Below are 57,671 nucleotides of genomic sequence, written 5' to 3'. Positions count from 1 at the left end.
CTTTCTCTTAGGGATAAAGGAAGCAGTATTGGAGAACTTGTAGGACAAAATTTAGGTGTTGTAATGCAGCAGATTATGAGAGTTTTTTCAATTGTTTTGCTTCTTTTAGTTGGAGTAGTGTTTATAAAATCACCTGCTGATATCCTTCACAATCTGATTCCAGGTGTGAGTGCCATGACTTTTACAATCGTTATCATTGCTTATTATATCTTGGCTACAATTCTTCCACTTGATAAAATCATTGCTAAGATTTATCCAATTTTTGGTTTTGCGTTGCTCTTTATGGCGATTGGTATTGGAGGAATGTTAATTTATGGACAATTTACAGGTGCTTTTGCAATTCCTGAAATTACTGAAATTTTTAAAGGAAATCCACATCCTAAAGGAGTATCAATGTTCCCTTACTTATTTATCTCAATTGCCTGTGGTGCAGTAAGTGGTTTCCATGCTACTCAATCTCCAATGGTTGCACGTTGTATAAAAAATGAAACTGAAGGAAGAAAAGTATTTTATGGTGCCATGATTGCAGAAGGTGTTGTTGCATTAGTTTGGGCTGCCGCTGCAATGACAGTATTTGGTGGAATTAAAGAACTTGCTGCTGCTGGAACTCCTGCAGTTGTTGTAAATAAGGCATCTGTTCAATTGCTTGGTGTATTTGGAGCATTTCTGGCTGTGCTTGGTGTTGTTGCCTGCCCAATTACGTCAGGAGATACCGCTTTTAGAGGCTCAAGATTAATTATTGCTGATATTTTCAAAATTAAACAGGCTCCAATAAAAAATAGATTTTTAATCGCAATACCTTTATTTATTGTTGGTATTTACTTAACAACTATTGATTTTAACATTATCTGGAGATACTTCGCATGGGCAAACCAAACTTTGGCGGCAGTTTCATTATGGACTGCAACAGTATGGCTTGTTAAGAAAGAAAAACCATTCTTATTCGCATTAATTCCTTCAATGTTTATGACGATGGTTGTTACAACCTACATTGTAATTGCTCCAGAAGGATTTGTAAGATTTTTCAAGAACGTTCCTGTTCACACTATTGAATTTTACGGAATATTAATTGCAAGTGTAGTTACAATTATCTGTACAGCATTGTTATTTAACTATAAGCATCATTTGCACGGAAAATCTCATCATGCTGGACATTTACACATTGCAAAATAAAATAATTAAATAAATAAAAAAATACAGTCAAACAAGGTTTTATTCAGAATTCTTTGCTTGACTGTTTTATTTATTTTATTTTTCACTTTATTTTTTGAACTTTTTAATATATAATATCCCTAAAAATAAATTATTTAGGAGAAAAAATGTTAAACTTTATACAAAATATTGATATTTTTATTATTAAACAATTTTACAATTTTCAACACAGCTTAAATTCTAAGTTACTAAGCAGCATATTGATATTTTTTACCAACTTAGGAAATCACGGATTAATCTGGATTACAGTGACATTATTCTTGCTTTCTATCAAAAAATATCGAAAAATCGGATATTTAGCGATAATTTCATTGATTATAAATGCAATTATTGTAAATGTAATTTTGAAAAACCTCACACATAGAGCAAGACCCTTTACAGAAATATCTGACATTATCCTTTTAATCAAAGCCCCAAAGGATTTTTCATTTCCTTCGGGACATACCTCAGCATCTTTTACAATGGTATATATTTTTTACAAACATTTAAAAAAATATTTTCCAGCTGTACTGATAACAAGCATTATTATTGCCTTTTCAAGGCTATACTTAACTGTACATTTTCCAAGTGATGTTTTGGCTGGATTGCTTATTGGATTGTTTGCAGGGTTTTTGGGGGAGAAGGTTTTTAATAAGAAAAATAATTTGATGAAAAGTTAGGATTTCCTAGCTTTTTTTGTATAAAATATATCAAATCTTCATCATATTCAATTTCGTAATCTTTTGTTAAAATTTTATTGCCAAGATTTTCTCCTAATTCTTCCAACAAATCTTGTACATTTTTTATTATAATTTCTTCAAGTTCGATCAAACCTGATTCATTTAATATTTTAAATGCCCATTCTTTTGATTTTTCTTCATCTTTCTCTCTATTATTATACATCATTTCTTCCATTCCAAATGCATATTTTATATCAGCTGAAGCTTCATATAATTTGTTTACTTCTTCTCTATCTTGTTCAACAAAGTTAATATTACATTCATAAAGCATTCCAAGAGCATAAATCGCTCTGGCATCTCCCATTTCTTTTCCAATTTTATACCATTTTTCAGCTTCTTTTTCGTTTTTTTCGACTGTATCTAGATATTTTCCAATTTCGTAAGCTGCCTCTTTTACTCCCAGTTCATAAGCCTTTTCAAATGTTTCCTTAGTCTTTTCTCCATTTCCTTCTGCATAATACGATTTTGCAAGTGCTAAATACCCTCTTTCATTATAATTTGTTGATTCAACAAATAATTTTCGAGCATTTTCATAATCTCGTTTTTTCACAAATTCATTTCCTTGATTAATTAGTTCCGCGTATTTTTTGTCTTTTTCATTTCCAAGCATAAACTCAATATTTTTAATTATTTCAAAAGTTAATCCTGTAATTTGTTTTTCGTTCAGCAATTTTTTCTGCCATTCAACAACTTTTTCTTTCCTGTTCTGTTTAAAGTACAAACTAACTAGATTATATATTATCCTAGCATCTTTTGTATCAATTGTCTTTAAATAAAGTTCTTCTGCTTTTTCATAATCTTTATTTTCTTCAGCAATTTTACCTAGTCTGATTGTTGAATTAATATCCCCTTTTTTCATTCCCTCATTATACCAATCCAACGCAAGCTGAGTATTCCCCTCTCTCTCCTCAATCATCCCCAGATAATAAGCCGCTTCTTTCACTCCATCATTATATACAAAACTAAACATACTAACTGCATTCTGTCTATCTTTTTTACAATAGTAATAAAATTTCCCCAGTTCATAATTCCCTTTTATGCTCAAGCCCGATGCTCTTTCCAATTTTTCCTTTGCTCTTTTAAAATCTCCAAAAAACATATCTTCGTATGCATAGAAAATAATTTTCTGATATTCTTCATTTCTTGCTTCATCACTTCCATGATAATTGTTTGAATAATCAATTTCAACAATATCATCTATTGAAACAACTCTATGTCCAAATCTATCCACATTATCAGTTTCCTCATCATTTTTCCTATTTTTATTTTCTCTTTCTCTAGAAAAATTATCATATTCATCCATTTTTTTACGATTTCTAAAATTCATCATTATAAAAACTATAGCTATCCCAATTATTATTGCTATTACTATTTCCATCCCCACGCTCCTTACTCTTTTGAAACTTCTCCTGCAAACTAGCCCAATTTTAAATATTTACTTTATATGTTTAACACATCATATTTCCTCATATTTTCATATTCATAAGACTGATTAATCCCATTCATGAATAGATCTCTGCTTTCCACATCTTCCGTCAAATTCTCCTTCAAAAGAAATTTCAATTCCAAAGCATTAACCACACTTCTTTTCATTGCCGACAAATAATCATTTCTATTAATATTTTGCCAATTCACACACATTCCAAGTCTTTTTATCAACATCTGATCCAGCCAAATTCTAGTCGTTCTTCCATTTCCCTCATAAAACGGATGCATTATATTCATCTCAACATATTTTTCAATTATTTCCTCAAAAGTATTTTCAGACATTTTGGAAACTGTCTTTAAATTATCTTCAAGATACATCGCACGACAAAACACAGTATCGCCTTTCCGAATATCATGTTCCCGTATTTTTCCTGCAGTTCCATAACATTCCTGAAACAAATACCAATGTATTTCCTTCAAGCCTTCAAAAGTTCCCACTTGAATTTTTTTCAATATCCCATTATCAAATAACTCTTTTGCCCGTTTTTTACTCAAAAATTCTTCATCATCTTGTGAAACTAGCTTTTTTAAAATTTTATCACTTTCATTTTCCCAACTGTATTTATTATTTGCCATTTGTTTTTCCTGCTTTCATAAAATTATTCTTATTTTTGAAAAACCATTGAATTATACAATGCCTCAAATAAAGGAAGTTTTACTACCGCTGTTGCCCTTTCAGAAAAAATTATTTCATCTTCTCTTGTTTTTATTTCTAACATTCCTCCAAAATTTCTGGAAACTTTTATTGGCTGTAGTCTATTCCACGGATAAATTGCACCATCCACAAGTAATCCTTCTTTTTTTATTATCAACTTATTATTTGGATTTTCAAAAACTTTATGAGCTTCCTTTTGAAGTCTGTCAAGAGGCACAACTTTATCTCTCATAGCACGATAAACTCTATCTCTACGCTTTCCAAGAAAATCTCTTTTACGGTAGTCAGCTTTTATATCTTCTTCTGAACGTACGCCAAAAACTTCTTCCCCACCTGAATTTATAATTTCTTTGGAAACAGGGATTCTGTCAAGCAGATGGTTTTTTAGAAGACTTTGTATAGTTTGTGATGGAAAAGCTATTTCAGATATTGTTCTCCAGTAATTCTTATTATTTCTATAAGCCAGGAAATCCCCTGAATATGTTGTTATTATAAAATATTCCAAAGATTTATAATCTATATCTTCATTTTCAACATTTGTAACAAAAGTATTTTCCTTTAATTCCACAGTTCTTATTCCATTAAACAATATCGTCATCAATATCGAAAAACAGCAAAATACCGAAACTATCAGACCAAGCATCGCCACTTGAAAAAAAGGCATCAAAATCCCAGAAATTCCACCAATAATAACCCATTTTATTAAATTTCTATATGTAACTGTGCTAAATTTTATAAACACTTTCTGATTGTCTGAAATATCTACACAATTTACTATTTTTTCTTCTTTCCTCCCTAATTCTGATTGCTCTCTCATTCTTTCTGTTTCTACGTAACTTTTTTCATCTTTCATAATTTTTATCCTCCTAAGTTTTTTGTATTTTTATTTAAATATTATTTTTCATTCCTTTTAAATTTTTTTCAAACGAAATTAAATCTTACTCCAAACTCTCCAACTCCCCACTCTTCACATCCCACTCTTCCATTTTCTCCATCTCTTCTTCTTCCAGCCTGTCGAGCTTTTCCTGCACTTCCATCAGTTTTTCCATATTATTTTCTTTTCCAGCTTTTTCGTATTCAGCGTTTAAGTTTTCTCTCGTTTCTGTGATTTTTTCCATTTCCTTTTCCAGTTTTTCAATATCACGTTTTAATTTTGCGATTTTTCTTGACTGTTCTTTCTGCTCCTGATATGAAAGTTTTTTCTCTTCCTTCGTTTCGAGGACTGTTCCTTGAGAAGCTGATTTTGCTGTTTTTAGGCTTTCTTTATAGTCTTCGTAATTTCCTTTGAATTTTGTAAGTCCGTTTTCGTCAAGGCAGTAAATTGTGTTGCAGACTGTGTCTAAAAAGTGTCTGTTGTGGGAAACGACTAGCATTGTTCCGTCAAAATCCTCCAAAGCATCCTCCAGCACTTCGATGGAATAAACATCCAGATGGTTTGTCGGTTCGTCTAAAATCAGAAAGTTGGCTTTTTCCATGTAAAGTTTCAAAAATGCCACACGTACTCTTTCTCCACCACTTAGCATACTGATTTTTTTCTGCACATCGTCACCTGAAAACAAAAATCCGCCTGCGAGTGTTCGCAAATATTCTTCTGTCAAGTCAAGTGAATTGTTTATTTCCTGTAAAATCGTATTTTCTTGCGAAAATTCCTGATGATTCTGATCATAATATCCGATTTTTAGCCTTGTTCCAAACTCAATTTCCCCTGTATCCTTGGGCAATTTATCCAAAAGTATTTTTAGAAGTGTAGATTTTCCAATCCCATTTTTTCCAATAATTCCAACTCTTTCTCCACGGAAAAGCTCAAAATTTATATTATTCAAAACTTTTTTCCCATCAAAGCTTTTAGACAAGCTTCTAACTTTCAACACATTTTCCCCGCTCATTTTAGCCGCTTCAAATTTTAGCCTCATTCTTTGTGGATTAAATACAGGATCTTCCATTCTCTCGATTCTATCCAGTATTTTTTGCCGTCCTTTCGCTTGTCTTGCCTTTATTCCAGCTCGAAATCTGTCAATATATTCCTCCATTTTCTTAATTTTTTCCTGCTCCTTCTCATACCGCTTGATTTCCCCCTTCAAAATCATCTCTTTTTGAAGAATAAACGATGAAAAGTTGCCATCATACTTATGCAATTTTTTATTTTCCAACTCAAAAATTTTTGTACAGACATTATCCAAAAATATTCTATCGTGAGAAACAAGTAAAAATGCCTTATTATACTTTTTCAAATAATCCTCAAGCCACTCAATCGAAATCAAGTCCAAATGGTTTGTCGGCTCGTCCAGAATCAGCAAGTCAGGTTCAGACAAAAGCAGTTTTGCAAGCGAAACACGTGTTCTTTCCCCACCGCTCAAATCCTGCAATAACAAATTCTCGTATTCCCCAGTAAGCTCAAGCCCTGTAAGCACCTGTTTAATCTTGTATTCAATCTCATAGCCATTTTTTGCCTCGTAAATAGAAGAAAGTTCAGCAGACTTGTTAATCAGCTTTTCCATTTCATCCTCGTTCGCTGTTCCCAAAAGCATATTAACTTTCTGAATCTCGTCCCAAATTTTTCTCTCTTCCTCAAAAATAGTCATCATTTCCTCGTAAATCGTATTTTTTTCATCTGAAAACTCCGTATTCTGCGACAAATACCCAATTTTTGTAGCCCCACTTTTCACAATTTCCCCAAACTCATTAAGATTATTCTCATTCCCATCAATCCGCTCTTCCCCCAAAAGCATCCTGATAATTGTAGACTTCCCAGCCCCATTTACCCCCACAAGCCCAATCTTATCCTTCTCTTCAATTGTAAAATTAATATCCCTCAAAATATATTCCCCTGCAAATTGCTTATATATCTTGTTAAACTGAACTAAACTCATTAAATATCCTTTCCTTTTCCCCATTTTTATCAAATTATTTTTATTTAAATTTATTTTTAAATTATATCATTTTTGATATTTGTTTACAACGTTTGTGAAATTTTTGAAATCATATAAAATACAACAAAAATAAAAAAGACTCCATTCAATAAAGAACAAAGCCTTTTTCTAAATTTTAAATTTCCAAAACTTTACAATTTCTCACAAATAAAAACGAAATATCCTCAATTATTATCTCAGATTTAGCAACAAAAATTCCCGTCATTTTATCTATTTCTTTTAAAATTATCTTCTTGTTATCAAATCTTTCAATTATCCCAAATTTTTCAGAATATGATTTCTCATGCTCAAAATGCACTAATATTTTATTCTCAAAGCATTTTTTCAAAACTTCTTCTATTTTCATTTTTACAATATTTGGAAAAATTTTTTCTAAATTTATATCTTTTGTTTCTATTAAATTCATTCTGTCATTAACTTCTTCAATATCCGACATTTGTAATATTGTAAATTTACAATCGCCAAAAAACAAATCTTTCTCATAAATTAAAATATGATTATCATCTTGAAAAATAATATCACCTAAAACATCGTCCAAATCATAAACTTTTATCAATTTATTTTTTTTAATTTCGCTATCTTCTACAATAATATCTTTTATAACATTTTTTCCTGCTCTTATAATTTTTACTCCGTATTTTCTTATAATTTCTTCTTCGTTTTCATCTTCTTCATCACAAAAATGAAACCAAAAAAACTCATCTGAATTTTTAATTAAATAGCCATTATTATTCCAATCTCTATCATAAGAAATTTGTAATCTTATTTTATTTTTTACAAAATATTCAAATAAATGTTCAAAAAAATTATCTTTTCTTAAAATAACAGTTTTCCCTTTATTTAAAGTTCTTTCTCGTATTTTCTCCTTCATTAATTCTAAATACCATTTTTTTCTTCCTAATTTTTTCAATTCTTCATTTTTTAAAAATTTATATCCTTCATACTTTCCGTAAGGGTTAATTGATGTGAAAATATGAAATTTACTACTATTTCCAATATAATTCCCAACAGAAAATCTATCTCCTAAACGTGAATACTCCAGCAACTCATCTTTCCCAATTTTCTCTAAAATCTTTTTCATAAAATTCTCCTATTCTACAAAACTTTTACTCATTTGTAAAAGTCTAAAAACCCCGATAAACACAATATTTTTTAATGTTTAATTTCCTTATTTTTCTACACTCTTTAACAAAGAGATCCTAATTCCATGCTATCCTTCTCAATTTCTGCAACTTTTTACTCTTATAGCTGGCTACAAATCAATTATATTCCTTAGTTTCATCCAATTTATCATTAACATCCTCTTCCTTATCTACATTTTGTTCATCAGAATCCTCATTTTTTCCTTTATTAGAATGAATAACGTATCTTGAGCCTGAAAACATTATTTTGGAAAACATGCTTTTTATTCTACTGCTTCCTCCAGGATACACAAATGTTTTTTCAAATGAATAAACTCTCGTTAATTCCAGCAATGAAAATAATCTCAAAATAAATCCTATTACAAAAGCAAATCTTATTGTGTAAAATTGTTCCCCAAAAATATAAATTACTCCGTTATTTATAAATTTTCCCAGTATTCCACCAAACAATCCGGCCAATATTGCTGAAAGCCCTGAAACCATCGCATAAGCTCCCACATACGCATCAGCAGGCTCGCCTGAAACTTCCATCATAAGATTCAGCAAACTTAATGTTATCGCTGTAAATCCTATCGCATCAATTACTGCGGCTGCAAAAAGCATTGACATTTTATTGTCTTGAGTCATTGAAAAATAGGTAAGTACGTAATATGTTGTAAAAAATATTCCCATTCTTAACATTGTCTTGTTTCCGTATTTATCAGACAATTTTCCATAAACTAGATAAAGTATGCTTGATAATATCGCTGTTAGAACTCCCATTTGGGAAATGAACATTGTATTTACTCCAAGCACTTTTATTCTATAATATTCTGTCATTGGCTTTAGAAATTCCCATGTAAACAGCCACACAGAAGCAAATTTTAGATAAACGACAAAATTTTTATTTTTAAATGCTGTCTTTATGCTTACTTTTTTCATATCGCTTTCTGAATCAGGCACATAATGAAGACACATAAATATTGCCGAACCTATTGCCGAAAGTGACATTGCCGTTGTCAAGACAAGCATTGCATTTTTCCTGTCTGGCATTGACAAGACATATCCATAAAACAAAGTATAAACCACAGTAGACAACGATGAAAACAAATTACGTTTCCCAAAATATTTTCCCCTTTCCCTTTTATCAATAATCTTCGTCATCACAGCTGTCCAGACGTTATTTGAAAAAGGCGAAACAAGAGCGTAAATAAGCATTACCGCAAAATAGACTTCCTGCCTTCTTATATCAAAAAGAACAGCAAAAGGCATAACACAAATAACCAGCCTTGAAACAGTCGCCGCTATCACCATAGTCCTTTTCCTGCTCCCAAGGAGAAGATTTACCCGCTTAGTAAATATTTGTAGCAAATATCCTGCTGTTGGTAGTGATGATACAATCGATATAAAAAAAGAACTCATATTAAAATAAATCGCCAAGCTCAAAAGCACAAAACTCTGCATCCCTACTGAATACCCATTAAAGAACATAACCTCCAGTATCGCATATTTTTTCGTATTTTCTATTGAATGTTCCTTATCCATATTAACTCCTTCACTAAATATTCAAGTTTTTTCATACCAAAAATTAATAAAAATATTCCAATTTTTTACATTACACTTTTTATGCCGCTCTAACAACCCCTCTTCCAATAAAAACTCCCACAATCGACAGTACAACACTCAAAACCACATATCCAAATGCAATCCAATTGTTTCCTTTCTCAATCAAGTTATACGTTTCCAGCGAAAATGTAGAAAATGTCGTAAATCCTCCACAAATTCCCACTCTCCAGAATAAACTCCAATTCTGTGAAACCTCTCTCCCAGCCACCACCTCAACAACAGCCCCAATTAAAATTGCTCCCAAAATATTTGTAACAAAAGTCTGTACAGGAAAACTCATTTTCAGAGGCACAGCACTAATTAAATACCGAAGAATCGCTCCAATTCCGCCACCAATTCCAATCATCAAAAATTCCATTATTTACCATCCTTAATAACTAAAAATTTATCTGAAAAATAAAAAAATTAGGCTTTAATGAGATAACTTTAAAAATAAAATAGTCCCTTTGCCTAATTAAATATATATTTTACAATATTTTATTTTTTACCGCCAAAAAATTTCCCAACTAATCCCATTACATCATCCATAACATTTCCATCTTTATTTGAATCTAAAAGATTTGTAACCATGCTCATCATTCCACCTTCTCCTGCGAAATTTGCCGCAAGGTTTGATGTCAAATTTCCGATTCCTTGTGCATCCAGATTATTTTCCTTTTTTTGCTGTCCCAATGCACCTAAAACAAGTGGAGCCAACGTTTGTAAAATTTTCATGCTTCCTTGACTGTCAAGCCCACTTGATTGTGAAACAGCGTTTGCTACATTTTGAGTATTATTCCCAAATAAATGCCCCAAAATTCCTGCTCCATCCTTCAAATCAGGATTTTGTAAATAATTACCTAGATTATTTAATACTGAACCATCATGTTGATTTAATGCGTTATTCAATCCTTCCGCTTTTTCACTGCTATTTGCATTTTTATTAACTGCGGCCAATATCGCTGGTAATGCTGCCGCAACACCATTTTTAACTTCTGCACTGTTTCCTCCAACTTGCTCAGCCAGTTTTCCTAAATCCTGTCCTTGTAATAGTCCTAATAATGCTTCTAAATTCATTTTCCCTCCTATATTTTATCTCTTAAATTATTATTTTTGTTTCAAATTTACTGCCACTTTATTAACTTTTTCATCCTTATTTTTAAAATTTAAATTTTGAATGCTAGTTACAGCATTTTCAGTTTCTGATTCCCTTGCATAAAATATAAATTCACTTGTTACAGAGTCAATACGTATTCCATAAGTTATCCCATTTGCATATCTTAATAAACTTGATAATTCCTTATCTCCCAAATTAGCCAAAATTTTTGTGTAAATCAACCTAGCTTCAGACTCCTTGATATTTTCGTCAGATACTTGTATCAAATTAATTACCATATTTTCAATTATCGCAAGATTAGCCCCATCAACTTTTCCTACCTTTAAAAATATACTCGTAGCACTTATCCCACTATAATCAAGTGCATAAACAGCATCTCCCTTTGAATGTATTTTAGCATAATAGTAGTTTTTGTTTTCATACACCAATTTTTCAAAATCTCCAATGCTTATTTTATTATCCTTGGACTTTGTAGAAAAAGTTTCAATTATTTTTTCAATCGAATTATTTGAAAAAATGTTTTCCTTTGTAGTTTTATTTTGTACATTTTCTGGATTTTTCTTTTTTTCCTCATTCTCCTTTTTTCCACAACCCACCATAAAAACAAATAAAAAAAGCAAAATTACTACTCTACTTTTATTCAACATTTTACTACCGCCTAATTTTGATATACTAAAATTTCTTCAAAAATGAATTAGTAAGACTTATCTTGATAATCAATTCTTTATTTATAAGAATCCAATTTTGAAGTAATTTTATACATTATACAATATAAATCTTTATTTTTCCATATTTTTTCACAAAAAAAGACTATCTAAAAATAAGTTGTACTCATTTTAAATAGTCTTAAAAATTTATAAAAACAAAAACTTATTATTTTTCAATTTTTGTATAAGGCATTAAAGCGATTTGTCTAGCTCTTTTAATTGCTTTAGCAATTTTTCTTTGAACTTTAGCTTCTAATCCTGTTACTCTCGCTGGAGAGATTTTTCCTTTATCGTTCATAAAGTTTTTTAACAATTCAACGTTTTTATAATTAATATCTTCTATTTTAAATTTAACTTTTGGACGTCTTTTTCTTCTTTTAAATTCTGTAACTGGTTTAGCTCTCATTAATTTGCACCTCCTAAAACTTTTATGGCAAAAATCATAAATTTGCCTAGCTATTATTAAAATGGAAACTCTTCATCGTCATCCATATCATCATTATCAAAATCATCATTTTGCACTGGTTTATTATTGCTATTATTAAAAGATTGTTGTTGTTGATATCCACTGTTATTTCCTGAATTTCCTGCACTCTCGACAAATTCAAAGCTGTTTACAACAACTCTTGTCATTCTTCTTTTTTCACCGTTTTGTTCATAACTACTTACGCTTAAACGACCTTGTACAAGAATTCTATTACCTTTTCTAAAATATTCAGCAATTGTTTCAGCTGTTTTTTCCCAAACAGTACAGTCAATAAACTCCACTTCATCTTTTGTTTTTTGCACAGCTAACGAAAAATTTGCAAATGCTTTTCCTCCTGAAGTAAATTTTAACTCAGGATCTCTTGTCATTCTTCCCATTAGTATTACTATGTTCATAAATTTCCCCCTAATTTTTTATATTTATTTTACAATTTAAAATAACCAAACCTCAAATTTAATTTATAAGTATTAACCCTCTTATAATTTAAGTTATTTCAAATTAGTCATTTTTAACAATCATATATTTCAAAAGTGATTCGTTAATGTTTAATTTTGCTTCAATTTCAGTAAATTGAGTTCCATCAGCTTGGAATGTTGTTAAAACATAATATCCATTTTCTTTTTTCTTAATTGGGTAAGCTAATTTTCTATCTCCCCAGATTTCTGTTTTAACTTCAGTTGCTCCACCAGCTGTCAATGTTTTTTCTACAAATGCAACTCCAGCTTGTTTTTCTTCATCTGTCAATTGTGTAGACAAAATAAACATAATTTCGTAATTTCTCATTTCTTTCTCCTTTCCTATGGCTTTTTAGCCCTACTTCCATAAATAGAGCAGGTTCTATAATTATATCAAAAAAAAATAGCAAAATCAAGTCATTTTCAACAAAATTATTTAATTAACATATTTTAAAAAAATTAATAAACAAAAATAAAACTATTTAAAATGTTTTTATTAAATAGTTTGTATTTTTATGATATTCTTAAACTTAATAAATTTATTTATGAATTACTCTTCAAAAAATGGTGGTAATACAAAATCATTTGCATCTTCCATTTTTTCTTCTTCATAATCGTTTTCTTGATTTTGATAGTTATTTTCTTTATCAACTTGTTCTGTTTTGTTTTCTGCTTCCACTTTTTCTTCTGATGGTGCAAATCTAATTGTTTTTGAAGCTTGTATATCCGTTGTCAAAAATTCTTCTTCAAAATCTGTTGCGACTAAAGAAACACTTATTGTTCCTTCTAATTCAGGTTCCATAATATAACCCCATAATAAATTAGCTTTATCATGTCCAGCTTTTTCTGAAATTGTTTGAGCAACTTCTTGAATTTCTTGTAATCCAATGTCTGGTCCAGCAGTAACATTTATCAAGATTTTTCTTGCTCCTTCAATAGATTTTTCCAATAATGGACTGTTTAATGCCTGAGCTGTTGCACTCTTAGCTTTTTCATCCCCATTTGCTTCTCCAAATCCTAACATTGCAATTCCCGAATTTTGCATAATAGATTTTACATCTGCAAAATCCAAATTTACAATTCCTTGTTTTGTAATTAAGTCAGAAATCCCTTTTATTCCCATTTTCAAAACACCATTTGCTTCTTTAAAAGCATTCATTAATGAAATATTCATTCCTGGTATTTCAAAAAGTCTGTCATTTGGAATAGCAATTAATGTATCAACATTTTCTTGTAAATTACTAATACCTACTGCAGCGTTATTTTTCTTTAATGGCCCTTCAAAACTAAATGGTTTTGTAACAATAGCTACAGTTAAAATTCCCATTGCTTTTGCAACTTCAGCAATAATCGGAGATGCTCCTGTACCTGTTCCTCCACCCATTCCAGCAGTTATGAACAACATATCTGTTCCTTCTAACACTTCTTTTATTTTTTCTTCGGATTCCTTTGCAGCAATCCTACCTTTTTCAGGGTCTGCTCCAGCTCCCATTCCTTTTCCTAAAAGTACTTTTATAGGTGCCTTTGATCTATCTAAATCTTGCTGATCTGTGTTTATAGCTATAAAATCAACAGTTGTTATGTTACTTTCAATCATATCATTTATTGCATTTCCACCTGCTCCACCTACTCCTACTACTTTCAGTTTCGCTGCATTACTAAAGTTATCCATTTTTTCTTTGCTACTTAGATTATTATAACTTATTTAAAGTAGCTTCTCCTTTCTCTTTTTTTACGATTTCACAACAATATCTATAAATCTTAAATCCATAGAAGTTACGGGTTTTTCTTTTTTTATTCTCTCGTATAGCTTATATGCATCATTATATTTTTTTTCTGTTACTAAAGTATCCGTTATAATTTTTACATTATTAATCAGTACTATTTCATAATTTTTTTCAGATTGTCTTATTTCTGAAATCATAGCATAAAAATCTTTATTTTTTATTTTAGAAAGTATTGTCTTTATTTGAGCCAAACTTTCATCACTTGTGTACTCTATTACAGGAATATTTTTCGAAGGATCTTCCAAAATATCACCATATATATTCAAATCTTTATCTGCTAAAAGTGTTTTATCTCCTTTTTTCACGTATGCATAAGGTTCTCTTTCTTCTAAAATTACCTCTATTTTACTTGGAAAAAGTTTTCTTACCGATACTTTTTTTACTCTCACATCGGTTTTTATAAGATTTTCAATTTCATTGGTATTTAGATACACAATATTTTTACCTTTCATATGCTCTAGCTGAGTAGCTATGTCTTGTTTTAGTAATTTTGATTGCCCTTCAATTAGAACTTCCTGAATTTTAAAATAATCTGTATCAATAAATCTTTTACCAAAAAACATCATTCCTGCCAATAAAAATAATAAAATTAATACTTTAACTGACTTTTTCATATTTAAAACTCCGTTTTTTCTATTATTATACACTTTTTTTTGATTTTATTCAATATATTAAATAAATTTATTTAAAATTATTTCAAAATTAAAATTATTTATCATTATTTTTTTAAAATTATTATTTCTGTTTCCAATTTTACTCCAAATTTTTCAAATACTACTTCCTTTACATGTTCAATAACTGAAATAATATCATTAAAAGTAGCATTACCTAAATTTGTTACAAAATTTGGATGTTTTGGGGAAATTTCCACATCCCCAACTCTATAGCCTTTTAAACCAGCATCTGAAATTAGTTTTGCCGCAAATGTACCTTCTGGATTTTTGAATGTGCTTCCTAAATTTGGCAAATCCAATGGATGTTTTGTTTTTCTTTGCTCCCTTTTGTCCTCTGAAGCAGCCTTATCAAATCCAAAACCAAATTTAAACAAGGCAGAAACTACAATCCATTTATTTTCTTTTATTTCAGTGGTTCTATATTTAAAGTTCAAGTCTGTTGTCTTAATTTTTACAATTTCTCCATCGTTTTTACAAACTTCCACTTCTTCAATGCAGTCAAAAATTTCTGTTCCATAAGCTCCACCATTCATATTTACAAGCCCACCAACAGATCCCGGAATACCAGTAATATTTTCTAGCCCTGAATAATTATTTTTTTCCATAAAATCTATCAAATCATCCAAGTCTAGTCCTGCTTCCACTCTTACCAAATCATAATCACCTTTTTTTTCTTCAACTGTTATATTCTTCAATCTTTTTAATGATAAAAAACTTATATCCAAATTTCCATCATTAATAAGAGTGTTTGTCCCATTTCCTAAAAGAAAAATATTACTTCTAGTTTGCAAAATTTCCTCTAATTCTTTTTTATCATCTATGAAAATAAGCTCTTTTGCAGTTCCGCCAACTTTCATATTTGAATATTCCTTCATCTTGGCATTTTTTATTATTTCCATTTTTTATTTTATTCTCTCCCTCTTTGGATTTTATTTCTTATTTTTCCATCTTTCTCAAATCATTCGCAATCTCATGAGCCACCTTTGATACACTTCCAGCTCCCATAAACACATAGGTATTCCCACTATTTGTATCATTTTTTATTATTTCTTCTATTTCTTCCTGAGTTTGTACTCTGACATTTCCTCCGATTTTTTCTGCAAGCAATTCTGAAGTTACACCATAAGTATTGTCTTCACTTGCTGCATAAATTGGAAGTAAAATCAAGTCGTCAGCATCTTTTAATGAATTTACGAAATCATCAAAGAAAAATTTTGTACGGCTGTATCGGTGAGGCTGGAAAATTACAGTTACTTTTCCTTTTTCAGTATTGTGTGCTGCATTGATTGTTACTTTTACTTCTGTTGGATGGTGAGCATAATCATCAATCAATCTCAAATTATTGTCATAAATAACTTGGTATCTTCTATTTGCACCTTTAAATTTCAAGATTCTTTCTTTCACTTTTTTCATATTACATTTAAACTCGTGTGCAAAATAAATTACTGGAAGTGAATTTGAAACATTGTGTTCTCCAGGGATACTTAGGCTGAATGTTCCTAAATCTTCACCTTTTTTCACAACTTCAAAACTTGTTATTCCATTTTCCACTCTTATATTTTTCGCATAAATATCAGCGGTTTCATCTTTTATGCTATACCAAACTACATTTTTATTTTTTATATTAAGTCCAACTTTCTCTATCGTATCTTTACAAAGTATCGCTATTTTTTCTGTACTGTCTATAAACTGCTCAAATGATTTTTTTATATTTTCAAAAGTCCCGTGATGATCCAAGTGATCAGCTTCAATATTTGTTACAACTGAATATTTGGGTTTAATGTATAAAAATGAATTATCACTTTCATCAGCTTCAGCAATAAAATATTCTGAATTGCCAATCTGGCTGTTACTTCTTATTTCTGGAATAATTCCCCCAACTACTATAAATGGCTCCTTTTCCAAAAGTGCTACGCTCATCATTGAACTTGTTGTAGTTTTTCCATGAGTCCCTGCCACAGCGATTCCATCAAATCTGTTCATTATTTCAGCAAGCAGTTCCCCTCTTTTTATTTTTTTTATATTATTATCTACAATGTATTTGTACTCAGGGTTTGTTTCCTTAATCGCAGTTGAATATACAAATAAATCTATTCCTTTGTCCTTTACATTTTCCTCAACTTGTCCTATATAAACCTTTATTCCCATTTCTTCCATATCTTCTGTTACAGGCTTTCTTTCAAGATCTGAACCTGCCACATTAAATCCGTCTGCTGCCAGAATTTTTGCAAGTCCGCTCATTCCAATTCCGTTTATTCCACTAAAATATACGTTATTTATTTTTGTTAGCATTTTTCCTCCAAATTTTTTTCCTAATTTTTGTTCTTAAAGTCCCATTTCTCCAACTATTGTTTCTGCTGAGTTCCCTTTTTTCAAGGTTTTTACATTTTCACTCATAAATTCCAGCATTGATGCCTGTCGAACTATTGACAAAGCTTCGTCTATTGCTTTTTCTACTGTTTCATTTGTAAAAATTTTTGCACCATTTGCATATTCTAGCACCTCTGCATTTTCCTTCTGACCAACAAAATCGTATGGAATCAGTACTGATGGCTTTTCAAGCTGAATAAGTTCAGAAATAGTTGAAGCTCCTGCACGACAGATTACAATGTCAGAAGCTGCCATTAATTCTGGAACATTTTCAAAATATGGTTCAACTACTGCTGTTCCAAAATCTCTTATTTTGCAAGTTGATGCTTCATAATTATCTTTTCCAGTTGCCCAAAATAAGCGTATTCTCTCATCTTCTGTTATTGTCTTCCACTTTTTCAAAATTGCTTCATTTATGTTTTTTGCACCAAGACTTCCACCTATAATAAGGATCATTCTTTCATTATCCTTTATTCCAAGTTTTTGCCTTTCCTCCTGCTTGTTTTTCCCATAAAATTCTTCCCGCAACGGATTTCCCGTTACAACAAATTTGCTTTTATATTTTTCCTTAATACTTTCAAGTGTATTTTCAAAGGCAATAAATACCTTTTTTGCACCTTTGTAGAACCATTTGTTAGCCTGACCCATTGTATGATTCTGCTCTTGCAAATAATATGGTATTCGTAACACATTAGCCGCTATTAGCACTGGTATTGTTATATAATTTCCAAATGCCACAATTTTTGTAGGCTTTTCTTTTTTTAGCAGTTTTATTGCACTTGCCGTTGCCGTTATCATTTTAAATCCTGATTTTATACTTCTTAAAGGCAATACATCCAGCCCAATAAATCTAAAATTTTCATTCGGAATAATATCCTTTTCCATTCTATGCTTTGTGCCAATAAACAATGTATCTATGCCTTTTTCTCTAACTTTTTTCGCAATTGACAAGGCTGGATAGATATGTCCACCTGTTCCTCCTGTAGTAAATACTACTTTTTCCATTTTTATTTCCCTCTCGTTTTTATTTATTAGTCAAAATTCAGTTCTACATCATATAATCCATTTCCCTTAGTTTATCAAGGTTTCTTCCCATTTCCTGCTTATATAATGCCCGCAGTATGTTATAAACAATTCCTAGAGTCAACATAACCACTATCATTGTACTCCCACCATAGCTCATCATTGGAAGAGGTATTCCAGTTGATGGTATTAACTGACTTGCGACCGCTATATTTCCAATTATCTGAGTGGTAAGCATTATGAAAATACCACTTAAAAGATATTTTGCATACAAATCCTTTATTTTTCTCAAGGCAATTCCTATTATGATTAGCAAAGCTGCGTACAATCCTAATAAAAATAAAACTCCTAAAAATCCATTTTCTTCAGCAAATCCTGAAAAAATATAATCTGTATGTATTTCTGGCAAAAAATTATATTTTTGTAAACCATTCCCATAAAATCTTCCACTAAATTTACCATTTGCAATGGCAATAAGTGATTCAGCAGTTTGTCCTCCGCCATCTTTAGATTTATATTCAATAAGTCTGTTTACTCTATACCCAGTTGTTGTTATTGCAAGCCATCCACCAATTCCTATTATTGCAGCATAAGTAGAAATTATTGAAAATTTTATTTCTGAAATAAATAAATAAGTCAACGCTATTATTGTAATTTGTGCTGTGCTACTAAAAGACTTTTCCAATAAAATAAGACTCATGTATATGAATGCAACAAACATCATAATTCCACTTGATATTTTAGGAAATTTCTTTATTTTATTTTGAGTTTTATACTTGTACGCAAGTGTGGATAACATAATAATTAAAAATAATTTTGAAAATTCTGAAGGCTGTATAGAAAACCCTCCGATTTCAAGCCAACGTGTCGCTCCATTTTTTGCTTTTCCTGCAATCAGAACCAACACAAGACCAAAAAGCCCTATAACATATAAATATCTAGCTATACCCTTATATTTTTTATAATTTAAATTAGCTGTAATCCAAAATGATATCCAACCTAAAAACAGCCACAATCCCTGTTTTATTAATTGATAATAACCTTCTTTCCCTTTTGGAAAACTAAGACTTGCTATCGTTATAAGGCTCAATGCTGAAAATATTATAATAATAATTACAAAACTTGTTCCCAATATTTTTTTACTATTCACTTTTTTCTCCTAAATTACATTTTTTTCTAAAAAATAAAAATTATTTTCCTATAATTTTTTGTGTCAATTCCTTAAAGACTTTTCCTCTATGTTCAAAGCTTTTAAATTGGCAAAAGCTCGATGTTGCAGGTGAAAATAGTACTGTCTGATTTTGTGAAAAATCCACATTTTCCTTCAAGTAATTTAGTACATTTTCAACTGTTTCCAAATTTTTATAATTTTTATATCCAATCTTTTCCATATCGTCAATCAAAATCTGAGCATTATCTCCAATTAAATAAACAAAGTCAACTTTCTCCTTAACTCTTTCAATCAAAGGCATATTATCAATTTTCTTATCATCTCCACCGAGAATCATAATAATCGAATTATTAAATGAATCAATTGCTTTTAATGTTGATTCTACATTTGTTCCCTTAGAATCATTAATAAATATTGTATTTTCTTTCACAAAAAAATTTTCAAGCCTATGTTCAAGAGCGTTCGTTGATTTTAAAAATTCAGCTAATTTTTCATTTTTCACATTTAATATTTTTGCTGAACTTATCAAAAATAACATATTTTCCAAATTATGTCTACCTTTTAATGACAATTCTTCAGTTTTTAACAAAATTTCTGAAATTTCATCAATTTTTTTACCAAAATTCTGAAATTCATCAACCCGTTTACTCAAATCCTTCATTATACGAATATTATTTTCATAAACAAAAACTGTTCCTTTTGCCTCTTTACTTAAATAAACTTTTTGAGCCTTTATTTTCTCCTTTATCCCATTTCTTTCATACAATTCTGAAAAAACTTCATCATCTAGATTAATCAATGCAAAATCATCGCCTGTCTGCTTATCAAAAATCGCAAACTTTGTAATATAATAATCTTCTACGGAATTATATCGTGTCAAATGATCTGGAGTTAAATTAATTATTCCAGCGATATTTGAATGAATTTGCGGATTATTTTCCAGTTGGTAGCTGCTAAGCTCCAGTACAATATAATCCAACTCTTCCTCATCAGCCACCAATTTTGCAAATGAAAAACCCGCATTCCCGGCAAGTTTTGCACGAAATCCAGCAAAGTTAAGTAATTCTGCCATTTTAGTAGATGTTGTAGTTTTTCCATTTGTCCCAGTAAACGAAATAATTTTTATATTTTTATCCACATATTTATAAGCCAGATCAATTTCTGAAATAATCTTAACACCTTTTTCCTTGGCAACTTTCAAAAGTTCTGCCTTCCACGGAATCCCGGGACTTTTTACTATAAATTCAACCTTTTCCTCATTCAAAAGTCTAATTCCCTCTGCCGATGGCATTGCAGCCTTATCATCTATCAAATACACTTCATATCCATTTTTTTCTAGCAATTCCTTAGCACCAAGCCCACTTAACCCAGCACCAAATACAATTCCTTTTTTATCCATGTGATTCTTTCCTCTCTTTAATTTATACAATTTCATAAATGTTAATTAATCCTAAGTATTTAACTAAACAGTTTTTCTATTTTAAAAAATGTTTATTAATAACTTTTTTATTATTTATATATTTTAATTTTTTAAAAAATAGCTTAGTTGAATACTTAAAAAATAAATTCATTATATTCTTATTTACAATTTCATTTTTTATAAAACAATAAATAAAAACATAATTTAATTAGTTTGCAGGGGAAAATCCCCCGCTTTATTTATCTTAATTTCAAAATTACAAATGTTAATAGACATGTCATTATTGAAACAATCCAGAATCTTATTGTAACTTTTGTTTCAGGTAATCCCAGCAGTTCAAAGTGATGGTGAATTGGTGCCATTTTGAATACTCTTTTTCCGAAAGTTTTAAAGTGCCAGACTTGAATCATAACTGACAAGGCTTCCATAATAAATATAAATCCAGCAATTGGTAATAACAGCTCTTGTTTTATGAAAATAACAATTATTCCTAAAATTCCACCTAATGTTAAAGAACCTGTATCTCCCATAAACATTTGTGCTGGATAAAAATTGTACCATAAGAAACCGATTAAAGCTCCGATTACTGAGGCTAAATAAACTATCATTTCAGCTGCTTGTGGAACGTAATAAAGATTTAGATATTTTGCATATTTTACATTTCCGGTTAGATAGGTAATAATTAAAAGCGTGATACTTACCACAATTGTAGGTCCGCTCACAAGTCCATCCAGTCCATCTGTCAAATTTACGGCATTTGACGAGCCGATTATTACAAATGCCACAAAAATAAAGAACAGAATTGGAGTTATGTATAAATATGAATTTTTAATTAATGGATTTATTATTGAAAAATCAATTGTTTTGCTTACAAGTCCAAATTTATATACAAATCCAAATGTTAATGCTGTAATTATCAATTGTCCCAGTATTTTTTTCTTTCCAGAAAGCCCTTTCTTGTGCTTTGTCAATTTTAAATAATCATCATAAAATCCAATTGTTGTAAATAAAATTGTAATTATAAACAAAAATACAATAAATTTATTCGTAAAATTACCAGCGATAGCAGTTGCAAATAAAATTGCACCAATTATTAAAAGTCCTCCCATTGTAGGCGTTCCCGACTTGTCAAAATGTGACTTAGGCCCTTCCTCTCTTGCTGTATCTCCGTATTTTTTCTTTTTAAGCCAAGCAATGAAAGGTTTCCCACAAATTAACATAAATAAAAATGCAATCATAAACGCCACAGACGCTCTCAACATTATTGATTTAAAAACACGTAAAACTCTCCAGTTATTTATAAATAACTCTTGCAGTAAATATAACATTCTTTATTATAGAATTTTTTTACTCAATAATCCATACTCAAATAAATTATGCAACAATAAAAAAACTCTTCTCCTTTCTCATTTTTTAATATCTATTTTTCTATGATTTCTTCTAATCTCATTCCACGTGATGCTTTTAACAGCACTGCCTTTTCTTCCGAAATCTGTCTTATTTTTTGTTTTATTTCTTCCTTTTGGTCAAAATGTCCAAATTCCCTGTTTTTCAAATTTTCATTTTCTAAATTCCCATTGTCCACATTTTCCTTTATTTTTTCGAATAGGCTTTTCATCCTTTCTCCAAATAAATAAAGTTTGTCAAATTTTGTAGTTTTTATTGTATTAAAAAGGTTGCTATGAAGTTCAAGCTCATTTTCTCCTAGTTCCAGCATATCCCCCAGAACCACAACTTTTAGCCTGTCGTTATATATTTGGGAAAATGTTTCAAGTGATTTCTCCATAGACATTGGACTTGCATTATAGGCATCGTTAATATATGTTGTATTGCCGTTTTCAATTATTTGAAACCGCATTCCAGTCAAGCCAATATTTTTCACAGCTTCACTGATTATTTTATCTTCCATTCTGAATTGTTTAGCCACAGCGATTGCCATAACTAAGTTTAATACATTATGTTCTCCTAGAACATTCGTCTTATAATTTCTCTCAACCGTACTTTGACAAATTTTTCCAAAATATTTCAGAAAAAAATCAGTTCCATTTTCGTTAAAATGAACGTCTCCATAATAAAAATCAGACGTCTTCTCCCTAAACTCGTTATTTCCTAGATTCAAAGCCCTTACAACTTCGATATTTTCAGCTTTTAAATTTTTTAAATAATCATCATCTCCATTGATTACAAGTGTATTTTTAATATACGGAATAATTTCCGTTTTCGCCAAAAATACATTTTCCTTCGTTTTTAAAAATTCCAGATGTGATTCTCCAATGTTGGTAATTACATTAATATCAGGCAATGCAATCTGCCCAAGAAGATCAATTTCTCCAAAACCGCTCATTCCCATTTCCAGAATAATAAACTGGTCATCTTCTTCAGCACGCAACAAAGTGAAGGGCAATCCAATATGATTATTGTAATTCCCTTCAGTTTTTTTCCCTTTATATTTTTGTGAAAGCAAATGGTAAATCATATCCTTTACAGTGGTTTTTCCATTACTTCCTGTAATTCCAATTACTTTTATATCTAAATTTTTTCGCCATTCCCTAGCAAAATTTTGTAAAAATTCAACACTATCATTTACAAAAAATGCACGATTAGCATATTTTTCATCTATTTTTAAATTTTTACTGTCATAAACAGCAAAAGCACCTTTTTCCAACGCTTCATTAACAAAATTGTTCCCACCTCTGATAGCAACAAAAATATCATTTTTATCAAGTTCTTTCGAATTAATCGAAATATTATTTATCTCAAAATCTGATATTTCTACTTTATTAAAGAAACTTTGAAACACTTCAGCTTTATTCATAAAATTTCTCCAGATTCCTATCTAATTTAATACTTTTTTCACAATTATTCGCATTATAAAATTATATCATTTGAAGAGCATTTTTTCAATATATTTTTATTTTTTTTTCAAATTTTTCTAAAAGAATTTATCTTATACACAAATCCGCTTAGAGTCAAGCTGGAAAAATTATGTAAACCTAAAATTTCAGCAGAATAACCTCAATTTTTAAGTATATTTTTAAAATAATTTTACCATAAGTATCTAATTTTATTAATTATTTTTAATATCCCAGCCATCAATTTCGTTAGTTTCAGAAACTTTCTTTATCCAATACCCTGATTTTTTTACTGTCTTTATTTGCGTTGGTAAATCTACCGAGACAAATCCGTATCTGTTTTTGTAGGCATTTGTCCAGGACCAGCAGTCTATCGGTGTCCAAGTGTGGTAGCCAAAGCAGTTTGATCCTTCTTCTATTGCTCTATGAAGATGTGTCAGATGTTCCCTAAAAAAATCTATTCTGTAGTCATCTTCAATTATCCCCTGTTCATTCTTAAATTTTTCTTCTCCTTCAACTCCCATTCCATTTTCTGAAATAAACCATTTTATATTTTTATAGTTATCCTGAATATTTTTAGCAATATCATAAATCGCCTGTGGATAAATTTCCCATCCTCTGTAAATATTCATTCTTTTCCCCGGCATATCATAATTTTCAAAATATTTATCAGGCAGCCAGCCATTTTTAGAAATATCAAATTCCGTTTCTCGAGCCTTTATTCTTCTTGGCTGATAATAATTCACCCCTAGAAAGTCAACTGTATTTTCTGCAATAATTTTTAGTTCCTCTTCTGTACTTTCCCACAAGACTCCGTCCTTTTCCAGTATTTCTATCAATAATTCAGGAAATTTACCATAAATCGCAGGATCTAAAAATGAATTATTAAAAAACACATCTGATATTTTGGCAGCCTTTACATCCTCTTCATTTTCACTTCTTGGATACGATGGCGTCAAATTTAAAATTATTCCTATTTTCCCATCTTTTTTCAACGATTCTATTTTTCTAAATTCCTCGATTGCCTTTGCTGAAGCAAGTGCCGTATTATACAAAACCTGCATAGCTTTTTTTCCATCCACAATCAGCGGATAATGAAATTGATACATATATTGTGCCTCCACAGGCACTATAGGCTCATTAAATGTTGTCCAGTATTTCACCTTATCCCCAAACAGTTCAAATGCTTTTCTGGCATATTTTACAAACAATTCAACCACATGCTTTGATTCCCAGCCACCATATTTTTCCTGCAATTCTATTGGCATATCAAAATGGAACAAGTTCATCACAAGAGTAATACCATTTTTCTCAAATTCCTCTATAACCTCTGTATAAAATCTCACTCCATCCTCATCAACTTCCCCAGTTTCAAAATCCTTTATTAGCCGTGTCCATTGAATCGATGTTCTTAGTGAATTAAGCCCTATTTCCTTATACAACTTTATATCTTCCCTAAAGCTATTATAAAAATTTGAAGCCACATTTGGTCCTACACCATCAAAAAATGCCTTCTTATCTGTATCAAACCAGTAATCAAATATATTTCTGTTCTTTTTATTAAATCTTCCCTCACTCTGTGGTCCAGAAGTAGCCGATCCCCACCAAAAATTATCTGGAAATTTCAATTTTGCCATACAATATTCCTCCATTTATTTCATATTTCTATTTTCCTTCAATATGTACTTCCACCCTCATAAAATCCACTGATAAAATTTTACAATTTCTAAAACCTAAATAATACTTAAAGTGTTATTACTGTTATTATATTCCATTTTTATAAAAAATCAAATCTTTTATAATCAAAAAGTTCACATCTGATCACTCTTATTCCAAGTAAAATCAAAACTAAAATTCCAATCAACTTTTTTATAATATTTCCTTCTCTCATCTTATACTTTTATCATTTTACCTAATTTTTTTAATAATTCTCTTTCGTTTACGTTTTCATTACAATTCTTTTATTTTAAAAATTTTCTCTATAATGAATATATAGAAAATATAATACAATAATGCTATAATAACAAAACAAAATTTACTAGCAGGAGAGGTAACTTATGAAAGAACTATTTAAAAGTAAAATAGAAATTATCGAATTTTTCAAAAAATTTTTTATACAAAAAAGAAAAAAAGAACTGGAAAATGAACCAAAATTATTAAATGAACTAAATAAAAAATCAACCTTGCTAAAGAATCAGCTAAAATTAAAAAATATAAATAAAACTAAAATAAATAAGCAATTGGAAAAAATTCAAAATATAAAAAATGGCAAAATACAAATTATAAATGTAAATAGATATGTTTTAAGGTTTCTGCTCATAGTCCTATTTTATATTTCATTTTTAAATCTTGCCTTAAATCTAAAAGGCTACAACTACTTTATATACGCTTCAGCTGTTATTATAATAATACTATCGTTTTTGTCAATGCTTATAACTTTTATTATTAAAAAGAAAATTTTTACTGCTTATTTTTACGACTATAGTATTAAAAAAATTTTTCTAATGGCTGTAATTTTCTTTGGAGCAGGCTACTTCCTTAATTCCTACAAAAACGAACTTGAAATATTAAATAAAAAATCCATTCTAATAAAAAACGCGGAAATAAATTCAATAGACGAGTTAAAAAACAGCACTCTCGAAATTGTAAACAAAGATGGAAAAACAAAATGGAAAGTAGATAAAAATTTAAAAATTCTTACTTACGAAAACTCTCAAAAGGGAAATATAAATATCACAGATACAGTAATTGACGACAATAACAATGTAAATTTATCTTTTATAAATGAAAAAAATGAAACAATATGGCTAAAAGGAAAGATAATTTATTTCAACTGGGATACCGTAAAAATAAAACTAAAAAATAAAAAAATCATCGAAGGAGAAGTATATGGAAAAATAATTAAGCTGGAAACTGGTGAAACTTTAATATTAAACAATAATTTTGAATTACGGGATGAAAGTAAAAAAATTAGTGATTTTGGTGTGATGGGAACTAGTTTAAATATCAAAAAAATTATAAATAATTTTTTGTTTACATTTTTAATAATTTTTATTTTAATAGAATATGAATACTACAATTTTCCATTTGAAGAAAAAGAAAAAATAGTATCCAAATTAATGCTAAATGAAAAAAATACTCTAACAATAAAAAAATCTGTTTTTTCAATCCTCAGAACAATAAAACTGCTAATGTTTCCAATAGCCTTGATTCAAACGCTACTAATAAGAGATTTTATCTTTAGTCTATTTTTTGACAAAAATCTAAAAAAAGGCTACGACATAATAAACGTCCTCGTATCCTATTTTTCAAAATCATACTTGCTAATTTTTATAATACTCCTGCTCCCAATACTAACAGAGTTATTTAACATTCTAAAATTAATTAAACGCTACATAATATTAAACAAGATAGACAGATTTTCTAACATAAAGAAAAAAAGAAATTATTCTCGAATAATGATTTATAGCAGAAAAAAAAATAACCGCTATCTAAATTCTTTTATAAAAAGAACTTCTAAAAAAGAGTAATTTTACTAAAAATTTTCCTGTATTAAAATCTAAACTAGATTATATAAATAATATAGAAAATATAATTTGAAAATACGAATAAAGTAAAGAAAGGAGATCAACTATGAATAAGTTTTTCAAATTATCATTGTTATTTACTTTTATAGTTGCTATTAGTCTATTTTATAGAAATCGTTTAAACAAGGCAAGAATAAATGTATCCGATTGTCCAAATAATCGCTATATGGCAAACAGAAAAGAATACTACGAAAAAAATTATAAGATTTTTAAAGAAAGGAAAATAAAATTTTATACAGATGATGAAAATGGAAAAATGCGAGAAATTGCTAATCAAGATGAATTTTTTGCTTCATTAAGAGAAGCTAGAGATTATGCTTATGAAATAGTTGGAAAAAAATGGTTCTATACAAAAAGAAAGTTATTTGGAATAGCATTTGGAATTGATAAGGAAGCAAAAATAAAATATATTTCAGTACCAGAAAAAGAAAAGAAAAATATATTAAAAAATATAGACAAATATCCTGAAAAGAATATAAAAAATAGATGTGTGCTAGTAGAAGTCCTGAAAGGTAATTATTAAGAATACTAGAACAAAAATAAAAACAACTTTAAATTTTAAATATTTTTAAAAACAAAAATGAAGCATTAAAATTAAAAAAGGAGATAAAAATGTCAGAATATACAACAATTTGGGAAGCAGTAAGATTTGGAACATTAAAAGATGTTATAGAAATATTCAAAAAAGGAGATGAAAAAATTGGAGATGCATCGGGAGATAGTATCTTATTTGATGCATTAGCAAATACTAATAGCATTGCACGTTATGAAATTACTAATTTTTTAATAAATAAAGGAGCTGATGTTAAAGCAGTAACAGAAGATGGGATAAGTTTATTTTTTCCGTTATTCTCATATGGTTGGACAGATATAGTAAAAACAACAATATTATGTAAAACATTATTGGAAAAAGGCACGGATATAACAACAATATATAAGAAAGAGAAAACGGTTTCTTTCAAGGAATTATTTAATATTGGTGCTCCTGAAATAGAAATGTTACCACTATATCAACTGATATTTTCTCAACCAGGACTTCCTCTTTTAGTAAAGGATAAATGGGGATTAACAGTAATTGAATTTGCCAGAAGATCTAATAGACCAATAGCAGTGAAAATAATGGAAGACTATGTAAAAAAATATAATCTAAAAGAAGAAAATTAGAGTACTTAATAATCATTGTTATAAAAGTATATATTAGAATGGGTGTGTAAGAATTTTTGTGTAAACCTCTAAATAATATATGGTAAAATAACTGTATAATATTTGGAGGTTTTTGTTATGGCTAAAAAGAAATCTGTCTGTTAAAATATAGTTATAGAAATATTTAATAATCTGAACAGAAAAAGTGAAAGTTGCTTATAAATGGAGGTTTAAAGCAAGGTGTAGAAAAGAATACAAAACAGTACCATTATTAGAATATAAGCCAGATTATATAAATAATATACAAAATATAATTCAAAAACAAGAAATGAAAATACCTATAAAATAATAGGAAGGAGATATTAAAATGTCAGAATATAGAACAGTATCTGCTGCAGCAATGTTAGGAACATACGAAGATTTTTTAGAATTATTTGAAAAAGGATATGAAAATAAAGAAAGTGTCTTGAAAAGTAATATTTTATATGATGCCTTAAGAAATAATAATGACGAAGCACGTTATAAAATATCAATTTTTTTAATAAATAAAGGTGCTAATATTAAATACAGAACAAAGGAAGGAACTACTTTATTTTTTCCTTTATTTGAAAGTGGAGGGAATGATATAGCTGGAACAACAGAATTATGCAGAATTTTTTTAGAAAAAGGAGCAGATATAACAGCATTATACAAACCATACAGAATTGTAGTTTTTAAAAATATTTTTAATTATTTTACTGATGAAAACGAGATGATTCCACTATATAAATTAATCTTTTCTCAACCAGGATTACAATTATTAACAAAAGATAAATGGGGATTAACAGCTTTAGAATTTGTTAAAAGGTGTCAGAAACCAATAGCATTAAAAATGATGGAAGATTATATAAAAAAATATAACCTGAAAGAAGATAGTTAGAATTTTTAGATAATCGTTGTTGTAAAAGACAGCGGTTATTTTTCAGGATTAGTATATAGCATTTTCGCCATTCTTTTTAATATTATTAGAATTATTATTATTGCGAAATAAAGGGAAATACTGACTGATTTGACTTGCGTATATCATATAAAAGAAAAAACATAAAATTATGAAAAATATTTATTAATAATAAGCAGTTTTTCAAAATCTGAATAAAAATCTCCTATACAAATACTTAAAAGTTAGATTTGATTTTTTTTACAAGGCTATCAAACTAATTATTATAAAATTTTATTACTATTTTTTAAATAAGGTTTAGTATAAGTTACTTTATTTCAATATTTAAAAATAGGCTGTGTTTAAAAACTCAAAATCTATGTTATTTTTAATTTTTTTTGTTTTATAAATTGTACAAAGCACGATAAAATCAGTATTTATTATTTCTAATTTTAAAAAATTTGTTAAAAATTCATTATTTTAAGAGTTTTCAGACATGTCCTAATTTAAATTCTAAATTTTAATCCTATAATCAGTTTAACAAGCAAAAATTACATTTTAATTTCTTGTTAAAAATATTTTTAATAAATTAATTATTTAAATCAAGCCTAGTATCAAGTATACTAAATACACTCTGTTTCAATACTTTCCAAAAATCCTGAATTCATATTAAATTTTATGTTAAGTACGTGTATTCCAAAACTTCATTCTTCTTTTCCCCCTTTACTTTTATCATCAAACACATTCTATTATCAAAAATCTTTATTTCTCCATAATATAAATCAGGACTGCACAAATACTCTTTCTTCATCATAAATTCCCCATCACAAAATAAAAACTCAAATATCTTCTCATAATCACCATTTCTAAACCTATAAAATCCAATATAATTTTCCTTAAACTCCCATAATTTTCTATCACTATACCGAATATCATTATCCAGAATAATTTCTTCAATAAAATACAACCTATCTCCTTCTTCTTTAATCACAACATTCCCTTTACCAACATAATTCCAACCTGTCGAAGACCCTTCCAAACTCTCTGCCTTAAAAGAAATCCTTCTAACATTTCTCATCATTTCATAAATATCCATAATCCTATCCATACTATTTCTCCCGTAATTTCAAACATCTTCCAATATATTTATTACAGTATATCAAAAATAAAGTACAAAATAAAGAAAACAAATACTATTTATCCATTTTTATAACAAAAGTTATCCACCTTATAAACAAAAAAAGACAAAATACTTTATACTTTTTTCAGAAAGTATCCTGTCTAAGTCATCTATATTTTTCATAATGCTATATTATCTTCATCTTTACAAAACCATTTATTAATTATTGCACATCCTCTATTTCTTTTTATTTTAAAATTTATCTACTTTTTGAATATTTTTAACAAAAAAAAATGGCGTCCCCGGTTGGACTCGAACCAACGACCCTCTGATTAACAGTCAGATGCTCTAACCGGCTGAGCTACGGAGACACACAAAAGAAAAAAGTTTGGCAACTACCTATTTTCCCGGGACGAATCCAAGTATCGTAGGCGTAAACAGACTTAACTGCCGGGTTCGAAATGTAACCGGGTGTATCCCTGCTGCTAACATCACCAAACTTTAAAAACTAAATTGTCAAGTTAAGACAATGAGAAATAAATAGTAGTAGTAAAAGATTAATTAAAAAGCAGATGTAATATTAGTACCAGTCAGCTGAATGCATTGCTGCACTTACACCTCTGGCCTATCAACCATGTGTTCTCCATGGATACTGCGAATACTCATCTCAAAGTCGGTTTCTCGCTTAGATGCTTTCAGCGATTATCCGTTCCAGACGTGACTACCCAGCCATGCCACTGGCGTGACAACTGGTACATCAGAGGTCTGTCCAACCCGGTCCTCTCGTACTAAGGTCAGATCTTTTCAGTATTCAAGCGCCTGCAGTGGATAGGGACCGAACTGTCTCACGACGTTCTGAACCCAGCTCGCGTGCCTCTTTAATGGGCGAACAGCCCAACCCTTGGGACCTTCTCCAGCCCCAGGATGAGACGAGCCGACATCGAGGTGCCAAACACTTCCGTCGATATGGACTCTTGGGAAGTATCAGCCTGTTATCCCCGGGGTAGCTTTTATCCGTTGAGCGACGGTCCTTCCATACGGAACCGCCGGATCACTAACTCCTACTTTCGTACCTGCTCGACCCGTCAGTCTTGCAGTCAAGCTCCCTTATGCGTTTGCACTCTTAGGCTGATTTCCATCCAGCCTGAGGGAACCTTTGAACGCCTCCGTTACTCTTTGGGAGGCGACCGCCCCAGTCAAACTGCCCATCTAGCACTGTCTCCGTTACCAGATTAGAATTTCAACGGCATATGGTTGGTATTCCAACGACGACTCTGTTAAAACTGACGCCTTAACTTCACAGTCTCCCAACTATCCTATACACACACAGCCAAAACCCAATGCCAAACTACAGTAAAGCTCCACGGGGTCTTTCCGTCCTACTGCAGGTAGTCGGTATCTTCACCGACATTACAACTTCACCAGGTCTCCAGCCAAGACAGCTCCCAAATCATTTCACCATTCGTGCAGGTCGGAACTTACCCGACAAGGAATTTCGCTACCTTAGGACCGTTATAGTTACGGCCGCCGTTCACCGGGGCTTCAATTCGAATCTCTCAATCCTCCTCTTAACCTTCCGGCACTGGGCAGGTGTCAGCCCATATACGTCGCCTTTCAGCTTAGCATAGACCTGTGTTTTTGGTAAACAGTTGCTTGGGACTCTTCACTGCGGCCTGTTTCCCCTTGAGGTGTTTCTCCTCTCAAGTATATCAGGCACCCCTTCTCCCGAAGTTACGGGGCTATTTTGCAGAGTTCCTTAGCTAGAGTTATCCTGTCGGCCTTAAGTTTCTCACTCTGTCCACCTGTGTCGGTTTACAGTACGGGCACTATTTCTCATCGATAGAAGTTTTTCTCGGCAGTGTAGGATCTGTGACTTATGCTAATGCACTTCCCCATCAGGTCTCACATTTAGACACGCGGATTTTCCTGCGTGTCCATGCTACGCCCTTAGAAAGACTATTCCGTCAGTCTTCTCACATACCTTCCTGCGTCACTCCGTCTCTCAAGCGATAATAGTGGTACAGGAATATTAACCTGTTTTCCATTCGCCATCACAATTTTGCTTATGCTTAGGTCCCGACTTCCCCAGGGCGGACAAACCTTCCCCTGGAAACCTTGGACTTCCGGCCGGCGGGATTCTCGCCCGCCTTCTCGCTACTCATTCCTGCATTCTCACTTCTGATACCTCCAGAATGGCCTTACGGCATTCCTTCAACGGCCTACAGAACGCTCTCCTACCAGGCGTGTAAACACGCCTCCGCAGCTTCGGTTTATGTCTTAGCCCCGTTACATCTTCGGCGCAGATACTCTCGACCAGTGAGCTATTACGCACTCTTTTAAGGTATGGCTGCTTCTAAGCCAACCTCCTGGTTGTCTGTGAATATCCACCTCCTTTCCCACTTAGACATAATTAGGGACCTTAGCTGGCGGTCTGGGCTGTTCCCCTCTCGTCCGCGGACCTTGTCATCCGCGGACTCACTCCTGACTATTAATATATGGTATTCGAAGTTTGCTTGATTTCGGTAAGCAGTACGCCCCCTAGACCATACAGAGCTCTACCCCCACATATCTTAACGTCAAGGCTGCACCTAAATGCATTTCGGAGAGAACGAGCTATCTCCTAGTTCGATTGGCTTTTCACCCCTAGACCTGCCTCATCTCCCAACTTTTCAACGGCGGTGAGTTCGGCCCTCCACTGAGTCTTACCTCAGCTTCAGCCTGGACAGGCCTAGATCACTAGGTTTCGCGTCTATGACTAGCGACTTAACGCCCTATTAAGACTCGGTTTCCCTTCGGCTCCACTTTATTAACCTTGCCACTAATCATAACTCGCAGGATGATTAACCAAAATCCACGCAGTCACACATAAAGTGCTCCTACCGTTTGTAAGCACACGGTTTCAAATTCTATTTCACTCCCTTGCTCAGGGTTCTTTTCACCTTTCCCTCACGGTACTCTTCACTATCGGTCAACAACAGTATTTAGCCTTGCGTGATATGGTCCACGCTGATTCACGCCAGATTCCTCGTGCCTGACGCTACTCGGGTGCTTCCAGTCACTATATGTATTTTATGTTCTACAGGACTATCACCTTCTTTGGTTCAGCTTCCCAGCTGATTCTACTTACATACATACAGTTTAAACATTATGACAATCCGTTAATGGAAGTCCCACAACCCCGTGCCAGCAATGCTGTCCGCTTGGCACTGGCACGGTTTAGGCTTTTCCCCGTTCGCTCGCCGCTACTTAGGGAATCGTTTTTACTTTCTTTTCCTCCCGTTACTTAGATGTTTCAGTTCACGGGCTTACCGTTTTCACGCATGTCCTCCAGACATGCAGGTTTTCCCATTCGGAAATCTGGGGATTAACGATTATGTGCATCTTCTCCCAGCTTATCGCAGCTTATCACGTCCTTCATCGGCTGTTGTTGCCTAGGCATCCTCCGTGTGCCCTTATTAGCTTTTTATCCAGAATAACTTTTACTCTAGTTTCATTGTAATCTTTTACCTACTATTCATTTCCCATTGTCCTAAATATTAATTGGTGGAGATAAGCGGGTTCGAACCGCTGACCTCTGCCTTGCAAGGGCAGCGCTCTCCCAACTGAGCTATATCCCCAAGACATAATATGGTGGGCATGGCTGGACTCGAACCAGCGACCCCTGCGTTATCAGCACAGTGCTCTAACCACCTGAGCTACACGCCCATAAGATATATGAAGAAGCAGTGTAATGAATTAACTCCTTAGAAAGGAGGTGATCCATCCGCACCTTCCGGTACGGATACCTTGTTACGACTTCACCCCAATCACTATCCACACCTTAGATGCCTTCCTCCTTACGGTTAGACCGGCAGCTTCAGGTGCAAACAACTCTCGTGGTGTGACGGGCGGTGTGTACAAGACCCGAGAACGTATTCACCGCAGCATTGCTGATCTGCGATTACTAGCGATTCCAGCTTCATGAAGTCGAGTTGCAGACTTCAATCCGAACTTGGACCGGCTTTAAAGATTCGCTTGGCGTTGCCGCTTTGCAGCTCTCTGTACCGGCCATTGTAGCACGTGTGTAGCCCAGATCATAAGGGGCATGATGACTTGACGTCATCCCCACCTTCCTCCTGCTCTTCGCAGGCAGTCTCGCTAGAGTCCCCAACTTAATGATGGTAACTAACGATAGGGGTTGCGCTCGTTGCGGGACTTAACCCAACATCTCACGACACGAGCTGTCGACAGCCATGCACCACCTGTCTCTACGTTCCCGAAGGCACTGCCTGTTCTCACAGGCATTCGTAGGATGTCAAGATCTGGTAAGGTTCCTCGCGTTGCGTCGAATTAAACCACATGCTCCACCGCTTGTGCGGGTCCCCGTCAATTCCTTTGAGTTTCAGCCTTGCGGCCGTACTCCCCAGGCGGATTACTTATCGCATTTGCTTCGGCACGGACACTCTTCATGCCCACACCCAGTAATCATCGTTTACAGCTAGGACTACCAGGGTATCTAATCCTGTTCGCTCCCCTAGCTTTCGCACTTCAGCGTCAGTTGCCGTCCAGTGAACTATCTTCATCATCGGCATTCCTGCACATATCTACGAATTTCACCTCTACTCGTGCAGTTCCGTCCACCTCTCCAGCACTCTAGCCAAACAGTTTCCAGGGCAGGCTTGCGGTTGAGCCGCAAGTTTTCACCCCAGACTTGTCTGGCCGCCTAGATGCCCTTTATGCCCAATAATTCCGGATAACGCTTGCGACATACGTATTACCGCGGCTGCTGGCACGTATTTAGCCGTCGCTTCTTCTGCAGGTACCGTCACTTTCTTCTTCCCTGCTGAAAGCACTTTACAATCCGAAAACCTTCTTCGTGCACACAGAATTGCTGGATCAGGGTTGCCCCCATTGTCCAATATTCCCCACTGCTGCCTCCCGTAGGAGTAAGGGCCGTATCTCAGTCCCCTTGTGGCCGTTCACCCTCTCAGGCCGGCTACCTATCATCGCCTTGGTGAGCCGTTACCTCACCAACAAGCTAATAGGACGCAAAGCTCTCCTGCAGCATCTCTTTTCATTGCCAGGCACATGCGTGCCGGCAATTGTATCAGGTGTTATCAGTCGTTTCCGTCTGTTATCCCTGTCTGCAGGGCAAGTTCTTTACGCGTTACTCACCCGTCCGCCTTGGCTAGGCTGTGCAAGCACAGATTTGCCAAAGACTTGCATGTGTTAAGCATTCTGTCAGCGTTCATCCTGAGCCAGGATCAAACTCTTCATTCAATATATTTTACATATATTTAAATTTCACCTTTATCTTGACGAGAATCTTGTTTTACAACAAGAGCTCTTGACTATTATTTATCTTTTACACATTATTGCTTCTTCTATTCTTATCTCAATTGTCCTGCGACACGATTTCGTATCGACAAGATATATATTATCATAACTGAATTTATTTGTCAACTACTTTTTTTCAAAAAATTTGTGTTTTTTGTAGTTATAAAGGTTTCTTTACCGGTATTCCTACTTTTCTAGGATATTTTATCTTTGTTTTTTGAAGTTTTATAATCTCCAATATTATTCTTGTATCTTTGCTTTCTGGAAGATTAAATTCAAAAGTTTTGTTTATTTTTGCATTTAAAACCTTTAGAGCATTTTTCGATTCTTCTATTTCGTTTAGGTTTAATTTTTGCGGTAAAAAACGTCCATTTACCTTTATGAATGGAATCATATACTCCAGTATTATTCTTAAATTGGCTACCCCTCGGCAAAGAGCAACATCAAAACTTTCTCTTCTATCTTTTATTAATTCTTCTGCACGTTCAAAACTTGTGGTTACATTCTGTAAATTTAATTCTTTTATTCCTTCATTTATGAATTCTATTTTTTTCCTTACTGAATCTACTAACAAAAACTTTTTCTCTGGGTAATAAATGGCAAGTACAAGCCCAGGAAATCCAGCACCTGTTCCCACATCTATAAAAGATTTTTCGTTATCATTTATAACTTTTGTTAAAAGCAAGGAATCTATAAAATGTTTTTCCAGCATTCCTTTTTTCTCACGAATTGCTGTTAAATTCATAATTTGATTTTTATTATATAAAAGTTCTAAAAATTTAAGCATTTGTGTAATTTTTTCGTCTGATACTTTAATTTCTGATTTTGAAAGCAAGTTTAAGAAATATTCTCTTAAATTGGCTTCTTCGTTTATATTTTCCACTTTTTCTCCTTACGTTCCATTAATATATAAAAGTTTTTTTATAGCTAGATTTTATTTTAAAACTCCATCTAAATACATGAGCAGTACAGAAATATCTGCTGGCGTTACTCCAGACATTCTGGATGCCTGTCCTACATTATATGGTCTATTTTCTTTCAATCTTTGTTTTGCTTCTCTTGTAATTCCCTTCATACTGTCATAGTCAAAATTTTTAGGAATTTTTTTATCATCCAGTTTTTGCTGTTTTTCCATAATTTGGATAGCTTTGGCGATGTAGCCTTCATATTTTGTCTGAACTTCAATTTGATATTCAGTTTCATCGTCAAAATTTAGATTTGGAACATTTTCAATGATTTCAGCTATATATTTTATATCTTGATATGTAACTTTTGGACGACGTAAAATTTCCTTTAAAGTCGTTCCACTTTTTAGACTTTCGTTATATTTATCAAGAATTTCCATAAGCCTTTGGTTACTGCTTCCAAGTTTTATATTCTCAAGAATTTCTATTGTTTCCTTAACATTTTTTTTCTTTTCCTGTACAATATCATAATATTTTTTATCAAGAAGTCCAATTTTATAAGCCTTTTCAGAAAGTCTTATATCAGCGTTGTCTTCACGTAAAATAAGACGGAACTCAGATCTCGCCGTAAACATTCTATATGGCTCAAACAATTCCTTATTTATTAAATCATCTATCATTGTCCCAATGTATGAACTCTCTCTATCCAAAATAAACGGATCTTCTCCTCTAATTTTTAAAGCTGCATTGATTCCTGCTATAATTCCCTGTGCAGCCGCCTCTTCATAACCGCTTGTCCCATTTAGCTGTCCAGCCAGATAAAGTCCTTTTACTTTACGGGTTTCAAGAGTGTAGTCAAGTTCGCTAGGGTCTACAATATCGTATTCTACCGCATACCCATATCGCATTATATGGGCATTTTCGAGTCCATCAATTGTATTTACTATCTTCTGCTGCAAACTAGCGGGATAGCTTGTGGAAAGTCCACTTATGTAGACTTCCGCCGTATCAAATCCTTCTGGCTCCAAAAACAGATGATGGCTGTCTTTATCATTAAATTTTACAACTTTATCTTCAATCGACGGGCAATATCTTGGCCCTGTGCTGCTTATACTTCCATTATACATTGGCGCTTTATCCAGATTATCCATTATTATTTTATGTGTATTTTCATTAGTTCTTGTCAAATAGCACGATAATTGCGGTTTTTCCAAAACTTCATCATTTGGCGTTCTCATTGAAAATTTTAACGGAATACCTGTTATTCCCGGCTGTTCTTCCAATTTTTCCAGATTTAATGTTCTAATATCAAGTCTAGGAGGTGTTCCTGTCTTGAATCTATCCATTTTAAATCCTAAATATTTTAAGGAATCTGTAAGGTCATCTGCCGATAACTCTCCCATTCTTCCACCTTTCACCCTTTTATCTCCAATGTATAAAAGTCCTCTCAAGAATGTTCCTGTTGCAAGTACAACTGCCTTTGCAAAAAACTCCATTCCTGTCTTAGTTCTTATCCCTTTTATAACTTTTTCAATTCTTTTAGAATTACCTTCTAAAATTTCAATTTCTTCTACAATTAATTCTGTGACAATATCTTGAACAGTATCTAAATTTTGCTGATTTTCTATTGTTTTTTTCATTTCCCTTGCATAAATTTTTCTATCCGCCTGAGCCCTTAACGAACGAACTGCCGGTCCTTTTTTTGTATTCAGAATTCTCATTTGTACAAAGCTTTTGTCCATATTTCGTCCGATTTCTCCACCTAATGCGTCAACTTCCTTAGCCAGATGGCTTTTTGCAGGTCCTCCAACTGACGGGTTACAGGACATAACACCTATATTATCTAATGTTATTGTAAAAATTGCTGTATTCAATCCTAATCTCGCTGATGCCAATGCCGCTTCAATTCCCGCGTGTCCAGCACCAACTACAATTACATCATAATTTCTCATTTTATTTATAAATTGTAATTTTTATTCTCAAAATAATACTTTGACCTAAAATTACACTCTCCTTTCAATTTCAATTCTTTTTATAAATCCATTATATATTAATATTTTGTTTTTTTCAATAAAGTATTTTTAAAAAAAGAAAAAACGAGTTGTTCAACCCGTTCTTGTTATTTAATAATTATATTTTTATTTTCTGTTTTGGTGGAAATGACGGGAATCGAACCCGTGTCCAAAATAAAAAGTTCTTACTATCTTCTACAAGTTTAGTCTATTTAACGCTTTAACCGTTAGATATTAAACAGACAAAAGTCTAAAGGCGAGATTATAAGTTTTCCCCAAATGACATAATCATACATTTGAGTAAGCCATTAAAAATGACATCATCTAATGGAAAAATGGCATTCCCAAAAGAGATGAGCTGCTATCTTAGGCAGCTAATGCGTAATTATCGTTTCCGATTATTTTTAAGTTGGATTTTAAAGCTCCCGCTTACTTGCCAATAATAATCTTTTTATCCTGTCGAAACCAGAACATTCCCTTAACTATTTTTAACTCTTAAGTAATTCTATCACAAAAACATTTATTTTTCAACAGCCGTTTTAATTTTTTTTAATGTTTCGGTGCAAAAAGGCTTATTACACCGTAAGACGCTAAAGTCATTATTACTGCAGCTATTACGACTCCTAACCCAATGTAAAAAAATGACCTTTTTCTATTAAATTGAAGCAACGCCGCAATTAATGCACCTGTCCAAGCACCTGTCCCTGGAAACGGAATTGCTACAAACAGCATTAAACCAATAAATTCTCCTGTTGCAAGCCCTTCACTTCGTTTTTTCGCACGATTTTCTATTTTTTCAATAAATTTTACCATAATATTATGTTTTTTCATAAATTCAAAGGCTTTTACTGAAAACAGCAGAATAAATGGTACAGGAAGCATATTTCCAACAATCGAAACAATCATATTTAAGTACCAGGGCAATCCAATAGCCGCTCCAATCGGTATTGCACCACGAAGCTCAATTATAGGCAGCATTGATATAAGAAATATTCCGATCATTTTGTTTAAAAGTGGAGCTCCTATCAAAGTTACCTTTATAAAATTTTTAAAAGATTCCATCATTTTTATTTTTTACTTTATAATAATTACATTCATTAATTATTACAAATTTCTCCTTTATTGTTTATTTACGTTGTTTCAAGAGAACGTATGCTCTATTTTTTTATTTAAAATCTTATCTAATTCTTACAAAAATTCATACATTTACAACATATTTCCAACTAAATTTAATTATTTTTTTGTAATCACAAATATTAACGGCTGTGATTTTTCCAAGATAAACTCAGATTCATTAAAGCCACCAAATACTTTTACATTGCTTATTCCTAATTGCTCAAAAAATTTCATAAAATCAAAATAATTAACATTTGTTAAAATTTCATCATTTTCAAACTTATCATCCAAAATAGTTTTAAAAATCACATTATTATCAGAATTTTTGTAATAATAACGCTCAAATTTCACATTTTCATTTTCAATCAATGGTAAATTTCCCAAAAAATCAGATTCAGATTTTTGATTTTCAAAAAATTTATAAAAATTTATTAGTTGAATAATCAGTTTTCCATTATTTTCAAGCTGTGAATAAGCCTTTTGTAAAAATAAAAAAATCTCATCTTTGCTATTCAAATGCGGTAACGTATTTCCAACATTTATTATTGTGTCGAATTTTTTCAATTCATCAATTCTCATCATATCCAAATTTTTTACATCAACATTTTTTTCTCTAGCCTGCTCAATCAATTTTTCATTTATATCAAGGGAAATTACATCATATCCTTCATTTTTCAGAAATTTTGACAAATTACCTGTTGCAGCTCCTACATCAAGCACTTTTTTTCCTGTAATATATTTTTGAAAAAAATTCTTCTGAACATCTGAAAGTGAAAAGATAAAATCGTATTTTTCTGCTATTGTATCGTAAAACTTCTTCATGTTTTCTTTATTTTTCATATTTTCTCCAAATTTTAAAATTTTTTGAATTTTAACAGCAAAGTTATAATTTTAGATTATTATAACATAAATTTTATAAAATAAGAATTAAATTTGCCCAACTTTTTGGGGTCAACACATCTATCTAATTTATATAATTTTTTTGATAAAATTCTTATTCTTTAACAAGTATTAATAACATTTTGAAATTTTCTGTTTCGGCTTCCACAGCATGAGGTATATTTGCAGGAAGAACAGCACTTTCACCTTTTTTCACAACAAATGGTTTTCCATCAACATAATATTTCCCTTCCCCATCAAGCACAGTAACCAATGCGTCTCCAGGGGCTTTATGTGGATCAAGACTCTCACCTTTCCAAAAAGACATAATTGTCATTACTAAGTTTGGTTTTGCTACCAAATTTTTACTTACTATTTTCCCTTCCTGATATTCAACAACTTCAGCAAGATTAAAAGCACTTGCACTTTCCAGCATTTTTAATGTCTTATTTTCCATATTTCCTTCTCCTATCTTTTCTCCAATTTCAATTAACTTCAATTTATCCCTTGCTTCAATAGAGTAATTATGATTTGCTGTGATTTCAAGAAAATCTCCATTGGAAATTGTTTTTTTATTATTTTCAATAAAAATTTCTCCATTACCATTAAAGCAGTAATAATAACGGTTTCCAAGCATAGCTTCTGCGGTTATTTCCTCATCTTTTGCTAAAGAGAATAAAGAAATATAGCTATTTGGCTGATTTAAGATTCTCATGCTTACAACTTCGGCTTCCTTAGATGTGATAAGCTCATTAAAATTTATCGGTTTTGCAACTTCTATTTTAACCATAAATCTCTCCTTAATTTATAATATTTTTTCCAGCTTTTTCATAAACATTTCTTGAATAAACTGATATTCTCCCATTCCTACTAATTCTGTTTCCACAATATATCCATTTTTTTCAAAAATTGTTTTCCATGAATTTTCAGTATCTGACATAATGTCTTTTTTTGCATGTTTTCCAGCAACTATTAAAAAAGGTTTTATTAGTATTTTTTTATAATCTGTATTTTGTAATTTCTCTAAAATATCTGAAATTTGAATCTTTCCTTCAATTGTTCCAATAAAAATATTGTTTTTTCCAGCTTTTTCATATTTTTTCTGTAACTTTTCATAACTTTTATCCGAAATATCTTCTGAACCGTGTCCTACAAAAATAATTGCATCATTGTCTTTTGTATCATTAAATTCCTCATTTTCAACAATTTTTTCATAATCTTCTCCCGCAAACAATAACGGTTCTGAAATTTTTCCGTATTTATTATTCAATTTTTTGTACTCAATTCCATCCAAAATATGAAGCGACATTGTTACAATATTATTAAAACCCTTATTTTTTAAAGCATTCAGAACTTCTTCATGATTAAAGACTGAATAATTTTTTTCAGTTTTCAGTTTATGGCATACTCTTTTAGATGTAAATGCACGTTCAAAATTCTTTTCTCCATATTTTTTCTTTACGTTATTTTCTATAACTTCAATTGTTTTTTTTAATGTCTCAGTATGTACAGTTCCATAACTTGCAACAACAATCCCTTTTTCCATAAACTATATTTCCTTTCAGTTTTATAAAGTATGTTTGAACCTCTGTAAATAGCTAAAAATTCAAGAATTAAACAAAATAATCCTAACCTTTGAGTTTGGTTTTAAAATAATTTTATTGTAGTATAACACATATTTAAAAAAAATAGAAATTTAAAAATAAATTTATTAATTTTTTATAATACAAATAATACAAAAAAGAAAACCGACTATTTCTAGCCGATTTTCAAAGTTAATTTTTAAGATTTCTGTTTAAAATCAATTATTTAGCAATTTTGCTTGCGAAGTATCCTAAAGTTCTGATTAATTGAGCTGTATAAGACATTTCGTTGTCATACCAAGATACTGTTTTAACTAATTGAGTATCTCCGTTTTGAACGATTTTTGTTTGTGTTGCATCAAATAATGATCCGAAGTGAATTCCAACGATGTCAGAAGATACTAATTCTTCTTCAGTATATCCGAATGATTCGTTAGCTGCCGCTTTCATAGCCGCGTTTACTTCTTCTACAGTTACTTTTTTACTTAAGATTGATACTAATTCAGTTAATGAACCAGTTGGAACAGGTACTCTTTGAGCAGCTCCATCTAATTTTCCGTTTAATTCAGGTACTACTAATCCGATTGCTTTTGCAGCTCCTGTTGAGTTAGGAACAATGTTTACAGCTGCAGCTCTTGCTCTTCTTAAGTCACCTTTTCTGTGAGGTGCATCCAAAGTATTTTGATCTCCAGTGTAAGCGTGGATAGTTGTCATTGTACCAGTTACAACACCAAAGTTATCATTTAATGCTTTAGCCATTGGTGCTAAACAGTTAGTTGTACAAGAAGCTCCTGAAATAACTGTTTCAGAACCATCTAAAATTTCGTGGTTTACATTATAAACAACTGTTTTAACATCATTTCCACCAGGTGCAGTAATAACTACTTTTTTAGCTCCTGCTTTAACATGTAATTCTGCTTTATCTTTTGTAGCAAAGAATCCTGTAGCTTCCAATACCACGTCAACACCTAATTCTCCCCAAGGTAATTCTTCAGGGTTAGCTTTTGCGAAAGTTTTGATTTCTTTACCGTTTACTACGAAAGCTCCTTCTTTAACTTCAATAGTTCCATTGAATCTTCCTTGAGATGAATCATATTTGAATAAGTGTGCTAACATTTTAGCGTCTGTCAAATCATTAATTGCCACCACTTCAAATTTGTCTGTTTGTTCAGCTAATAATCTTAATGCTAATCTTCCGATTCTTCCAAATCCATTAATTGCTACTTTAACTGCCATTTTAATAATACCTCCTAAAAATTTTAATATATTAAAAAATATATTATTCTATACAATTTGAGTATACCATATTTTTGTTTAATTTTCAACAGTCAGAAATTAATAAAATTTTATACTAGAATTACTAAAAATTATATAAATTTTTCGTTTTTTATAAAAAAAAACCACTATAAAAACTAGTAGTTATACGTCACATATTTTATAATTAAAATGGCTGGGCTGAATGGATTCGAACCATTGCATGCTGGAGTCAAAGTCCAGTGCCTTACCGCTTGGCGACAGCCCAACAATTATTTCCTAAGACAAGAATCATTATACAAAAAAATTTTCATTTTGTCAACACTTTATTTTATAATTTTAAAAATTATTTTTTAAATTATATAAAGAATTGTTTAATAAAGTAATCTTTGGTTTATTGTATTTAGTTTAACTTTTCTTCTTATTAATTATTTTAGAAATAAAAAACTACACTTGCTATCTTGTTTCCAAAATTTTAAGTGTAGTTTATATTTCTTTATTTAGCACCCTTCAATTTTTTTTCTAAACTATCAACTTGCCACTTTCCATTTATTTTTTTCAATGTTGCTGGTGCATTTTCAACTAAAATTTCTTCTTCAGTTATTTTTTTTACTTCTGCTTCAAACATTTTTATTCTTTTAGTTATTGCAATACTGTAGTAATTTCGTTTTATTGGTTCATTCCCCTTATTTTTCATAATTTGTTCCAATTCACTTACACTACTAATTTTAGCTTTTTCCATAATTTGTCTTTCTGTTTCTTCATCCAAATCCAACATATCCGAAACATTTTTCAAATTTTTAGATTTTATATCATAAACTACCTCTACTTCATCATCTGAAAGATATTCTATTTGTTTTATGTCAAATCTTAATGGGGTTTCTCTCGCTGTAATTCTTGAAATTGTTCTTATATATTTGTCTACAATTTCATATTTTAACGCATTACTTATGATATAATCTTTTTTAAATAATCTATTATAAGCTTCTTTTTCGAGTCTTTTCTCATTATCTTGTATTCCAGCATTTACAATTGTGAAAAAAAACGATTGTAATCTACTTGAAAGTACTCTTTTTATTTCCATATCTTCATTTTCCACTGTTTTTACTGGTACATTTTGTTGCACTTGATTATTTTCTGCAAAAGTGTTTCCCATAACTATTAACATAATCAAAAATAATATTTTTTTCATCTTTACTCTCCTTATTTTTTATTTTTTTGTTAAACTTATTTCTAATTACCTGTACCTTGAATTTGCCATTTTCCGTTTATTTTTTTTACTGTAACTGACATATCATCTATCCAGATTTCTTCCTCTTTTGTCTTTTTTATTTCTTCATTAACAAAATTTACCATTTCATCTAGCATTACATAGTAATATTTTTTCTTTAATTCATCATTTCCTTTATTTTTCATAATTTTTTCTGCTTCGTCTATACTTTTGACTCCTATTTTTGTTAAAAATTGTTTTTCCATTTGTTCATCAAAATCTAGTAAATCCCAAACTTTATCTAAATTTTTCACTTTCATCTCATAATTTACTTGAACTTCATTTTGAGAAACATAGTTAATCTTTTTTACAGCAATTCTTGGTTTCATACCATTTATTACAACTTTTATTATTTCATCTGTATATTTTTTTCCGATTTCCTTTTTCAAAGCACTACTCATAACATAATCTTTTGGAAATAAGCTGTCTATTGGAATTTTTGAAGATTGCTTATTAATTTCAGTTTCTACAGTATTCTTAACTATATTTATAAACGGCTGCATTGCCATTTCGACAGTATTTTCAATTTCTTTTCTATCATTTTCTGATATTCTGCTTGTTGTTATTCTAGTATTTTTAGTCTTTTGTGATTTTGGTGCTGTGAACGTATTTCCCATTACTGTTAACATTAACACAAATAATATTTTTTTCATAAACTCTCCTCGTTTTAACTTTTATCTTTCTTATAAAAGTATAACATATTTTTTAAAAATATTAAAATTAAAAATTATTTTAAAACGCAAAAACTTACGAAAAAATAATTTATGTGATACAATACAAAGAACTTATAATACAGAAAGAGTAATATTAATACAAAAAAAATAAAAACATGATTATCAAACTATTATCAGTTTCTTTAATCATGTTATTTTTTTTTAATTGTTGTACAGTATTCTTTCTATTTTGCAATTTTTAAATTTTTATAACTTTATCAAATCACATCTTTTCCCAAATTCATCATATTCTTCTCTTATTACAATCTTATTATTTTTATCAAAAAAAATCCAGTTATAAAACTTTCTCCCATCTCGTATAACACCTTCTATAACTGTCTTTTCTCTCAAATTATTATCTTTTCCCTTACTAAACCATTTATTAAAATAACGAAAAAAATTATTTTTTATTTCCACAAAATCTGTAACTTCTATTTTTGCATTTATTTTTCTCCCATTTAATCTATAAATCGGAACATCTTTTTCAAAATCTTTTTCTTCAATTTCAATAATATTATTTTCTACTTCCAATTTTTTCCATTTCTTGAGATTATTCCATTCTTCCAAAGTCATTTTTATCATATCAAAATCTTTAATAGGCTTAAAATCACGAAATTCTACAATTATATATTCTCTAATAAATTTTCCTATTTCTTCATTTTCTAAAAACTCGCCATTCTCAAAGACAATCCTATTCACATTATTTTCTTTAATAAATTTCATTATCTTCTCAAAACCAATTTCCCGTGTTACAACATCATCAGAAATTTCTATTTTTTCTTTCCAAATTGATTTATACAGTCCAACTTTTTTCAGTTCTATCCGAAATTCCTTCTTGTTTATTTTTTCTCCAACTTTTATTTTCTCAAGAAGTCCAATTAATTTTTTTGAAAAATCAACCTTATTTTTATGAATTATTTCTTTCAAATACCTAATTGTGCTGTTTCTCAAAATATCATAATTTCCTAAAATTTCATTTTTCAATTTTTCATCATTCGTAACTTCATTTTCGTAACATTTCCACGAATAATCCTGCCCATCAAAACAATGAAATATTTTATCTCCCTTTTCTTTCTCAAAATCATAATAAGAACAGCTATACAGTGGATCATCTTCCCTTCTCAAAACAAATGCCACATAATTTTTATCTTCTTTTGCTTCCCCAATATGCAAAAAACATTCCGCCTCAAAAAAAGAATCATTTTTCTGATTTTCAAGTTTTATAATTTCCATATTTTTTAAAATCCTCACGTAATAAATAATATTTTATTACTTCATTTTATTTAACATTTGCTCATATTCCTTTGATTTCCCAACCATTCTTAACTTTTTCTAAGTTAATATCTCCTTCAATAACTCTATAAGATGGTTTTTCTTTAAATTCTTTTTTTATAAAATCTGCCATTAAAATTCCAAGTTTCGATAACGTTTTTAAATCATTTGTATTTTCAAATTCCTTTAAATTATATTTTTTTATAAATTTTTTTTCTAGTTCACCTTCATTTAGATTATCAAAACTATCAGATGAAGGCATTGTTATTTTAGATTTTACAACTGCTTTAGTATTTGATAAATACTTTATATTTTTTATTTTTATTTTAGTATTTTCAACCATAAAATTAGAAAGCTGTGAGAAAAATTCCAACAAAATATAATAACCCTCTTCTGGTATATCCTTAATAACTTTTTTAAATTCAGAAATCAGACTCTCTTTCAAGTCTTTCTTTGCGTAATTATTCAATCTTTCTTCAATTTTCTTATTCTCCAAATCAATCTGCTCTTTTGACAAAGTAACATTTTTTTGCTTTATTACTTGATATTGTCCCGCAAAAATTTGTATGGAAAATATAAATAGAATTATTGTTATTAGTTTTTTCATTATTCTTCAATTCCTTTTCTAAATTCATGCGAAAATGCCTTGTCGTAAAGTTTAGACTTAGAATATTCGTTCCCCATAAAGTTTCCTACAAGAATTTGTGCCGTTTTTGTAATTTTTTCCTTTTTCACAAGTTCAGCAATTGTTTCTAATGTTCCCATAACAATTTTCTGATCTTCCCAAGTTGCTCTTTGAACAATTGCAATTGGTGTTGTTTTATCGTAATGTTTTAATAATCTTTTTACAACTTCATCAATCATTTGCACAGACAGGAATATTGCCATCGAACATTTGTGAGAAGCAAGGCTTTCAAGGCTTTCTGCTTCAGGGACAGGCGTTCTTCCTTCCAGTCTTGTACAAATTATTGTCTGACTTACATCAGGCAGAGTAAATTCTTTTTTTATTGCAGCAGCGGCAGCTACAAATGAACTTACCCCTGGAATTACTTCGTATTCAATCCCATATTCATCCAGAATATCCATTTGTTCCCTTATCGCACCATAAATGCTCGGATCCCCAGTATGAACCCTTGCTACCAGTTTTCCTTTTTTCTGTGCCTTTATCGTAACTTCCATTACTTCATCCAAGTTCATTGAAGCAGAATTATAAATTTCAGCTCCATCCTTATGGCAATCAATAACCTCTTTTGGAACTAATGAACCAGCATAAATTATTACATCTGCTTCCTTTACGATTCTTTGCCCTTTTACTGTAATCAATTCAGGATCTCCTGGTCCTGCTCCTATGAAGTATACTTTTTTCATAAAATTACCTCTTTCTTTTTTTATTTTTTTATTTTTATAATATTTCATTTATTTCAAAACTTACTGATATTTCTGTATTCAAATATATTTTTTTATCTTTCTTAAAAAATGCTTCCCAGACTTTCCCATTTTCAAGATAAACAAATATTTTATCAAGTTTTTCAACTTCTTCAACATTTATTTTTTCTATTTTTTTGTTTTTCATCAAATTATAAATTATTATTTTTAACTATTTTTACTTTTCAAATATCAAATATTTACTTCCTGTATATTTCATAAGCCACACATTGTTATTTGATAAATAAAATTTAATATAGCACTTTCCCCTTTTTAAAGTTACCATTTTGTTACCTTGTAATAAAATTGTGCCTTCTTTACAATTTTTCTATTTTAAATTATAATTAACACAGTTAGCTAACTCGAAATAAATTATATTTGGAGGAAATTGAGATGATTGATTATAATAAAATATTAAAAGAAAACTCTTACGGGATTTTAGCTACACTCGATGATAGCAAACCTAAAACAAGAATTTTTCAGTATCTGTTTTCTGAGAAAAACAAAGTATATCTTGCAACTACAAATAATAAAAACGTTTATAAACAGTTAAAAAAATGTCCTTACGTTTCTTTTCTCTCTCATTCAAAAGATTATTTATCATTTATATCCGTAAATGGAAATATTCATTTTACTGATGATATTGATCTTAAAACAAGAGTTTTAAATGAATATCCAGCAATAAAAGAACTTTTTAAAACTCCTGACAATCCTATTTTTGAACTTTTTTATATTAATGTAGAAGAAATCAGGACTTTTGATTTAAAAACTTATACCAATGAAAATTTTAAAATCGAAAAACCATAATTAATTTGATACAATTTCAGTTATTCGTATTTTGTTTTTTCTCGGTAATTTATACCCCATTTGTCCATACTTTCCAGTATTGGCTTTAAACTGTAACCTGTTTCAGTAAGAAAATATTCAACTTTTGGAGGAACTTCAGGATAAATCTTTCTTATAAGAAGATTGTCCTCCTCCATTTCTCTTAAATTGTATGTCAAAACTTTATTAGAAATTCCGTTTATAGATTTTCTCAACTCTCCAAATCTTTTTGTTCCATCGAGCAAATCTCTTATTATAAGTATTTTCCATTTATTAGAAATTAAAGAAAGTGTTATTTCAACAGAACACTTCGGTAATTCTTTTTTATTCATAATTATCATTCTCTATTCCTTTTAATTTTATTTTCTTATTATACTCCCTCAAAACTTTTTCCACCTCATTTTCAAACACTTCCTTATTAGGAATATACAACGTGTATTTTGAAGCAAAAATCTGATTAGAAAGTCCACCTAGTGCATATTCAGACTGAATACCATTCTCTTTCATAAAATGCTCTTTCTTTATCATCAGATATACTCAAAATCTCACAACAATGAGACCAGCTCAATTTTCCAGACACTGTCCAGAATTTTTGATATTTCAAATAAAATTTTCTCATATTAAATAAATTTGATTTTGAAAAGCCCTTTCCATACTCTTTTGTCAATTTTTTTGACAATTCTTTTAAAAGGTTTTTCCCATATTCCGCTCGCTCATTATTTTTCTGTTCATCTTCTATAATAATTTTCCCAATTTTCCAATAAGTCTGGACAAGAATATTATTAATCTTTATAGATACCTGTTTTCTCGTATTTTCCATTAATTCTTTAATTTGCAAATAAACCATATTACTCTCAATTCCTTTTTCAATTTTATTCATTTTCCCCTCTATATTGTATAAAATTTCCAAAATAATTTATCAAATATTTTTTACTAATAACTAATTTTTTGTTCAACATTCGGATTTTGAACGGCTTTCTCATATAATCCCTTTAATTCTTCAAAATGATTTCCATTTTTTTCTCTATATTCTTTTTCCTTTTCTGTCAATTCCCTATTATACGGATTATCTCCCAAACTGCTGTGAAGAGCAATTCCAAATTGTGTTATAATATCAAATCTCATGATTTCCTGTGACAAACTTTTATCTGTATAAAATTTATAACCATCGTAATTTGAACCTCTTCCCGCATCATAGTAAATATCGTTATTATATTTTACTTTTACAATATTTTTTATTTCTTTTTTTGTTTTTCTTTCATAAATAACTGCCCTGTTGTTTTCCACTAATTCAGCAATATAATTACGAACATAATCCAATTTTTTATCCTTATCAGAAATATTATCTTTTATATTATTTTCTTTTTTCTCCCTTTTTCTGTTGTATAATTCCAATAAATCACTTTTTCTCACTAAAATATCATAATTTTCAGTTTTATACGTTACTGTACCTTTTTTATCATTTGGCAATACATAACTCAAATTTATTTCCTTTTCAAAAGTTTGACTCAATTCCGTGTATCTTTTTTTCTTTGTATCATAAGTTCCTTTTACAATTGTTTCTGCTAGTCCTTGAATTGTTACTCCAAGTAACAAAATAAATAATATTTTTTTCATAATAATTCCTTCTTTCTTTTAGTTCTTAAATTTTAACTACTTCTTATTAAATATCCCCATCAATCTTGTTTTCAACACAATTTTTCCTTTTATTTTTATTATTTATTTTCAAAGTTCCCAAATAAAATCCCATATTAACAATCATCGCATAAACAAAGTACCTCGACTCTAACGTCTTTATAATCCCAACTTTTTCAATACTAATCTGAGCTTCTTCTAAATACATCAATACTTTATACGGAAAAGTATAAATTATTGCGTGATAGTCTTCTTTATACCAATTAAAGCCCATAAAAATAAATATTCCCATAATTATTAGACAACCTGCTATTGTCAGTATTCTTACAACTTCAATTTCTTCTTTATCAAAATACTTTTTTATAAAAAATCCAAAACAAATATTGATTGCAACAAATGGAATTAAAATACTAAATTGGCTCATATCTCCATAAATTCCAAACATACTTTTTACTATTTCGACAAAAATTCCAAAGCAAATTGCAAAACCAGGAATTAAAAAGTACATTAAAATAAACCATAATATAATTTTTGAAACTTTAGACAGATAACTTCTAATCTTTATTTTACTTCTAAATATTCCTAAAATGAATAATCCGTTGTAAAAACATAATTTTATAACTCCAATAATATCTATTCTAAACAATAATATTATTGATAAAATTATAAAAAATATCGGTAATTTCAAAATTTTGTCATTTTCATAATTTTTACTTTTCCCCATTGAATAAAATATCCATCCAAAAATTATTCCTGTTATTGCTGAAAATATTCCACCAAATAATAACCGAAATGGCAAATCAAAGCCATAATCCCAATCATATTTTCCAATCCAAAAATAATACATAAATAATAAAATTTGTAAAACTATAAATATTATTATTTTAGGTTTTAACTTTTTTACGCTTTTAGAAATCTCTTCCATTCTTCTATTCCCTGTTTTTTAAGAATTAATGTAGAAAAATAATGTACACTTTCAACATTTTCAATATCTGTAATAATTTCTTCATTTTCTTTTCCACAGTTTGAAACAATAACTATATTTTCCTTATTTCCTGTTTCAATAATCGCTTTTCTTATTCTCTCAAAATCTCGGCTAATTTTCATTAACACTAAATTTTGATTATTTTCAATTTCTTTATAAACATCAGTCTTTCTATTGACAGAAACTACTTTTAAATCTTCATCTCCAATCATCAGCGGTATATTAAGCCTTGCCGCAATACTGTTAAACGAAGTTATTCCCGCAATAGTTTCAACTTCCACATCATCTGAAATATGTTCCAATACATAAGTATAAGTGCTATAAGTCATTGGGTCACCTATTGTTAAAAACGCTACATTTTTCCCTTTTTCCAATTCAGCACTTATTACATCCGCATTATTTTTTCTAAAAACTTTTCTCGCTTCCACATCCTTTATCATGGGAAACTCCAGAAATAATTGCTCTACTTCTGGTTTTACATATTCTTTTACAATATTAAAGGCTGTACTCCCTTCTCCGCTTTTTGCCTCAGGCAGTACTATCACATCTACTTCATGCAGTCTTTTTGCTGCTTTAACTGTTATATTTTCAGGATCTCCTACTCCTACTCCTATTCCATAGAATTTACCTAATTTACTAGCCATTTTTTCTCCTCTAATTTATTTTTTCTACACTATAAATATATTTTATTGCATTTTCAACTTCATCTCTTGAAGCAGAATAAAAATTAATAATTAATAAATAACCTTCAGTCATAATCCCGCAAGAAATAGAATAAGTTTTTTCATTATCTTCATAATAATCATATTCATAGCATTTATGTTTAAAATTCTCTATTTTAAAATTATTCAAATTTAATTTCTTTTCTTCTAATTTTTTATTATTTCCTAGGTCTATATTTTTAATGCTTTTATCAAAAATTTCATATAAATCATCAACTGGTGTAATTATTTTTGAACCATTTTCTAAATCTCTAAAGATATAAAAACTCGATGCTCTAATAATTAAATTGTTACCAGGGGGATAATATACATGATGTCCATCAACCTCATCTCTTTTTTCTAGCCAATTTTTAGGTAATTTTATGCTCCATTCATTTTTAATATTGAAAACTTTTCTATTCTCCATTGAATAAGCTGTAAATGAACCCAAAATTAATATAAATAATGAGAATATTTTTAAATTCATAATAAATCTCCTAATTTTTTGTATTTCATTCATCCAGTACTTTATCTTACTAGATATTCTTCCAACAACCACTCCAGAGCATTTACAACCTTTATTCCGTCATAGTCAGTATTTACCATTACATCATCTAAAGTTATAAGATGCTTTGGATAATTATCCTTAATATTTTTAAAGGCATCCAGTTCCCTTTTTAAAGTGTTTTCATCTAAGACAGTCAAAGCGACCTGATAATACTCAATTTCATTTGAATTGACAATAACAAAATCAATTTCATTTTTATCAAACTGCCCGACATATACATTGCCTTTTCTTCTAAGCAGTTCAAGATAAATTACATTTTCCAGTATATGACCCATATCTATATTTCTATTACCTAAAATCATCTGTCTAAGTCCTAAATCAGTAACATAATATTTTGATAATGTAGATAGGAATTCTTTCCCTTTTATATTGTATCTACTAACTTCATGCACAAGTAAACTGTCAGTAAGCCCTCTAATATACTTTTCAATGGTTTTTGCATCCGTTTTCCTTCCCATTGAAGTTAAGGTATTCGCTATTTTTGAAAGCGAAGTCAAATTACCGATATTATCAAATATATATTTAACAACACTTTCAAGTCTCATCACATCTGAAATTTTCAATCTTGCAACTATATCTTTTAAAAGCACAGAGTTATATATTCCACTTAAATATTCATGTATATTTTTCAAATCACTGTCTAACTGTAAAGTATAAGGAAACGAACTGTTTACTATATATTCATTATAATATTGTATAAGTGTTTTTGATATTCTATTTTCCTTTTGCTCCATTTTTTCATATTCTAATTTAGCCTGATAATACTCCTTAAATGATAAAGGCAACATTTTCAGTTCTATATAACGTCCACTTAAAAGGGTTGCCAGTTCGCTCGACATAAAATAGGCATTAGAACCTGTTATATACAGGTCTGTATTTTCTTTTATAAAAAGGCTGTCTACAACTTTTTCAAATTTATCCACATGCTGAATTTCATCTAAAAATATGTAATTTTTTTTATCTCCAATCATTTTAGATTTTATATATTCATAAAGTTTTTTATAATCTGTAAGTTCTTCATAATCCATATCTTCAAAATTTATGGATATAATCTGATTTTTTGCAACTCCATTTTCAAGCAGAAAATCTTTATATATCTCAAAAAGAGTGGATTTTCCACATCTTCTTACACCAGACACAACCTTTATTATCTGTCTGTCTTTTGATTTTACTAAAAAATCTAAATATTCTTTTCTATCTATCCTTATCATTTTAACACCTCATTTCCTTTTAAATTATACCCCTTTTTTATTTTAAAATCAAATTTTATGGAATATAGTCCTATTTTTTTATGAATTAACAGAATTTAAGGAATATATTCCGTAAATTTTGGAATTTTTGATTTTTTAAGGGATGTAATCCTATAATTTAAAATTATCAATGAGGTTTTACCAGCTTTTATTTATTCATAAATTTAATTAAACTTGCATTTAGAATTTGATAAAACAAATATTCTGAAACAAGGGGTATTAAAACCCCTTGTGAAAATAAAAAACTTAGGCTGTCTAACAGGTCTATTATACAAATAGCATTTTTTCCAAACATCATAGTATAGTCTAATTTTTTCAATCTGCTAACAACAACCGTAACAACTTCTATATCCTTAAAGCCCTTTTCTTTTAAAATTATCAAAAAAGTTCTTACTGCTTCCCAGCTCTTTTCTTTCAGCAGAAATAATAAGTGTTTCCACTTCCAGATCCCAACCATTTCTTCGGCAATATTCTTCACATTTCTGTTTGGCTTTTTTTGCCAGAAGATCGTAAACTTCTGTTTTTTCAATGTATTTTGTAGCTTCTTCGGTTGTGTTGGAAGCCATTATCTTTTTCAGGTTTTCCATGCTTTCGCCTACAAGCAATGCATTTGCAGCGAGTATTTCCATTTTTGCGTCAGAAACTCTGCTGTGTGTATGAAATATCCCTCCTGCAACTTTCACAAATTTTCCAAGTTCACCAATAAAGTAAATTTTTCTTGCTTCAAATTCACAAGCCCTATCAAACATATAGCCTACAAAATTACTTATTACAACAGATAATGAAGTATTATCCTCAAAATTGTCAGTTAAATATTTTTTCCCCCTGTTTCCAAATAGAAATATTGCCTCGCCATTTTCAGCATTTTCAAGAGCCATCTTCAATTCAATGGCAAGCGATGCTTTCCATGCGTCTTCCGACATCGGCTTTACTATTCCCGTTGTACCAAGAATTGAAATTCCACCAATAATTCCAAGTTTTGCATTCAATGTTTTTTTTGCAGTTTCTTCGCCTTTCGGCACAAAAATTTCTATATCTGCACCTTTTCCAGTTGGAAGAACACTTTCCACCGCCGCTCTTATCATTTTTAAAGGAGTAGGATTTATTGCAGAATTTCCAGGAGAGATGGGAAGACCCTTTTTGGTAACTTTCCCTACTCCTATCCCACCAAAAATATTTATTTTTGCATCATCACGCAAACTTACCTTTGAAAAAATCTGAAGTCCGTGAGTAACGTCAGGATCATCTCCCCCATCCTTTAAAACCGATGCAAGTGCATAGTTATCTGCTTTTTTTAATGAATCTACTTTTATTGTTATAGATTTTCCTGAGGGAAGTCCGATAGTTACTTCTGGTATATCCTGTTCTCCGTCTTGCAGAAGATACATAAGTGCAGCTTTCGTGGCTGCCGTTGCAGAACTTCCCGTTGTATAGCCATATCTTAGTTTTCTACCGTTAAAATATACGTATTCTTCCATTTTTACTTCCTTCCCTTTGTTAATAGTTTTTTAATATCTGTCTCTTTCAAACATTTGATACAGTATTCCATGTAATACTGCCACAGCTACTGTACTTCCACCTTTTGTACCGTTAGTTCTTATAAATGGCACATCATAATCTGAAAGCGCGGCTTTTGATTCAGGACATCCTACAAATCCTACTGGTACTCCTGCAATAAGTTTAGGCTTTTCTGCCCCTTCCTTGCTTATTTCTTCAAGCAGTTTAAATAATGCTGTTGGAGCATTTCCAATCAAAAATATTTTTGTATCCTTATCTTTCACTGCTCTTTCAATTCCAACCATCGATCTTGTAATTCCTCTTTCCTTAGCTTCTTTTGCCACTTCTTCATCATTTACAAGACAATACGCTGAACATCCAAATTTCGCAAGACCTATTTTATTTAATCCAGTAACAATCATATTTGTATCACAATATATCTTGCACCCTGATTTTATAGCTTCCATAGCCGAATTTACCGCATCATTATGAAACTCTGTAATATCTGCATACCCAAAATCTCCAGTAGTATGCACCAGTCTTTTCACAATTGGTTTCTCATTTTCAGCAAAGTGGTCTACCTTGTTCCCTAATCCTTCCGTAATCATTTCAAAACTTCTTACTTCTATCCCTTTCGGATCCTTAATATACGACATAAATTGATTCCCTCCAATATTTTTTTATGTTTTTAAACTAAAAAAAATCAAACAATATTTTAAGTTTAAATTTTAAATACAGCAATTCCAGTTTAAAACTAGAATAAATCTTTATGCTGTATCTATAGTCAATCCATTGCTTTTTTAACAGTTTTACAACAATTTTCAAGTGGATTGACTATAACTTTGATTAGTTCGATTTTTAAATAGTTTTACTATACAATTATATATTATTTTTTAAATTTTAGATAGCTTTTTTTACAATTTTTCAATTAAATATTTGAAAAATTTTATATTTGAATAAAAAGAAATGTGTGGATAACCCGCTAGAAGGCTATTTTTCCTATACCCACAAGTCCAATTTCTTCCATCATTTTTTTCTATTTTATAAAATTTTCCCTTTTCATTATCCACAGAAATTTCTGAATAATGAAATTCGTGTCCTTTTGTGTGAATTCCATTTTCAGTTTTTATATTTATATAGCCAAATCTTCCGATATTCAGCCTATTTTTCATAGAAATTTCCACATCTATCAGTCCACAGAAATCTCCGCTATTTCCATCTAGCAAATTCAGTTTATTTGTTAAGTAGATAAATCCGCCACATTCTCCATAGATTTTTACTCCATTTTCATAAGCCTGTCTTATGCTTTCCTTCATGGAAACATTTTCAGACAATTCTTTCCAGTAAAGTTCGGGATAACCTCCGCCAAGATAAATCATATCGAGATTTTCTGGTATTTTTTCATCTTTTACAGGGCTAAATTCTACTATTTCCAAGCCTGAAAATTTCATTAGTTCCAGATTTGACTCGTAATAAAATGAAAATGCACCATCTTTAGCGACTCCGACACGTTTTCCTTTATATTTATTCTTTAAGTCCATTATTGGCTCAAAACTGTCCATACTGCTTTTTGTTTCAAATTCTTCTGCTATTTCGTAAATTTTTTCTAAATCTAAACAATTTTGTGCAATTTCCTTAAACAGCTGTTTCTTTTCCTCAAGTTCTTTTGAGCCTTTCAATTCAAAAGCCTGTTTTAATCCCAAATGTCTGCTTTCCACCGATAATTTCTCATTTTTCGGCAAATATCCTACGCATTCTATTCCCGTAAATCTTTCTACCGCTTCCTTCAAGTTCAAGTATAGTTTTTCAGAAGAAACATTATTTAAAATAATGCCCTTTATTTTAACATTTTTATCAAACAGCTTGAAACCCAAAACTTCGGCAGCTATGCTTGTGGAGATTCCTT

Annotated in this window: 54 protein-coding genes, 4 tRNA genes, 3 rRNA genes, 1 other RNA gene and 1 pseudogene (2 of these 63 running past the window's edge); 7 read left to right on the top strand and 56 right to left on the bottom strand. The window is 30.6% G+C overall.

Annotation, left to right across the window (positions count from 1 at the left end; translation table 11 throughout):
* Positions 1–1,173, top strand: the 3' portion of a protein-coding gene (locus QU666_RS01115) for a carbon starvation protein A (RefSeq protein WP_021769637.1). Its footprint begins 303 nt before the window's first position; only the last 1,173 of its 1,476 coding nucleotides appear in the window; its start codon lies beyond the left edge, outside the window; it ends in the stop codon at positions 1,171–1,173.
* Between the two features lie 146 nt (positions 1,174–1,319).
* Positions 1,320–1,871, top strand: a complete 552-nt coding sequence (locus QU666_RS01110) for a phosphatase PAP2 family protein (protein WP_021769636.1) — start codon at positions 1,320–1,322, stop codon at positions 1,869–1,871.
* On the opposite strand, the gene QU666_RS01105 is transcribed toward QU666_RS01110, so the two are convergent.
* From QU666_RS01105 to QU666_RS01000, 22 genes are all read right to left on the bottom strand, one after another.
* Positions 1,840–3,309, bottom strand: a complete 1,470-nt coding sequence (locus tag QU666_RS01105) for a sel1 repeat family protein (RefSeq protein ID WP_051285847.1) — start codon at positions 3,307–3,309, stop codon at positions 1,840–1,842. The genes QU666_RS01110 and QU666_RS01105 overlap by 32 nt on opposite strands.
* A 62-nt stretch (positions 3,310–3,371) precedes the next feature.
* Positions 3,372–3,995, bottom strand: a complete 624-nt coding sequence (fic, locus tag QU666_RS01100; RefSeq protein WP_021769634.1) for a protein adenylyltransferase Fic — start codon at positions 3,993–3,995, stop codon at positions 3,372–3,374.
* A 29-nt stretch (positions 3,996–4,024) separates the two neighbouring features.
* Complete coding sequence (locus tag QU666_RS01095; protein ID WP_021769633.1) at positions 4,025–4,927, bottom strand: hypothetical protein; 903 nt, start codon at positions 4,925–4,927, stop codon at positions 4,025–4,027.
* An 85-nt stretch (positions 4,928–5,012) separates the two neighbouring features.
* Complete coding sequence (locus QU666_RS01090) at positions 5,013–6,944, bottom strand: ABC-F family ATP-binding cassette domain-containing protein (protein ID WP_036071318.1); 1,932 nt, start codon at positions 6,942–6,944, stop codon at positions 5,013–5,015.
* Between the two features lie 175 nt (positions 6,945–7,119).
* The gene (locus QU666_RS01085; RefSeq protein WP_021769631.1) at positions 7,120–8,085 is read right to left on the bottom strand and encodes a hypothetical protein; all 966 of its coding nucleotides are present in this window, start codon (positions 8,083–8,085) and stop codon (positions 7,120–7,122) included.
* A 178-nt stretch (positions 8,086–8,263) separates the two neighbouring features.
* Entirely contained in the window at positions 8,264–9,670 is a 1,407-nt protein-coding gene (locus tag QU666_RS01080) for an MFS transporter (protein ID WP_021769630.1), read from the bottom strand.
* Positions 9,671–9,749: 79 nt separating this feature from the next.
* The gene (crcB, locus tag QU666_RS01075) at positions 9,750–10,109 is read right to left on the bottom strand and encodes a fluoride efflux transporter CrcB (RefSeq protein ID WP_021769629.1); all 360 of its coding nucleotides are present in this window, start codon (positions 10,107–10,109) and stop codon (positions 9,750–9,752) included.
* Positions 10,110–10,228: 119 nt separating this feature from the next.
* A complete protein-coding gene (locus QU666_RS01070; RefSeq protein WP_021769628.1) occupies positions 10,229–10,807 on the bottom strand; it encodes a DUF937 domain-containing protein in 579 nt (192 codons plus the stop codon).
* A 30-nt stretch (positions 10,808–10,837) separates the two neighbouring features.
* A complete protein-coding gene (locus QU666_RS01065) occupies positions 10,838–11,494 on the bottom strand; it encodes a hypothetical protein (protein ID WP_021769627.1) in 657 nt (218 codons plus the stop codon).
* Between the two features lie 226 nt (positions 11,495–11,720).
* Positions 11,721–11,960 carry a 30S ribosomal protein S18 gene (gene rpsR, locus QU666_RS01060; protein WP_021769626.1) on the bottom strand — a complete coding sequence of 80 codons (240 nt, stop codon included), beginning with the start codon at positions 11,958–11,960 and terminating at the stop codon, positions 11,721–11,723.
* A gap of 56 nt (positions 11,961–12,016) precedes the next feature.
* Positions 12,017–12,436 (bottom strand): single-stranded DNA-binding protein, encoded by a 420-nt coding sequence (locus tag QU666_RS01055; RefSeq protein ID WP_021769625.1) that lies wholly within the window; start codon positions 12,434–12,436, stop codon positions 12,017–12,019.
* A 103-nt stretch (positions 12,437–12,539) separates the two neighbouring features.
* On the bottom strand, positions 12,540–12,824 hold the full coding sequence (gene rpsF, locus QU666_RS01050; protein ID WP_036071314.1) for a 30S ribosomal protein S6: 285 nt from the start codon (positions 12,822–12,824) through the stop codon (positions 12,540–12,542).
* 222 nt (positions 12,825–13,046) lie between these two features.
* Positions 13,047–14,168 carry a cell division protein FtsZ gene (gene ftsZ, locus QU666_RS01045; RefSeq protein ID WP_021769623.1) on the bottom strand — a complete coding sequence of 374 codons (1,122 nt, stop codon included), beginning with the start codon at positions 14,166–14,168 and terminating at the stop codon, positions 13,047–13,049.
* A 60-nt stretch (positions 14,169–14,228) separates the two neighbouring features.
* On the bottom strand, positions 14,229–14,897 hold the full coding sequence (locus tag QU666_RS01040; RefSeq protein WP_036071311.1) for a cell division protein FtsQ/DivIB: 669 nt from the start codon (positions 14,895–14,897) through the stop codon (positions 14,229–14,231).
* Between the two features lie 104 nt (positions 14,898–15,001).
* The gene (gene murB / locus QU666_RS01035; protein ID WP_021769621.1) at positions 15,002–15,856 is read right to left on the bottom strand and encodes a UDP-N-acetylmuramate dehydrogenase; all 855 of its coding nucleotides are present in this window, start codon (positions 15,854–15,856) and stop codon (positions 15,002–15,004) included.
* Between the two features lie 37 nt (positions 15,857–15,893).
* On the bottom strand, positions 15,894–17,249 hold the full coding sequence (gene murC / locus QU666_RS01030; RefSeq protein WP_021769620.1) for a UDP-N-acetylmuramate--L-alanine ligase: 1,356 nt from the start codon (positions 17,247–17,249) through the stop codon (positions 15,894–15,896).
* Between the two features lie 33 nt (positions 17,250–17,282).
* A complete protein-coding gene (gene murG, locus QU666_RS01025) occupies positions 17,283–18,332 on the bottom strand; it encodes an undecaprenyldiphospho-muramoylpentapeptide beta-N-acetylglucosaminyltransferase (protein WP_021769619.1) in 1,050 nt (349 codons plus the stop codon).
* Positions 18,333–18,375: 43 nt separating this feature from the next.
* Positions 18,376–19,500, bottom strand: coding sequence for an FtsW/RodA/SpoVE family cell cycle protein (locus QU666_RS01020; protein ID WP_021769618.1), 1,125 nt, complete (start codon positions 19,498–19,500; stop codon positions 18,376–18,378).
* 40 nt (positions 19,501–19,540) lie between these two features.
* Positions 19,541–20,920 carry a UDP-N-acetylmuramoyl-L-alanine--D-glutamate ligase gene (murD, locus tag QU666_RS01015; protein WP_036071308.1) on the bottom strand — a complete coding sequence of 460 codons (1,380 nt, stop codon included), beginning with the start codon at positions 20,918–20,920 and terminating at the stop codon, positions 19,541–19,543.
* Between the two features lie 260 nt (positions 20,921–21,180).
* Positions 21,181–22,269 carry a phospho-N-acetylmuramoyl-pentapeptide-transferase gene (mraY, locus tag QU666_RS01010; RefSeq protein ID WP_021768803.1) on the bottom strand — a complete coding sequence of 363 codons (1,089 nt, stop codon included), beginning with the start codon at positions 22,267–22,269 and terminating at the stop codon, positions 21,181–21,183.
* A 92-nt stretch (positions 22,270–22,361) separates the two neighbouring features.
* Positions 22,362–23,756, bottom strand: coding sequence for a UDP-N-acetylmuramoyl-tripeptide--D-alanyl-D-alanine ligase (gene murF / locus QU666_RS01005; RefSeq protein ID WP_021768804.1), 1,395 nt, complete (start codon positions 23,754–23,756; stop codon positions 22,362–22,364).
* Positions 23,757–24,008: 252 nt separating this feature from the next.
* Positions 24,009–25,430: a glycoside hydrolase family 1 protein gene (locus tag QU666_RS01000; RefSeq protein ID WP_036070382.1), complete on the bottom strand. Its 1,422-nt coding sequence runs from the start codon at positions 25,428–25,430 to the stop codon at positions 24,009–24,011.
* Between the two features lie 420 nt (positions 25,431–25,850).
* Here QU666_RS01000 and QU666_RS00995 point away from each other — a divergent pair, with 420 nt between their 5' ends.
* The 4 genes from QU666_RS00995 (at position 25,851) to QU666_RS00980 (ending at position 29,442) form a co-directional block, all read left to right on the top strand.
* Positions 25,851–27,323, top strand: a complete 1,473-nt coding sequence (locus QU666_RS00995) for a hypothetical protein (RefSeq protein ID WP_021768806.1) — start codon at positions 25,851–25,853, stop codon at positions 27,321–27,323.
* Between the two features lie 103 nt (positions 27,324–27,426).
* On the top strand, positions 27,427–27,903 hold the full coding sequence (locus tag QU666_RS00990; protein ID WP_021768807.1) for a hypothetical protein: 477 nt from the start codon (positions 27,427–27,429) through the stop codon (positions 27,901–27,903).
* Between the two features lie 89 nt (positions 27,904–27,992).
* Positions 27,993–28,544, top strand: a complete 552-nt coding sequence (locus QU666_RS00985; protein WP_021768808.1) for an ankyrin repeat domain-containing protein — start codon at positions 27,993–27,995, stop codon at positions 28,542–28,544.
* A gap of 346 nt (positions 28,545–28,890) precedes the next feature.
* On the top strand, positions 28,891–29,442 hold the full coding sequence (locus QU666_RS00980) for a hypothetical protein (RefSeq protein WP_021768810.1): 552 nt from the start codon (positions 28,891–28,893) through the stop codon (positions 29,440–29,442).
* Between the two features lie 673 nt (positions 29,443–30,115).
* Here QU666_RS00980 and QU666_RS00975 read toward each other — a convergent pair.
* The 22 genes from QU666_RS00975 to QU666_RS00870 all read right to left on the bottom strand — a co-directional run bounded on the left by QU666_RS00975 (position 30,116) and on the right by QU666_RS00870 (position 48,452).
* Entirely contained in the window at positions 30,116–30,547 is a 432-nt protein-coding gene (locus QU666_RS00975; protein ID WP_021768811.1) for a DUF6314 family protein, read from the bottom strand.
* Positions 30,548–30,853: 306 nt separating this feature from the next.
* Positions 30,854–30,930, bottom strand: a tRNA-Asn gene (locus QU666_RS00970).
* A gap of 15 nt (positions 30,931–30,945) precedes the next feature.
* A 5S ribosomal RNA gene (rrf, locus tag QU666_RS00965) occupies positions 30,946–31,058 on the bottom strand.
* 61 nt (positions 31,059–31,119) lie between these two features.
* Positions 31,120–34,025, bottom strand: a 23S ribosomal RNA gene (locus QU666_RS00960).
* 75 nt (positions 34,026–34,100) lie between these two features.
* Positions 34,101–34,176: transfer RNA gene (locus tag QU666_RS00955), tRNA-Ala, on the bottom strand.
* A gap of 11 nt (positions 34,177–34,187) precedes the next feature.
* Positions 34,188–34,264 (bottom strand) — tRNA-Ile (locus QU666_RS00950).
* Between the two features lie 42 nt (positions 34,265–34,306).
* Positions 34,307–35,818, bottom strand: a 16S ribosomal RNA gene (locus tag QU666_RS00945).
* Together the 16S, 23S and 5S rRNA genes with 3 tRNA genes alongside form the textbook arrangement of a ribosomal RNA operon.
* 217 nt (positions 35,819–36,035) lie before the next feature.
* Positions 36,036–36,758 carry a 16S rRNA (guanine(527)-N(7))-methyltransferase RsmG gene (gene rsmG / locus QU666_RS00940; protein ID WP_021768541.1) on the bottom strand — a complete coding sequence of 241 codons (723 nt, stop codon included), beginning with the start codon at positions 36,756–36,758 and terminating at the stop codon, positions 36,036–36,038.
* 51 nt (positions 36,759–36,809) lie between these two features.
* Positions 36,810–38,732, bottom strand: a complete 1,923-nt coding sequence (mnmG, locus tag QU666_RS00935; protein WP_021768540.1) for a tRNA uridine-5-carboxymethylaminomethyl(34) synthesis enzyme MnmG — start codon at positions 38,730–38,732, stop codon at positions 36,810–36,812.
* A gap of 199 nt (positions 38,733–38,931) precedes the next feature.
* Positions 38,932–39,270: a transfer-messenger RNA gene (gene ssrA / locus QU666_RS00930) on the bottom strand.
* Between the two features lie 71 nt (positions 39,271–39,341).
* A complete protein-coding gene (locus QU666_RS00925; RefSeq protein ID WP_021768539.1) occupies positions 39,342–39,857 on the bottom strand; it encodes a small multi-drug export protein in 516 nt (171 codons plus the stop codon).
* A 168-nt stretch (positions 39,858–40,025) separates the two neighbouring features.
* Positions 40,026–40,748 (bottom strand): bifunctional 2-polyprenyl-6-hydroxyphenol methylase/3-demethylubiquinol 3-O-methyltransferase UbiG, encoded by a 723-nt coding sequence (locus QU666_RS00920; protein ID WP_021768538.1) that lies wholly within the window; start codon positions 40,746–40,748, stop codon positions 40,026–40,028.
* A gap of 154 nt (positions 40,749–40,902) precedes the next feature.
* Positions 40,903–41,577 (bottom strand): cupin domain-containing protein, encoded by a 675-nt coding sequence (locus QU666_RS00915; RefSeq protein WP_021768537.1) that lies wholly within the window; start codon positions 41,575–41,577, stop codon positions 40,903–40,905.
* 15 nt (positions 41,578–41,592) lie between these two features.
* Entirely contained in the window at positions 41,593–42,333 is a 741-nt protein-coding gene (locus QU666_RS00910) for a sirohydrochlorin cobaltochelatase (RefSeq protein WP_021768536.1), read from the bottom strand.
* Positions 42,334–42,592: 259 nt separating this feature from the next.
* Positions 42,593–43,606, bottom strand: coding sequence for a type I glyceraldehyde-3-phosphate dehydrogenase (gene gap, locus QU666_RS00905; RefSeq protein ID WP_021768535.1), 1,014 nt, complete (start codon positions 43,604–43,606; stop codon positions 42,593–42,595).
* 211 nt (positions 43,607–43,817) lie between these two features.
* Positions 43,818–43,892, bottom strand: a tRNA-Gln gene (locus tag QU666_RS00900).
* A 228-nt stretch (positions 43,893–44,120) separates the two neighbouring features.
* Positions 44,121–44,816, bottom strand: coding sequence for a hypothetical protein (locus QU666_RS00895; protein WP_021768534.1), 696 nt, complete (start codon positions 44,814–44,816; stop codon positions 44,121–44,123).
* 41 nt (positions 44,817–44,857) lie between these two features.
* Entirely contained in the window at positions 44,858–45,547 is a 690-nt protein-coding gene (locus QU666_RS00890; protein WP_021768533.1) for a hypothetical protein, read from the bottom strand.
* A gap of 267 nt (positions 45,548–45,814) precedes the next feature.
* Positions 45,815–46,840, bottom strand: coding sequence for a hypothetical protein (locus QU666_RS00885; RefSeq protein ID WP_021768532.1), 1,026 nt, complete (start codon positions 46,838–46,840; stop codon positions 45,815–45,817).
* 61 nt (positions 46,841–46,901) lie between these two features.
* A complete protein-coding gene (locus tag QU666_RS00880; protein WP_021768531.1) occupies positions 46,902–47,486 on the bottom strand; it encodes a hypothetical protein in 585 nt (194 codons plus the stop codon).
* On the bottom strand, positions 47,486–48,247 hold the full coding sequence (gene cobM / locus QU666_RS00875) for a precorrin-4 C(11)-methyltransferase (RefSeq protein WP_036070051.1): 762 nt from the start codon (positions 48,245–48,247) through the stop codon (positions 47,486–47,488). The genes QU666_RS00880 and cobM overlap by 1 nt, the downstream gene beginning before the upstream one ends.
* A gap of 34 nt (positions 48,248–48,281) precedes the next feature.
* Entirely contained in the window at positions 48,282–48,452 is a 171-nt protein-coding gene (locus QU666_RS00870; protein ID WP_021768529.1) for a hypothetical protein, read from the bottom strand.
* A 245-nt stretch (positions 48,453–48,697) separates the two neighbouring features.
* Here QU666_RS00870 and QU666_RS00865 point away from each other — a divergent pair, with 245 nt between their 5' ends.
* A complete protein-coding gene (locus QU666_RS00865; protein WP_021768528.1) occupies positions 48,698–49,111 on the top strand; it encodes a pyridoxamine 5'-phosphate oxidase family protein in 414 nt (137 codons plus the stop codon).
* A gap of 20 nt (positions 49,112–49,131) precedes the next feature.
* Here QU666_RS00865 and QU666_RS00860 read toward each other — a convergent pair whose 3' ends face one another.
* The 12 genes and pseudogenes from QU666_RS00860 to QU666_RS00805 all read right to left on the bottom strand — a co-directional run.
* A complete protein-coding gene (locus QU666_RS00860) occupies positions 49,132–49,461 on the bottom strand; it encodes a helix-turn-helix domain-containing protein (protein ID WP_036070050.1) in 330 nt (109 codons plus the stop codon).
* Entirely contained in the window at positions 49,454–49,636 is a 183-nt protein-coding gene (locus tag QU666_RS00855; protein ID WP_021768526.1) for a hypothetical protein, read from the bottom strand. Before QU666_RS00855 ends, QU666_RS00860 begins: the two co-directional genes overlap by 8 nt.
* On the bottom strand, positions 49,611–50,009 hold the full coding sequence (locus tag QU666_RS00850) for a DUF1016 N-terminal domain-containing protein (RefSeq protein WP_021768525.1): 399 nt from the start codon (positions 50,007–50,009) through the stop codon (positions 49,611–49,613). Before QU666_RS00850 ends, QU666_RS00855 begins: the two co-directional genes overlap by 26 nt.
* A gap of 53 nt (positions 50,010–50,062) precedes the next feature.
* Positions 50,063–50,746: a hypothetical protein gene (locus tag QU666_RS00845; RefSeq protein WP_021768524.1), complete on the bottom strand. Its 684-nt coding sequence runs from the start codon at positions 50,744–50,746 to the stop codon at positions 50,063–50,065.
* A 46-nt stretch (positions 50,747–50,792) separates the two neighbouring features.
* Positions 50,793–51,689, bottom strand: coding sequence for a hypothetical protein (locus QU666_RS00840; RefSeq protein WP_021768523.1), 897 nt, complete (start codon positions 51,687–51,689; stop codon positions 50,793–50,795).
* Positions 51,665–52,393, bottom strand: a complete 729-nt coding sequence (gene cobI / locus QU666_RS00835; RefSeq protein ID WP_006805266.1) for a precorrin-2 C(20)-methyltransferase — start codon at positions 52,391–52,393, stop codon at positions 51,665–51,667. Before cobI ends, QU666_RS00840 begins: the two co-directional genes overlap by 25 nt.
* A gap of 10 nt (positions 52,394–52,403) precedes the next feature.
* Complete coding sequence (locus tag QU666_RS00830) at positions 52,404–52,877, bottom strand: hypothetical protein (RefSeq protein ID WP_036070047.1); 474 nt, start codon at positions 52,875–52,877, stop codon at positions 52,404–52,406.
* Positions 52,878–52,978: 101 nt separating this feature from the next.
* Positions 52,979–54,229, bottom strand: coding sequence for an ATP-binding protein (locus QU666_RS00825; protein WP_021768521.1), 1,251 nt, complete (start codon positions 54,227–54,229; stop codon positions 52,979–52,981).
* A 295-nt stretch (positions 54,230–54,524) separates the two neighbouring features.
* A pseudogene (locus tag QU666_RS11765) lies at positions 54,525–54,650 on the bottom strand (precorrin-6Y C5,15-methyltransferase (decarboxylating) subunit CbiT); the annotation flags it as partial.
* Entirely contained in the window at positions 54,622–55,746 is a 1,125-nt protein-coding gene (gene cbiD / locus QU666_RS00815; RefSeq protein WP_006805271.1) for a cobalt-precorrin-5B (C(1))-methyltransferase CbiD, read from the bottom strand. The gene cbiD and the pseudogene QU666_RS11765, both read right to left, overlap by 29 nt.
* A gap of 30 nt (positions 55,747–55,776) precedes the next feature.
* Complete coding sequence (locus tag QU666_RS00810; RefSeq protein ID WP_012806221.1) at positions 55,777–56,421, bottom strand: precorrin-8X methylmutase; 645 nt, start codon at positions 56,419–56,421, stop codon at positions 55,777–55,779.
* 258 nt (positions 56,422–56,679) lie between these two features.
* Positions 56,680–57,671, bottom strand: partial view of a cobyrinate a,c-diamide synthase gene (locus tag QU666_RS00805; protein ID WP_021768518.1) — the 3' portion only. Its footprint extends 352 nt past the window's final position; the window shows 992 of its 1,344 coding nt (coding positions 353–1,344); its start codon lies off the right edge, out of view; the stop codon is at positions 56,680–56,682.

This window comes from Leptotrichia sp. HMT-225 (assembly GCF_030644325.1).
GTDB lineage: Bacteria > Fusobacteriota > Fusobacteriia > Fusobacteriales > Leptotrichiaceae > Leptotrichia > Leptotrichia massiliensis.
This window is presented reverse-complemented; position numbering and strand designations above follow the sequence as displayed.

What these genes read in the sequence shown, in the direction of transcription:
- QU666_RS01110 (WP_021769636.1), top strand. Translation starts at nt 1,320, where the DNA reads ATGTTAAACTTTATACAAAATATTGATATTTTTATTATTAAACAATTT.
- QU666_RS01105 (WP_051285847.1), bottom strand. Translation starts at nt 3,309, where the DNA reads ATGGAAATAGTAATAGCAATAATAATTGGGATAGCTATAGTTTTTATA.
- fic (WP_021769634.1), bottom strand. Translation starts at nt 3,995, where the DNA reads ATGGCAAATAATAAATACAGTTGGGAAAATGAAAGTGATAAAATTTTA.
- QU666_RS01095 (WP_021769633.1), bottom strand. Translation starts at nt 4,927, where the DNA reads ATGAAAGATGAAAAAAGTTACGTAGAAACAGAAAGAATGAGAGAGCAA.
- QU666_RS01090 (WP_036071318.1), bottom strand. Translation starts at nt 6,944, where the DNA reads ATGAGTTTAGTTCAGTTTAACAAGATATATAAGCAATTTGCAGGGGAA.
- QU666_RS01085 (WP_021769631.1), bottom strand. Translation starts at nt 8,085, where the DNA reads ATGAAAAAGATTTTAGAGAAAATTGGGAAAGATGAGTTGCTGGAGTAT.
- QU666_RS01080 (WP_021769630.1), bottom strand. Translation starts at nt 9,670, where the DNA reads ATGGATAAGGAACATTCAATAGAAAATACGAAAAAATATGCGATACTG.
- crcB (WP_021769629.1), bottom strand. Translation starts at nt 10,109, where the DNA reads ATGGAATTTTTGATGATTGGAATTGGTGGCGGAATTGGAGCGATTCTT.
- QU666_RS01070 (WP_021769628.1), bottom strand. Translation starts at nt 10,807, where the DNA reads ATGAATTTAGAAGCATTATTAGGACTATTACAAGGACAGGATTTAGGA.
- QU666_RS01065 (WP_021769627.1), bottom strand. Translation starts at nt 11,494, where the DNA reads ATGTTGAATAAAAGTAGAGTAGTAATTTTGCTTTTTTTATTTGTTTTT.
- rpsR (WP_021769626.1), bottom strand. Translation starts at nt 11,960, where the DNA reads ATGAGAGCTAAACCAGTTACAGAATTTAAAAGAAGAAAAAGACGTCCA.
- QU666_RS01055 (WP_021769625.1), bottom strand. Translation starts at nt 12,436, where the DNA reads ATGAACATAGTAATACTAATGGGAAGAATGACAAGAGATCCTGAGTTA.
- rpsF (WP_036071314.1), bottom strand. Translation starts at nt 12,824, where the DNA reads ATGAGAAATTACGAAATTATGTTTATTTTGTCTACACAATTGACAGAT.
- ftsZ (WP_021769623.1), bottom strand. Translation starts at nt 14,168, where the DNA reads ATGGATAACTTTAGTAATGCAGCGAAACTGAAAGTAGTAGGAGTAGGT.
- QU666_RS01040 (WP_036071311.1), bottom strand. Translation starts at nt 14,897, where the DNA reads ATGAAAAAGTCAGTTAAAGTATTAATTTTATTATTTTTATTGGCAGGA.
- murB (WP_021769621.1), bottom strand. Translation starts at nt 15,856, where the DNA reads ATGGAAATAATAAAAAATGCCAAGATGAAGGAATATTCAAATATGAAA.
- murC (WP_021769620.1), bottom strand. Translation starts at nt 17,249, where the DNA reads ATGCTAACAAAAATAAATAACGTATATTTTAGTGGAATAAACGGAATT.
- murG (WP_021769619.1), bottom strand. Translation starts at nt 18,332, where the DNA reads ATGGAAAAAGTAGTATTTACTACAGGAGGAACAGGTGGACATATCTAT.
- murD (WP_036071308.1), bottom strand. Translation starts at nt 20,920, where the DNA reads ATGGATAAAAAAGGAATTGTATTTGGTGCTGGGTTAAGTGGGCTTGGT.
- mraY (WP_021768803.1), bottom strand. Translation starts at nt 22,269, where the DNA reads ATGTTATATTTACTGCAAGAGTTATTTATAAATAACTGGAGAGTTTTA.
- murF (WP_021768804.1), bottom strand. Translation starts at nt 23,756, where the DNA reads ATGAATAAAGCTGAAGTGTTTCAAAGTTTCTTTAATAAAGTAGAAATA.
- QU666_RS01000 (WP_036070382.1), bottom strand. Translation starts at nt 25,430, where the DNA reads ATGGCAAAATTGAAATTTCCAGATAATTTTTGGTGGGGATCGGCTACT.
- QU666_RS00995 (WP_021768806.1), top strand. Translation starts at nt 25,851, where the DNA reads ATGAAAGAACTATTTAAAAGTAAAATAGAAATTATCGAATTTTTCAAA.
- QU666_RS00990 (WP_021768807.1), top strand. Translation starts at nt 27,427, where the DNA reads ATGAATAAGTTTTTCAAATTATCATTGTTATTTACTTTTATAGTTGCT.
- QU666_RS00985 (WP_021768808.1), top strand. Translation starts at nt 27,993, where the DNA reads ATGTCAGAATATACAACAATTTGGGAAGCAGTAAGATTTGGAACATTA.
- QU666_RS00980 (WP_021768810.1), top strand. Translation starts at nt 28,891, where the DNA reads ATGTCAGAATATAGAACAGTATCTGCTGCAGCAATGTTAGGAACATAC.
- QU666_RS00975 (WP_021768811.1), bottom strand. Translation starts at nt 30,547, where the DNA reads ATGGATAGGATTATGGATATTTATGAAATGATGAGAAATGTTAGAAGG.
- mnmG (WP_021768540.1), bottom strand. Translation starts at nt 38,732, where the DNA reads ATGAGAAATTATGATGTAATTGTAGTTGGTGCTGGACACGCGGGAATT.
- QU666_RS00925 (WP_021768539.1), bottom strand. Translation starts at nt 39,857, where the DNA reads ATGATGGAATCTTTTAAAAATTTTATAAAGGTAACTTTGATAGGAGCT.
- QU666_RS00920 (WP_021768538.1), bottom strand. Translation starts at nt 40,748, where the DNA reads ATGAAAAATAAAGAAAACATGAAGAAGTTTTACGATACAATAGCAGAA.
- QU666_RS00915 (WP_021768537.1), bottom strand. Translation starts at nt 41,577, where the DNA reads ATGGTTAAAATAGAAGTTGCAAAACCGATAAATTTTAATGAGCTTATC.
- QU666_RS00910 (WP_021768536.1), bottom strand. Translation starts at nt 42,333, where the DNA reads ATGGAAAAAGGGATTGTTGTTGCAAGTTATGGAACTGTACATACTGAG.
- gap (WP_021768535.1), bottom strand. Translation starts at nt 43,606, where the DNA reads ATGGCAGTTAAAGTAGCAATTAATGGATTTGGAAGAATCGGAAGATTA.
- QU666_RS00895 (WP_021768534.1), bottom strand. Translation starts at nt 44,816, where the DNA reads ATGAAAAAAATATTATTTTTGATTATGTTAATAGTTATGGGAAACACT.
- QU666_RS00890 (WP_021768533.1), bottom strand. Translation starts at nt 45,547, where the DNA reads ATGAAAAAAATATTATTTGTGTTAATGTTAACAGTAATGGGAAATACG.
- QU666_RS00885 (WP_021768532.1), bottom strand. Translation starts at nt 46,840, where the DNA reads ATGGAAATTATAAAACTTGAAAATCAGAAAAATGATTCTTTTTTTGAG.
- QU666_RS00880 (WP_021768531.1), bottom strand. Translation starts at nt 47,486, where the DNA reads ATGAAAAAACTAATAACAATAATTCTATTTATATTTTCCATACAAATT.
- cobM (WP_036070051.1), bottom strand. Translation starts at nt 48,247, where the DNA reads ATGAAAAAAGTATACTTCATAGGAGCAGGACCAGGAGATCCTGAATTG.
- QU666_RS00870 (WP_021768529.1), bottom strand. Translation starts at nt 48,452, where the DNA reads ATGAAAAACAAAAAAATAGAAAAAATAAATGTTGAAGAAGTTGAAAAA.
- QU666_RS00865 (WP_021768528.1), top strand. Translation starts at nt 48,698, where the DNA reads ATGATTGATTATAATAAAATATTAAAAGAAAACTCTTACGGGATTTTA.
- QU666_RS00860 (WP_036070050.1), bottom strand. Translation starts at nt 49,461, where the DNA reads ATGAATAAAAAAGAATTACCGAAGTGTTCTGTTGAAATAACACTTTCT.
- QU666_RS00855 (WP_021768526.1), bottom strand. Translation starts at nt 49,636, where the DNA reads ATGAAAGAGAATGGTATTCAGTCTGAATATGCACTAGGTGGACTTTCT.
- QU666_RS00850 (WP_021768525.1), bottom strand. Translation starts at nt 50,009, where the DNA reads ATGAATAAAATTGAAAAAGGAATTGAGAGTAATATGGTTTATTTGCAA.
- QU666_RS00845 (WP_021768524.1), bottom strand. Translation starts at nt 50,746, where the DNA reads ATGAAAAAAATATTATTTATTTTGTTACTTGGAGTAACAATTCAAGGA.
- QU666_RS00840 (WP_021768523.1), bottom strand. Translation starts at nt 51,689, where the DNA reads ATGGAAGAGATTTCTAAAAGCGTAAAAAAGTTAAAACCTAAAATAATA.
- cobI (WP_006805266.1), bottom strand. Translation starts at nt 52,393, where the DNA reads ATGGCTAGTAAATTAGGTAAATTCTATGGAATAGGAGTAGGAGTAGGA.
- QU666_RS00830 (WP_036070047.1), bottom strand. Translation starts at nt 52,877, where the DNA reads ATGGAGAATAGAAAAGTTTTCAATATTAAAAATGAATGGAGCATAAAA.
- QU666_RS00825 (WP_021768521.1), bottom strand. Translation starts at nt 54,229, where the DNA reads ATGATAAGGATAGATAGAAAAGAATATTTAGATTTTTTAGTAAAATCA.
- cbiD (WP_006805271.1), bottom strand. Translation starts at nt 55,746, where the DNA reads ATGGAAGAATACGTATATTTTAACGGTAGAAAACTAAGATATGGCTAT.
- QU666_RS00810 (WP_012806221.1), bottom strand. Translation starts at nt 56,421, where the DNA reads ATGTCGTATATTAAGGATCCGAAAGGGATAGAAGTAAGAAGTTTTGAA.